We start from the raw sequence: 57,671 nt of genomic DNA on the forward strand, positions 1-57,671 counted from the left end.
GTTTCCTCTACAACAATGTGTAGTTATTGTCATATCGTCAGGTCTATTTTTAAGAGAGTTTACCGTGATTTCTGCGAAGTCTTTTACTAAATTTTTTGTATCTATTCCTTTTTCTTCCAAAGCTTTTCTTTGTCCTTCGCTAAATAATGCACCCCAAGCAGTATCATCAAATTGAAGATATCTGCATCCTGCGTCATAATATGCTTGTATTGCATCTTGATATACTTTTGCTATATCTTCTTTTAATTTTTCAATAGATGTATAATTTGTGTCTTTTTTAAATAAATCAGAATTTACAACTCCGGAATAATAAATCATGTTAGGTCCCGGAATTGTTGTTTTTGCAACAGCATCATCCCCGCATAATTCTTTTAAATATTTAAAGTCATAAAGGAATGGGTGGTCTTTTGGGAAAGAAATTGTATCTTTAACATAGTAAGATTTTAATTTGTTCATTGTTCCTTGAAATTTACCTTGCATATCTAAAACGTAAGTCTTTATGCCATTTAAGTGAGCGATAAAATCATAATGCCAGTATTCTCTGTTAAATTCTCCGTCTGTAATTGCTTTTAAGCCGATTTCTTTTTGTTTTTCAACAATTTTTTTTATTTCTTCTCTTTCGATTTTTTTATAATCTTCAAAAGAAATACTTTCATTTTCTAAATTTTTCTTTGCTTCTTTAAGTGTATTTGTTCTAAGTAGGCTTCCTACTTGGTCATATCTGAATGGTCCTTTTGTCATTTTTAATACCTCCGAGTTAATATGTTATTTATTATACTCCTATTTTTTTTGTTTGTATAATATATAAATTTATGGATTTGATATAGTTTAAAGTTATATCAAATATAATATTGTCTTGTATTATGTATATAAAAAATAGGATAAGAATATTTCTTATCCTATTTTAAAGTAAGTTTTTTAGGGTATGTATATGTGTAATCATAATGAATGAATTTAACGGTATATTTATCCTTAGCAAGGAGTTTATTTTTAAAGCTTCCGTAATTTCCATATCCTTTAAATGTTACGGCGCATCTTGTGTTTTCCTTTTTAGTTGTAAATTTATAGGATGCAACAAGTTGGTTTTTAGAATTATATATTTTTATATAACTGTTACCTGTAACGTTTGGATACATGGATAATACCGTTGAATTTTTTCTTACTATTGATGTTTTTGAAATATCCGTTTTAAGTTTTATTGTTTTCATATCAACGGATAGTTTTGTAGGGTATGTATATGTATAGTCGCCATGGGTAAATTTAACTGTATAAGTTCCTTTAGCAAGAGTTTTACCGTTATATTTACTGTAATTACCAACTCCTGTAAATGTTGTATATAAATATGTGTTGGCCTTTTTATTTGTAAAAGTATAAGAGTATACAAGTTCGTTTTTAGAATTATATATTCTTATAAGGCTTGTTCCCGGTCTGTTTGGAGTCATTGATAATGTGGCTTTGCTTTTATACTTTAATGTAGTTTTGCTTACATCAGTTAAAAGTTTTGTTGCTTTTGAATACAGTTTTGTTTGATACGAGTTTGAAGATACGCTTTTCCCGTTTGCTGTAAGGGTAAGTTTTATATTATAAGTTGTACCACTTGAGCTGGTACTTACATAACTTCCTGTTTTATATCCTACTGTATTTTTCTTTGTAGTTTTTCCGTCCCATGTGAAAGTTACGGAGGTTTGAGATGTAGAGTTTATGGTTTTTGTTTGTCTTGCAACAAGTTTATTGTTTTTGTCGTATACGTTAAATGTAAGAGTTGCTCCTTTTACGTTTGAGGTAGCTTTTGTTGTTACTTTAAACTCGTTTTTATATCCCGGAGTGAAACCGTAACTTAAAGAAGGGGAGAAACTTGGTGTTGTAAGAGAAAGTTTTACCGTTGATGTTGAACTTCCCGTATCTGATAAAGTTTTCCCTTGTCTTACTATTTTTACGTATTTTTTAGGAATATATCCCACTGATTTTGTATAGTCATATTCATATGAATATGTACAGATATTTCCTATAACTCCCATTTCAGTTTGAACTTTATAGAAATCTCCGCTTGAGCCTATTATTACAAGAGGAATTCCCGTAGGTTCTGAAAGTGATTTTGTGGCAAGTTTGTAAAATGCTTTTGAGCTTGTTGAAGGGTTTTGGTATACATAGCATGTACTTGTGGAAATACCTATTGTATATTTTTCATAGTCCTTTGAGCCCAGTAGTTTATTCTGCTGATAAGCTATTCCGCCGATTTTTTCACCATGATATGGGTCTGATGCGTATTTTACATTTACTCCTATTTTTTTATTTCCTGGAGAAGTTCCATAATATCTGAAGTCAGAATCCGCATCAAAATAGCCTCTGCTTAAATGTCTGTATGCGTGTTCTTCGATACATTTTGCAACACTTGAGAAAGAGTAAGCATTGTCTGGATTTGAGTCGTAAGCTGCTATACCGAAAAGATTGTTTCTGTTTATAGCATACCAGCTTGTTCCGTAAGCACTTTCAAGATTTGCAAATGAAAGTTCAAGCAAAGCATTTATTCCATATTTGTTTTGTGCATTTATTAAAGCACTTCCTTGGTTTCTAAGTTTTGAAGATGATGAATAGTTGCTTATTCTGTTGTTTAACTCACTAGCAGTATAGCTTGTTTTACTTCTGTAAGGAAGGTATGTATAGTATGGATAGTATGTTCCTGCTTTTGAACTTGAAGTAAGATAAGCATCTGTATAGAAGTTCACTCCGTCCATACTATAATAATTTGTTCCTTTTTTCATAAAAGAAGGAGCTTTATCCACAACGAAGCTAGAAAGGGAAGTTTGTTCTCCGCTTTCAAAATAATTTGTTCTGCTTGGATTTGTAAGAGTTGATATTGTATGAACCAAATCTCCGCTTGAGTTTACGCTGTAATATCCGTATGAATATTTTTTAGTTGAACTTGAAGCAGATTTATATACTCCTGATATTATGCTTCTTGGTACCAATGTAAGATTTGCGGAAGAAGTATAATTTGTTATACCGCTTATTCCTATTTTACATTTTGACTGTGTTGATGATAAATAAGAAGAAGAGTAGTAATATACTTCATGGTTATTTGAAACATAAGGTTTGCTTCCCGCATAATTTTAATCCATTGTTAAAGTCGCTGAAGAAGTGCTTATATAGGCTCTTCCTGTTTTCATTGCTATTATTTTGTTTGAATTATTCATTATGCACATACCATAAGCTTTTGTTGTGTCACTATTTATATATGAGTTATAATATTCATTCATTTTGTTTAAGGCATCGTTAAAGTCAGAATAACTTTTAAGCTCTTTAAAAGTTACTTTTGAAGCGTATTTATCAGAGCTGTTTGCTTTTGATGCATAAACATATCCCACTTTGAAATATGTTGTTGCTCTCGCTTTTACTCCTTCGTCTTCATTTGTACTTTGAGTAAATTCTTCAGGTGGTGTACTGCCTTTATAATCTTTTTCATTCAAAGCTTCGTTTTGTACAAATTCAGGGATTTCTTCTGTTTGAATATCTTCATTTGCAAAAACAAATGCATTTGAAATAATTAAAAATAATATTATTAAAAATGGAATTAATTTCTTTTTCAGTTTCATTATGTCCTCTAAAATTTTGCGTATTACACAAGATTATACAGTATCATACATTTTATTACAACAAAAAAATACATTTACTTTTAATAAAATAAAAAGTATAATTAAATAATCAAATAATAAAAGAGGATAAAAATGATAACATCTAAAACAAATAAATTAATTAAACTTATAAAAAGTTTAGAAAAGAAAAAATATAGAGATAAGAACAATATGTATATTCTTGAAGGAAGGAAGTTTGTTCTTGATGCAATAAACGGGGGAGGGAATATTAAATATATCATTGCAACCCCTGATTATGTGAAAGACTATAAAGATGCAATAGAAGTAAGCGAGGAAGTTTTTGATTATATTTCAACCACCAAAACACCTCAAGGGGTTCTTGCAGTTTTAGAAATAGAGTATAAAACGTTAGATGATATAAAGGAAAGTGCTAATATATTATACCTTGATAATCTGCAAGACAGCGAAAATGTCGGAGGGCTTATAAGAAGCAGTGTTTGTGCTGATTTTGACGGTGTTATAATAACAAAAACAACCGCTTCTCCTTTTTCTGCAAAGGCAGTAAGAGCCAGTGCAGGAAGTATTTTAAATACAAAAATAATTAAAGATGAAGATTATGTTGTTTTAAATGAATTAAAAGAAAAAGGGTTTGAGATTATCGCTTCTACTTTAAAGGGAAGTGAGAAGAATGATTTTAATAGTAAAAAGAATGTGCTTATTGTAGGGAACGAAGGAAACGGAATAAGTGATGAATGTCTTACATATGCAACTAAAGAAGTAAAGATTCCAATGAGCGGAAAGTGCGAATCTTTAAATGCAAACGTAAGCGGTGCAATACTTATGTATAAAATTTATGGATATTAAAAAAAGACCGAATAATCGGTCTTTTTTATTGTGCTTTTTTATCGAAAGCTTCTTTAACCATTTCTTTAGTAATGGTAATATCTTTCACATCTTCATTGTTTGGAGCTTCGTACATAACATCAAGCATAATATCTTCAAGTATGCTTCTAAGTCCTCTTGCTCCTGTTTCTCTTTTAACTGTTTCGCTGGCAATTAAATCTATTGCATCTTTATCAAAATGAAGATTTACATCATCAAGACTTAATAAGTATTTATATTGTTTGATTAAAGCATTTTTAGGTTTTGTTAGGATATTTATAAGTGCTTCTTCATCAAGTTTTTTAAGAGATGCACTTATAGGAAGTCTTCCTACAAGTTCAGGAATCAAACCGTATTTTACAAAGTCTTGAGGTTGTGCCATGCTTAAAAGTTCATCAGATGATTTATCTTTGCTTCCTTCTATATCATTTCCAAAGCCCATTGAGTGGGTACCGAGTCTTTTTTTGATTACTTCGTCAAGTCCGTCAAAAGCTCCGCCGCAGATAAACAAGATATCTTTTGTATCAATTTGAATGAAATCTTGATGAGGATGTTTTCTTCCTCCTTGAGGAGGTACGTTTGCAACAGTTCCTTCAAGTATTTTAAGAAGTGCTTGTTGAACACCTTCACCGCTTACATCTCTTGTTATTGATGTGTTTTCGCTTTTTCTTGCGATTTTGTCGATTTCATCTATATATATTATACCTTTTTGAGCAAGTTCAATATTATAATCTGCTGCTTGGATAAGTCTAAGTAAGATGTTTTCAACGTCTTCTCCAACGTATCCTGCTTCTGTAAGTGCTGTTGCATCAGCTATTGCAAAAGGAACTTTAAGTATTTTTGCAAGGGTAGATGCAAGAAGAGTTTTACCGCTTCCGGTAGGTCCTGTAAGCAAGATATTGCTTTTTTGAAGTTCAACCTCGTTATCTTCTTTTTGTTTATCAGTAACGTTTATTCTCTTATAGTGATTATAAACTGCAACCGCTAAAGTTTTCTTTGCTTCGTCTTGTCCGATAACATAATCATCAAGTAATTCTTTTATTCTTTTTGGTTTTTCAACTTCATTTAGATTTGGAGTTAGAGTATCTGTAAATTCTTCATCGTCATATAATGTTTCGTTGAACATTTCGCTGCATAAAGCGATACATTCATTACAGATGAAAACTCCAGGTCCGGCTACTAAACTTTTAACTTCAGATTGACTTTTACCGCAAAACGAACAATGGTTTTGGTTTTCGTAATTGTTATTTTCGTCACTCATTATAATAGCCCTCCTTTATTATCTTTTTTCAAAGACCTTATCTATTAAGCCGTATTCCATAGCTTCTTTTGCACTCATAAAGTTATCTCTGTCGGTATCTTTTTCGATTGTTTTTAATGTTTTTCCTGTTTGTTTGCTAAGTATTTTGTTTATGTCTTCTTTAATTTTCAAAAGTCTTCTTGCATGGATTTCAACATCGCTGCTTTGACCTTGGAAACCGCCAAGAGGCTGATGAATCATAACTTCGCTGTTTGGAAGGGCAATTCTTTTTCCCTTTGTTCCGCAAGCAAGCAAGAATGCACCCATTGATGCTGCCATACCGATACATATTGTAGATACATCGCATTTGATGTAATTCATTGTATCATATATAGCCATACCGGCAGTTACACTTCCTCCCGGAGAGTTGATGTAAAGTTGAATGTCTTTTGAGCTGTCTTGAGCTTCCAAAAATAACATTTCTGCAACAACAAGGTTTGCAACCTCGTCGTTTATTTCTCCGGTTAAAAATATAATTCTGTCTTTAAGTAATCTTGAGTAGATATCATAAGAGCGTTCTGCTCTACCTTCATTTTCCACTACCATTGGAATTAATGGCATAAAAAGTACCTCCGTATTGTAGAATTATTTTGCTTCTTCTTCTTTTACCTTGGCATTTTCAATTAGGAAATCAAATAATTTTCTTTGTTTGATGAAGTTGTTGATATAATCTTTTGTTGTATCATCCATTGTTTTTTTGAAGTCTTCAACTTTTTGATTATAAGCTTTTGCAAAGTTTGCGATTTCTTCTTCAACTTCTTCATCTGTTGCTTCAAAGTTTTCAACTTCCATAAGTTTTGTAAGTACCAATTCTTGTTTTACGTCATGTTCAGCTTGTTCTTCGAATAATTTCATGAAATCATCTTCGTTTTTGCCGCCGTTTTGACTTTTCATTACATCATAGTATGTTTTAGGGTCAATTCCGCTTTGCATGATTTGTTGTTCAAATTGAGCTTTTACGTCTTCTGCTTTTCTTTCGATCATGCATTTTGGAATATCAATTTCAGTGTTGTTGCAAACTTCTTCAACGATTGTGTTGATAGCTGCTCCTCTTAAATTGTTTTCTCTTTGTTGTTTGATTGTTGCTTTTAAGTCTTCTTTGTATTCATCAAGAGTATCGAATTCGCTTACGTCAGCTGCGAAATCATCATCAAGTTCAGGAAGTTCTTTTGCTTTTACTTCATGGATTTTTACTTTGAATACACTGTCTTTTCCTGCTAAATCAGGAGCATGGTATTCTTCAGGGAATTTTACGTTAACATCAACTTCTTCACCAGCTTTTTTACCGATAAGTTGATCTTCAAATCCAGGAATGAAAGAGTTGCTTCCAAGAACTAATGGATAGTTTTCGCCTTTTCCTCCTTCAAAAGCTTCATCTCCTACGAAACCTTCAAAGTCGATAACAACTGTATCTCCTTCTTTACTTTCTGTGTCTTCAACGCTTACTAATCTTGCGTTTTGTTCTCTTACTCTGTTAAGTTCGTCTTCAACGTCTTTTTCTGTTACTTCGTATTCGATAGGGTATATTTCGATACCTTTGTATTCGCCAAGTTCAAATTCAGGTTCTAATTCAACTTCAATAGTAAATGTAGCACCTTCTTCTTTGCTTATGCTGTCTAATTTTGTCATTGAAGGCATATTTACTGGTTTTAAATCATGTTCTTTGATAGCTTGTTCGTATTCAGCTGGGAAAGCTTCGTCTAAAGCATCTTCAAAGAATATTCCTTCACCGAATTTTCTTTCAATAATTTGTCTTGGGGCTTTTCCTTTTCTAAAACCGTCAATGCTGAATTTACCTTTGTTTTTTTTGTATGCAGCATCGATAGCTTTGTTAAAATCTTCTGCGGAAACAGTAATTGTAATTGTTGCCACATTGTTTTCTTTTTTATCTAATATTGAACTCATTTATAATTTTACCTCCTAAGTCCCATCTAATCAAAATAGTATTATATCATAAATGACGAGAAATTCAAGGTTTACGAGAGTTTTGTTTGTAATATATGTTTATTTTTTTTGTTTTTTTTATAAATTCATATTACCTTTTGATTTTAGCTATTTCTTTTTCAATTTCTTGTAAAAATTTTTCTTTTACTTTTGAAAAAATTTCCTGTTTTCTCCATGCAAAAACCACTCCTACTTCCATTTTGGGTTTTAGGGGAATAAAAACTAAATTGTTTTCTTTTGTGCCTTGAATTATCTTATCTAAGCAAAGAGCATATCCTATGTCTTCCATAACCATTAAAGATGCATTATATAAAAGATTATATGTTGCTTTTATGTTTAAAGATTCAAAATCACCGGAAATAAAACCGCTGAATTCATTTTTTACTATTTGCTGTGAAGATATTATAAGAGGAAGTTTTTTTAAATCTTCCTTTGTTATATAGTCTTTTTTTGCGATTTCGCTATCTTTTTTTGCTAAAATTCCCCATGTATCATGATAAGGAAGTTTTATGTAGTTATATTTTTTTATGTTTACAGGCTCAATGAAAAGGGCAAAGTCCAAAAGACCTTTATCCAGTTTTTCTCTTATGTCGTTGGAATTTCCGCTGGTTATGTGAAACTTTACGTCATGTTGTTTAGAGAAGTTTTTCATTGCTTTTGCTATCATTCTTACAGAGTATGATTCACCGCAGCCTATATATATCTCTCCCTTTAAATTTTGTCCTAAATATAACATTTCTTCTTTTGTTTTGTTTGTAAGCTCTATTATTTCTTTTGCTCGTTTTTGTAAAATTCTTCCTTCTTCTGTTAATGTTATTTTCCTTCCTCTGATAAAAAGAGTTTTCCCAAGCTCCTCTTCAAGTTCTTTGATTTGTCTTGAAAGAGGAGGTTGGGTCATATTTAAGACTTTTGCGGCAGAAGAGATACTTTCTTCTTTTGCAACGGTTAAAAAATAATTTAGTACTTTTATATCCATTTAAACGCTCCTTTATAAGTATACTTTTAAAGTATATTATCTTATATAATATATATATTTGATATTATAGCATTTAGGATTTATAATTGAAAGAGAAGTAGTTTATTAAAAAGGAGATAACATGGAATTAAAAGATTACTTAAATCATTTAAACGAAGGTAAGGTAGTTAAAGGCGGAAGCGACGTACATTTATATATGCATAAAGTAAGCGATGAGGCAAGAAGAATTACATCACAAATAAATGGAAAGTATCATACAAACGATGAAATAAGAGAATTATTCTCAAAACTTATTGGAAAAGAAGTTGATGAAACATTTGCTTTGTTTCCACCTTTTTATTCTGACTGTGGTAAAAATATAACCGTTGGTAAAAATGTATTTTTCAACTCCGGCTGCTGTCTGCAAGATCAAGGAGGAATTGAGATAGGGGACGGTTCACTTCTTGGGCATAACGTTGTAATAGCAACACTTAATCACGATTTTAATCCAAATAAAAGAAGCGATATGCATCCAAAACCTGTAAAAATTGGTAAAAACGTATGGGTTGGCGCAAATTCTACGATAGTACCGGGAGTAACCATAGGAGACGGAGCAATAGTTGCCGCAGGGGCTGTTGTAACAAAAGATGTTGAAGCAAATTCAATCGTAGGAGGAGTTCCTGCAAAGTTTATTAAATATATTAGTGAAGAATAAAGCACGGTTGTTACCGTGTTTTTTTATTTTTTTTGTTGACAATTTAAGTATTTAAGAATATACTTAAATAAAAAATTTAGGAGAAGTTAATGAAAAGTAAATTTTATGCGGTTGTTTCAAATAATTGCGTGGCCTGCGGTGCTTGTATGAAAGTATGTCCAAGAGAGGCAATAAAAGTAAAAAAAGGAGTAAGAGCTTTTGTTGATGAGTCTTTATGCGTTGGATGCGGGCTTTGTGTCAATACCTGCCCTGCGGGAGTAATCAGCAAAGTAGAAAGGGGAAAAGATGAATAAGAAAAAACATTGGTATGATTATTTATGGATATACACACCTTTATATTTGATTTTAGGTTTATTTAACATATTATTTGCATGGCTTGGAATGATTGAATTTTTAATTCCTCTTTTTATTGCATTATTTGGAGGAAAAGCTTTTTGCAATAAATATTGTGCAAGGGGACAGTTATTTGATATACTTGGTAATAAGTTAAATTTATCAAGAAAAAAAGTTCCTCCAAAACTTTTATCTTCTAATTGGTTTAGATATTCATTTTTATTATTTTTTATGAGTATGTTTGTTTTAATGATAATAAACACCATAAATGTATTTTGGGGAGTTAATGATTTAAAGGAAGTAATAAAAATTTTATGGACTTTTAAGGTTCCTTTTGGATTTTCTTATACTTCGTCTATTTTCCCAGACTTTGTAGCACAGTTTGCATTTGGAATGTATGGAATGATGCTTACATCTTTTATTTTAGGTTTTGTTACTATGTTATTTTTTAGACCTAGAAGCTGGTGTGTGTACTGTCCTATGGGAACAATGACACAGTGCGTTTGTAAAATAAAGGAAGGTGGTTTTAGTGGAATTAAAAGCGCAGAAAGTAAGTGATGTTTTAAAAATAATATCAAATAAAAATCGTCTTCTTATTCTATGCTATTTGGAAGAGGGAGAATTAAGCGTAGGTCAATTAAGCGAAAAAATAGATTCTATTTCCATGGCTGCAATTTCACAGCATTTAAACGCACTTAAACTTGCGGGGATTGTAGAAAGCGAGAAAAAGGGATTAAGTGTTTTTTATCATATAAGTGATATGAGAGTTGTTGAAGTTATGAAAACTTTAAAAGAACTTTATTGTAAATAAAAAAGAAAGTATTTATACTTTCTTTTTTTTTAAACTTCGTTGATGATTTGTACATCTTCCATTTGTTTTTTTATGTATTCGATGTTTACATCTTTTATCCATATATTTCCACTGTCAACTCCCAGTTTATTTTCATCAATATAACAGATAAGCTTTGTTGAGTCTTTGAAATATACATATAAGATTTCGCTGGTGGATTCTTTGTTTCCAAGAATTTGAATTTTATAACTGTCCAAAGATTTTATTATTTTTGTTACTTCGTTGTCGTTTCCGCTTATGGATTTTTTTTCTTCCACAACTGACATGAAAGGCTCGCCTTTATATTTAATGTATTCTATTTTTGTTATTTCTTTACCGGCTATTTGATTATCCATTACGTTAGAGAGCATACTGCTTTTTGCAATCTTTGGAGTTAAAAATAAAATTAAAATGAGTACTATTCCTATAATAATAAAAGGAATATATTTTTTTTTGAAATTTAAGTTGATTTTAGAATTCATTTTACTTTAATTATTTTAAATCCTTTCCTTTATAACCTATTACTTCCATTACAGGTATTACGAACATAAAGCCAAGTCCTTTGGTTTCAATATTGCCAAGGAGTTTCATAACTTCTATTTTTACTTCGTCCAGTTTTTCTTCGCTTTTGATGATTGAAATTATCGTAACGTTCTTAGGTTTGTTTCCGCTTAAAATTTTTCTGATAGAAGTAAATGTATAATCTTCATTATTATAATGCATGTTTACTTTTCCAAGTCCCGTTGAATTAAACAGAGTTCCTCCCACTTCGCATCTGGATAATATTTCATGCACGTCATCCACCAAATACATATCGTTTAAAATGATAAACAGAGCATACATTTTTCTACCTCCACACGTATCATATATAATTTAGTGTAACACAATTTTTTAAAAAAATCTAATAAAAAACAGAGGTTTGGTATTTTTTCTTGTATTTTAAATTTAGTTAGGGTATAATTAGTAAATGATTAGACAATTTCTAAAGATTATTTAAAGAGAGGTTGATATAATGGCAAAAAGCAAGCTTCAAGTATCTAATAAAAGGGTTAATTACGAACAAATTGATACTATTGTGGGAAGTGATATAACTTTTATCGGAGATCTTGCAGCCGGTGGAAACGTAAGATATGAAGGTAACTTAAAAGGTAATGTTAATTTATCCGGTAATATTATTGTCGGAAGAAATGCATTTATTGCAGGTAACATTAATGCCAAAAATGTTCATATAATAGGTACGGTGGAAGGAATTGTTACATGTGAACAATTAAAAATATTATCTACCGGTAAACTAACCGGAGACGTTTATGTTGATAACATCATCATTGATGAAGGTGCTATTTTTATAGGTGCATGCAAAACAAAAGTTGCAGATATGGAAGATGAAACTCAAATAAGCGAAGCAATGGCAAGCGATAAAGATGTAGACTTAGACACAAAAGAATCTGAAGAAGCTTAATTTGTGATAACCTTAATCTAAAGTTTAAATAAATTCTTTATTGAAAAATTTAAACAATTTAATTATTTGGAGGTAAGAAAATGAAAATAACAAAAGAAATGGGAATTATGGATATAGTAAACAAATATCCTCAAGCTGTTTCAGTATTTCAAGCATACGGAATGGGATGTGTAGGATGTATGGCAGCAAGATTTGAAACATTAGAAGAAGGAGCTATGGCTCACGGAATCAACGTTGACGAACTTGTTGATGATTTAAACGAAAATATTTAGTTTTAAAGCCTCTTTTATTAGAGGCTTTTTTTGAGGAGATTTATGGCGAAACATTTGTATGAAAATATATACGAAAAAGCAGATTATGTAAGAGAGAAATATTTTGTTGATACTTATCCCGTAAGTTTTGATAAATTTGATGAAATATTTGAAGATTTACACTATAAAGTGAAATTTTTTGATAATTGCGATAAGTCATGCGTTATCGGAAATATGCTTATTGTAGGCAATACTTCAATGGATGAAGAAGAATTTTTAAGGAAAAATTCTACACTAAGCGATGAGACGAAAAAGAGGAGAGAGGCTTTGGCTCATGAAGCAGGACATTTGTTCTGCCACAGCATAAATCAGCTTGAAAGTCTAGACTTATCCCTTAATAAAGAAGAAGCTCAGGCTGATGCTTTTTCTTTGTATTTTCTAATCCCCGATGATTTGTTTGAGAATTTTTATAAAGAGTCTTATAATTCTTATGGCTCTTTTAATTATTATGAAGCCAGTGATACTTTTGGGGTTACGGTTGAATTTATAAAAAAGAGAAAAAAGTATTTTGAAAAAAGTATGAGACACGAAAAAGAAAGGTTCTTTGATGATTTTTAAAACTTCCTTAATATTTGAGGAAGTTTTTTTGTGACTAAAATGTGACCAAATGTTCTAATATTATTGCAATTTATCTAAAAATATATTATCTTTAACATATACATATGAAGAGGAGAGAAAAATGAACATATCAAAATGGCTATGGCTTATTTCAACTCAAAATATCGGTGCAAAAAGGGCGATTGATTTATATGATTATTTCGGTTCAATTGATGCGGTATATGAAAATGATAATATAAGCGAATATATGAAAATAAAGGGCATAAATATGGATACTGCTACAAGAATGGTTACCGACAAGGATTTGAAGAAATACGATAGAATAATAGATAAAATGTATAATGAAAGCATAAACTATATTACCATGGACGATAAGTATTATCCTTGTGCTTTAATGGATACATATGATTATCCTCCTGTTCTTTTTTATAAAGGAAAGAATCTTTTTATGGAAGATAATCCAATGATTTCAATGGTTGGAACAAGAAGAGCAAGCAATTACGGTATGAATGTCGCAAAGCAGTTTGCAAGAGAATTTTCAAATAACGGTCTTGATGTTGTAAGCGGTATGGCAATAGGAATAGATACATATGCCCATAAAGGAGCCTTAGAGGGAATGGGTGATACCATAGCTGTTTTAGGATGCGGGGTAGATAAAGTTTATCCTAAATCAAACAGGAAGATATATGATGAAATAATAGAAGGAAGAGGTATGGTTGTTAGCGAATATTTGCCAGGAACGGAACCTTTAAGTCATCATTTCCCTGCAAGAAACAGAATAATAAGTGGGCTTTCGCAAGGAACTGTTGTTATAGAAGCATCCTTTAAAAGCGGGTCTTTGATAACTGCAAAATATGCTAACGAACAGGGAAGAGAAGTTTATGCAGTTCCGGGAAATATAACTTCCAGAGTATGCGAAGGCAGTAATGCATTATTAAAAGACGGTGCCAAACTTATTTTAAGCGCAAATGATGTTTTGGAGGATTTATATTATATTTTAAAAAGACCTGTTATGCATAAGGTTACGGAAATTATAAAAGAAGAAGATTATTATGAAGAGGATATTTTGAATAAATATAATTTAACTAAAGACGAAAAGCTTATATGTGAACTTATAAGAGACGGTGATAATACAGCTGACTTAATAAGCAGAAAGCTTTCAAAAGAAATAAACTTTATAAATTCAACCTTGACAATGTTAGAAATAAGAGGTATTGTTATTAGCACAGGCGCAAAGCTTGAGTTAAGATAGGCTTTGCAGTTTATTATTACTTGAAAGGAGCAGTAGATGTCTTATAGATTAGTAATAGTCGAATCACCTGCTAAAGCGAAGACAATACAAAAATATCTTCCAAAGGATTGTAAGGTTGTAGCATCAAAAGGACACGTTATAGACCTTCCAAAATCAAAACTTGGAATTGATATTGAAAATAATTTTGAACCTGAATACAAGACCATAAGAGGTCAGGGGGAAAGACTTAAAAAACTTAAATCTGACGCAAAAAAAGCGGATGAAGTCATTCTCGCAACTGATAACGATAGAGAAGGAGAAGCTATTTCTTGGCATATCGCCAACTATCTTGGTCTTGATTTGAATGATAAAAACAGAATGGAGTTTTTGGAAATTACTCCATCAGCAATAAACAACGCCATTAATCATAAAAGAAAAATAGATATGAACATCGTTGACGCACAACAAGCAAGAAGAGTTCTTGACAGACTTGTGGGATATAAAATAAGCCCTGTACTTTGGAGTAAAGTACTTCGTGGGCTTAGTGCGGGAAGAGTTCAGTCTGTTGCTCTTAGAATGATTGTAGACAGAGAAAATGAAATAAGAAACTTTGTAAGTGAAGAATACTGGATAATGGATAGTATTTTTAACAAAAAAGATACAAAAGAAGAATTTTTCAGTAAGCTTGCTTTAATAAACGGTAAAAAAGCCCAAATAAATAATAAAGAAGAAAGCGATAAAATAATAGAAGAATTAAATAAAAATGCTTTTATTGTAAAAGACGTTAAAAAAGGAGAGAAAAAGAAAAATTCTCCACCTCCTTTTGAAACAAGTTCTCTTCAACAAGACGCAAGCAATAAACTTGGTTTTTCAATTTCTAAAACAATGATGCTTGCTCAACAATTATATGAAGGTGTTGAAGTTGAGGGAATAGGACAAATAGGTCTTATCACTTATCTTAGAACTGATTCTACAAGACTTTCAAAAGAAGCAGTTGATGCGGGAAGTAAGTTTATAAAAGATAAATATGGAGATGAATATCTTGGATATACAGGTCCTAAAGGCAAAAGCAACAGTAAAATTCAAGATGCCCATGAAGCAATTAGACCTACTGATGTAAATTTAACTCCTGAAAAATTAAAAACATCTCTTACTGCTGATCAGTTAAAACTTTATACTTTAGTTTACAACAGATTTTTGGCATCTTTGATGAGCCCTGCTGTTTATGATACTTTAAGGGTTGATATAGAAAACGGAAATTACACATTCCGTTCAACAGGTTCAAGGGTAAAATTCAAAGGTTATCTTGAAGTTTACAGTTATGCTTCAAAGAAAGAAGATGAAAATGAAAGTATACCGCTTCTAGAAAAAGGCGAAGAGGTTTTATTAAAAGAATTAAAACCTGCTCAAAAATTCACACAGCCTCCTGCAAGATATAACGAGGCAAGTCTTGTTAAGGTTTTAAAAGAAGAGGGAATAGGAAGACCTTCTACATATTCTCAAATAATCAATACAATAAAAAACAGAGGATATGTTGAACTTGACCAAAGAAGATTTGTTCCAACAATGATAGGGGAAGCCGTTGATAAACTTTTAAGGGAGAATTTCGAGGATATAGTAGATATAGATTTTACGGCGAACATGGAAAGTAATCTTGATGATATTGAAGAAGGAAGCAAAAAATGGAAAGACGTAATATCTGATTTTTACAAAGGCCTTGAAAAAGAACTTGAACATGTTAAGGAAATTGAAAGAATAAAACTTCCGGAAGAACAAACCGATGAAGTATGCGAAAACTGTGGTAAACCTATGGTTATAAAATACGGTAGATTTGGAAAGTTTATGGCTTGCAGCGGTTATCCGGAATGTAAGACCACAAAGGCTATCGTTAAAGAAATTGATGCTTCTTGCCCAAAATGCGGCGGTCAAATTGTTGAAAGAAAAAGCAAAAAAGGAAGTGTATTTTACGGATGTAAGAACTATCCTAACTGTGATTTTGCTTCTTCACAAAAACCAACGAGAAAACTTTGTCCTAAATGCGGAGAAATTTTATACGAAAGCAAAGGTAAAAAGAAAAGTTTATTTTGCAAAAACAAAGAATGTAAATATAAAGAAGAATTATAAAAAGAGAGGAGACTCTCTTTTTTTTATGTAAAATTTCTATTATAATTAATTTATTTGTTTACACATGAGTAATAAAGGTATATAATATGTTACGTATACAGTAATCATAATAAAAAATACATAAAGGGGATACAATCAATGAAAAAAGCATTATTTAAAACAGGATTTATGTTTATTCTATTTTTTGGATTATTAATATTTCCATTAAGCTCAAATCAAGTAAATGCAAAAGAAGTTGCAAATGGAACAGGATGGAGTCTTGATGATAGCGGAGTTATTACCATAACAGAAGATATTGCTGATAATACTACTTATGAATGGCAAACTCATGCATCAGAAATAAAGGAAGTTGTAATCGCAGATGGAGTAACAAAAGTGCCTTCTAGTGCTTTTTATTCAAATAATGGCGTAAATTACAGTAATTTAACTAAAGTTACATTATCTTCAAGTGTTGAAGAAGTAGGCTTATATGCATTTGCCGATAATCCTTCACTTGTAGATGTTAATCTTAATGATGAGTTAAAATTAATAGGTAACCTTGCTTTTAAAGGAGCCGGATTTACGCAAATTACATTGCCAAGCAATGTAGAACTAAGCTCAGATGCTTTTCAAGGATGTAATGTAACTTCTCTTACAATTCCTGCAGGAACAATTTGGGGTGGCGGAAATGCGCAGTTCTCTCATTGTCATTCTTTAACGGAAGTTGTTTTTGAAGATGGAATTACTGATGTAGGTCAATCAGTTTTTATGGATTGTCCAAACTTAAAATATGTATGGATTCCAAAATCAGTTGAAAAAATAGATTCAGGTGTACTTGCAGTAAAAAATCTATGTATCATAGGTTACAAAGGAAGTGGTGCTGAAGAATACGCTAATTCAGGTACAGCTGAAGTAAATAATATGACATTCCATGCAATTGATGGAGATAGCCATGATTATGCAAATTGGAAAGTAGTAAAAGAAGCTACTTGTGAAGAAGAAGGTTTGAAAGAAGGAGCTTGTTCAATTTGCGGTGCAAAAGGAACAGAAGTAATTCCTGCAAAAGGACATTCTTTTGACAAAGGCGTTATTACAAAAGAACCAACAACAAAAGAAGATGGCATAAAAACTTATACATGCAGTGTATGTAAAAAAACAAAAACAGAAATTATTCCTAAGTTGACAGATGGAGCTGTAAGCGAAGGCTCATCAAATACAGACAAGACTGAAACAAACAATACACAAACTGTTCAAACACCAAAAACAGCAGATACTTCAAATGTAAACATGTGGATTTTAGCAATGAGCTTATCTATTGTTGCTCTTTTAAGTACTGTAATAAAGGTAAAACATAAAAATAGTTAATATGTAAGATGCTATGATTTCATAGCATCTTTTTTTATTAAAAATAAATATTTTAGTTTTATTAAAAATAAAATGGATTTTATAGTATAATATTAAATAATAAAAAACGAAAAGAATCAGAGGAGAAAAATATGAATAATTTTTATTTTCATTTACCTACAAAGGTTTATTTTGGTAAAGGACAGATAAAAAATTTACCTGAAATTTTATCCGGCTTAGGTAAAAAAGCACTTTTGGTTTACGGGGGAGGAAGTATTAAAAGAAGCGGGCTTTATGATGAAGTTTTATCTTTATGTAAACAAAGCGGTACTGAATTATTCGAACTTTCAGGAATTGATCCAAATCCAAGAGTTGAGTCTGTAAGAGAAGGTGCAAAAATTTGTAAAGAAAATGATATTGATGTTGTCTTGGCGGCAGGTGGCGGAAGTACCATAGACTGTGCAAAAATGATTGCTGCCGCAGCAAAAAGCGAAGAAGATGCTTGGGAACTTGTAATACATCAAGATAAAATAAAAGATGCTCTTCCTATCGTTGATATTTTAACTCTTTCTGCAACAGGTTCTGAGATGGACCCATTTGCAGTTATAAGCAATATGAAAGAGAATATGAAAATAGGGGTTACCAGTGAGCTTTTTAAACCTAAAGCATCAATTATGGATCCAAGTTATACATGTTCTGTTCCTAAAAATCAAACAGCTGCCGGAACTGCCGATATAATGTCTCATATTTTTGAAAATTATTTTTCAAACGTAAAAGAAGGCTTTATGCAATCAAGAATGGCAGAAGCATTATTAAAGACTTGTATAAAATACGGTCCTATTGCTTATAATGATCCTGAAAATTATGAAGCAAGAGCAAATCTTATGTGGGCTTCTTCATGGGCAATAAACGGACTTCTTAGCTCAGGAAACGATGTTGAATGGTGTGTTCATCCTATGGAACATGAACTTAGCGCATTTTATGACATAACACATGGTGTAGGACTTGCAATTCTTACTCCAAGATGGATGGAATATGTTTTAAATGAAAATACTCTTGATAAATTTGTTGAATACGGAATAAACGTTTGGGGAATTGCGCCTCATAAGGAAAAAGAAGAAATTGCTAAAGAAGCAATAAAAAATACATATGATTTCTTTAAAGGACTTGATATTCCAATGACTTTAAAAGAAGTTGGAATTGATGAAACTCACTTGGAAGAAATGGCAGAAAAAGTAGGGGAAATAAAAGGAGCTTATAAACCTTTAAATAAGGAAGATATGTTAAATATTTATAAGATGTGTCTATAAAAAAAGAGGAGAAATCCTCTTTTTTATTTTATATAATATTATGTTAAAAATGAATGTAAATTGTTATATCCTTATATAATATTTTTTACTTAAGTTTTTTATTTAATAAAAAAAGGAGCCTTAGCTCCTTTTTAATGTTTTACTATTTTTTCCATAATCCGTGAAGATTACAATGTTCGTAAGCTGCTACGAATTCATCACCGTCAGCAAGGATAAATTCAGCTTTTGGTGCATCACCTGGTTTTAAGTTTTTAACTTGGTGACCAAGTTTTGTTTCAATCCAAATGAATTCGATGAAGTGTTCTTCAAGCATTGGATGTTCAACTTCACCTACTTGTACGCTTACTTTGTTGCCGTCAACTGTTACAGCTGGTACGTGTTTTTCAAAAGCACCGTCTGTTTGACCCGGTTTTAATTCTTCCATTTTTTCTCCGCAGCACATTACAGGTACTCCTTTGTTTACTGCAAATACTACGATGTTTCCACAATGTTTACATTTAAAAAATTTAGCTTCCATTTTTATTCCCATCCTTTTCTTAATTTTTTATTTTTAATAAATGTAGCTATTTATTAATTTCATTTACTATGTTTTCAGCTAATACGTCAAGTTGTTGTACATTTTCATCACTTAATGCAGATTTTATTGTAATATCTCCATCAATGTAGTTGATATTTTTTAATTTTTCAACGATTGCTTTCATTTTCTTTGTTGCCATTGGACCCCATGTTCCGTTTTCAATGAATGCAACGTTTCTGTTTTGAAGATTATGAGCTGCTATTTCATGAAGAAGTGTTTCCATTTTAGGGAAGATTTCGTTGTTGTAAGTTACTGATGCAAATACAATTGTTTTATATTTGAAAGCATCAGATAAGATATATGAAGGATCAGTTTTTGATGCATCGTATACTTTTACATTTTTAACGCCTTTATCAGCGATTTTGTCTGCAAGAGCATTTGCAGCCTTAGCTGTATTTCCGTAAACTGATGCATAAACAACCATTACAGAATTTTCTTCTGCTTCATATGTGCTCCAGTGATTGTATTTGTCTAAAATCATTCCGATATCGTCTTTATCTCTCCAAAGATGTCCGTGAAGAGGGCAAATTAGTTCAATATCAAGTGTTGCAGCTTTTTTAAGTAGAGCTTGAACTTGTGGACCGTATTTACCAACGATGTTTGTGAAATATCTTCTGTTTTCATCAATCCAGCCGTTTTCATAATTTACTTCGTCTGTGTATAAGTTTCCGTCAATTGCTCCAAATGTACCGAAAGCATCTGCTGAGAATAAAATTTTATCTGTTACATCGTATGTTACCATAGCTTCTGGCCAGTGAACCATTGGTGCCATAACGAAAGCAAGAGTATGTTTACCTGTGTTTAAAGTGTCGTTTTCTTTTACGATTAAAGCTTTAGAATCAATATCAAAATCAAAAAATTGTTTAATCATGTTAACTGTTTTTTGGTTGCATACAACTTTTGCTTCAGGGTAGCGGTATACTACTTCGCTAAGCATAGCACAGTGGTCAGGTTCCATATGATTTACAACGATATAATCAAGATTTTTTCCGTCTAAAACTGCTGTTAAATTTTCAATGAAATCTTCTCCTGCTGTTTTGTCAACAGTATCGAATAATACGTTTTTTTCATCAAGTAAAACGTATGAGTTGTAAGAAACTCCGTTTTCAACAGGATAAATGTTTTCGAATAATTCAATTCTTCTGTCGTTTACTCCAATAAAATATAAATCTTCTTTTACTTTTCTGACATTTTTCATAATTTACAAATTTCCTTTCCCTTAACTGTTTAAACATAGTTGTTCTAGTTTTTCCAAATTCAAAATTTCTATATGCTTTTTGCTTACTTTTATTAAATTTTCTTTTTGCATTTTCATTAAGCTTCTGGATAAAGACGGCCTTTTTACTCCGAAGAAATCAGCCATATCCTCTCTTGTCATGTATATTCTTACTTTGTTGTTTCTATCTTTGTTTTCGAGTAAATACAAAGATATTTTTTCTTCCAAAGTCGTTGCTGAGAGAATATGTATTTTTTTCATAAGAGCAAGAGATTTATCTGCCTGAAGATGCATGATGTTTCTTATTAACATTTTATGAAACTTACAGGCTCTTTCGCATACGTTAAAGAAGAAATTCCAAGGAATTATGAGTACTGTTGATTTTTTTGTTGATATTGCATCATAATAATTGTAATCATTAGATTCACCTTGAAACAAATCTCCAAATATTTCTCCGTCATTTATTTCATAAAATATGTTTCTGTTTCCCGACGGATAATCTTTTACTATCATTACTTCGCCTTTTAAGAGAACATATAAGTAATTAGGTTTGTCTTCTTCTTTAAATATGAGTTCATCTTCTGCATACTCTTTAATTTTTGATTTTGAACATATCATCATATCTTCTATTGATTTTATGTCAATATCATAAAATAATTCGGATTTTGCTATTAAACCATAATCCATCTTTTTCTCCCAAATACCATAAAGCATGTTTAATGAATTTTCTATATAATAACAAATTATAGAAATAAATTCCGTAACATTTGTTACGCTTTTATAGATTTTACATTAAAAATTTATTAAAATCAATCAAAATTTTACAAAACTAAAAAAATTTAATAAAATTATAATATAAAGAGGTGTTTATTTTGAATATTAGAATAGAAGAAGGATATTTGTATAAAGAGGAAATAAAGGAACTTTTTAGGGAATATACAAATATGCTTGTGGAAAATGATGAAGAATTTAAAAATTATCTTGAAATTCAAAACTACGATGAAGAGTTACATGATTTAGAGTTAAAATATTCTAAACCATGGGGAAGGCTTTATATTGTTTTTTGTGATGATAAACCTGGCGGGTGCATTGCGCTAAAAAAAATAGATAAGTTAAACTGTGAGATGAAAAGACTTTATGTAAGAAAAGAATACAGAGGTAAGAAAATAAGCGAAAAACTTATAAATAAAATTATCGATGACGCAGTAAATATAGGGTATAAGCATATGTTTTTGGATACTCTGCCTTTTTTAAAAAGTGCTATTCATTTATATAAAAAATTTGGTTTTTATGAGATTGAAAGTTACAATAATTCTCCTATGGATACTTCAATATATATGAAGTTGGATTTAGATAAAAATCAGTTTGCCGAATAAAATTTTTTAATTGTAATTTATAAATTTTATTTATAATGGTAAGTTATCAGTAAATAGTAATTCATTGTTTAGTGATTTTGATATTAATTTAATTAAAAAAAATAAAATAATACTTTCATCGTAAACATCAATACACATTAAAACAAATCAATATTGCATATTCATAAAAATATTGTTATTATTATAGAAAACATTTTGAACAAATAAAAATTGAGGTATAGATATGTCTGAAGATAAAAAAACTATTTTAAGCGGTATACAATCAAGCGGAGAATTTACAATAGGAAATTATTTCGGAGCAATAAAAAACTGGGTTGAACGTCAGGATGATTATAACTGTATGTATTTTATAGCAGATATGCATGCAATAACAGTAAATCAAGTTCCTGCGACTTTAAGAAAGAGATCTTTTGAATGTGCGGCAATGCTTCTTGCAAGCGGTATTGACCCTGAAAAATCTCTTTTATTCATTCAGTCTCATGTTCATCAACATGCAGAACTTGGCTGGATACTTAACTGTTTTACTCATATGGGCGAACTTTCAAGAATGACACAATATAAAGATAAATCAAAAAATCAAGGTGAAAACATAAAAGTAGGACTTTTTGATTATCCTGTTTTAATGGCTGCTGATATACTTTTATATCAAGCGGATCTTGTTCCTGTGGGAGATGATCAAAAACAACATCTTGAACTTACCAGAACAATAGCAAACAGATTTAACAATACATTTTCACCTACTTTCAAAGTTCCCGAAGGTTATTATGGTGAAAGCGGGGCAAGAATAATGTCTCTTCAAGATCCAAGTAAGAAAATGTCTAAATCAGACGAAAACAAAAACGGATTTATTTCAATGATAGACAAAAAAGATGTAATTATGGCAAAATGCAAAAGAGCCGTTACAGATTCTGATATGAATATTATTTACGACAAAGAAAACAAACCTGGAGTTTCAAATCTTCTTGAAATATATTCTTGTGCTACAAACAAAACAATAGAAGAAGCCGTAAAAGATTTTGAAGGAAAGAATTACGCATACTTTAAAACAGCTGTAGGGGAAAGTATCGCAGACAGACTTACTCCTATTCAAGATGAATTTGAAAGACTTTGTAAAGATAAAGCATATGTTAACGAAGTTTTACAAAAAAGCAGTGAACAAGCAAGCTACATTGCAAACAAAACACTTAGAAAAGTTAAAAAGAAAGTTGGATTTTACAGTTTATAAAAAGAGGAGAGATCTCCTCTTTTTTTATTGTATATAAATTATGTATGAGGTTAATTTAGTCTTTTTATGATAAATAAATGATATAAAGGATAAGGTAAATAATAGATTACAGTTTATAATTACTTTGACTATATTTATAAGATATGTTTACAATGTATGTTTGTGAATTTAAAAGAAGATATTTATTTGATATCATGATTTTTTATAAATAAAAAGGTAAATAAAAAATATGTTTTATCATTAAAAACAATAAAGTACATATAGAAATGTATTTATAGAATAAACTTTTTATTAATAAATTTTATATTATAAAAAAAATTAAAAAAACAGTTGACAAAGGTTAAAAATAATGATATCTTATATACAAGTTAGCAATGACTAACAATAAAAATAAAGGTGAAAGAATTATACCCATATTTTTTTAACCGTATGTTAGCAAAGACTAACAATATTTATCTCTTTTATATATGAATCGGATATGTTTCGATTTATAAAAATTTCTTTTCATTACATTATAGAATTCAAGGTGTCGTGACATATATGTTTTAGCCTTCCAATTATTCCCTTCACGACACCATGACTTTCTATAAATGGAGGTTATTATGATTGAAAAATATTTAATTGAACATTGTTCTCCAACACTTGCAAATCTTAAAACGGCAAATTTGTTTTCATTTAAAGTTGGTGACATTAAAACTTTAAAAGAAAGTATAAGGGCATGGAATTATGAGCTTAACGAAAAAGGTATATATTTATCTTTGCTAAATGTGAAAAATAACTTAGCCCTTGTTTATGTATACAGAAGAAAAAAACTTGAAGAAGATTTAAAAAAGGACGGAGTAGGTGAGATATTAAATATTTACGGATATAAAAACACTAATATTGATTATGCAATAAACACATTAAAAGAAAGACTTAAGTTTAGCGATAATTTTCCTCATGAAATAGGTTTGTTTCTTGGTTATCCCCTTGAAGATGTTAAGGGATTTATAGAAAATCTCGGTAAGAATTCAAAATGCTCGGGGTGCTGGAAAGTTTATTCAAACGAGTGTGAAAAAATAAAAATGTTTAACAAGTTCAATAAATGCAAAAAAGTATACTCAATGCTTTTTAACGGCGGCAGGTCAATTTCTAAACTTGCTGTTGGCATTTAAAATAAATATAAGTGAGGTATAAAATATAATGAGTAAAGTAGCAGTTGTATACTGGAGCGGAACAGGTAATACAGAAATGATGGCTCAAATGGTTGAAGCAGGTATTGTTGAAGCAGGCGGTAGTGCAAGTGTGATGACAAGCGCAGAATTTACTTGTGATATGGTAGATGAATTTGATGCTATTGCATTTGGATGTCCTTCAATGGGAAGTGAACAACTTGAAGAAAGCGAATTTGAACCAATGTTTAGAGAAGTAGAAGATAAATTAAGCGGAAAGAAAATTGCTTTATTTGGTTCTTACGGTTGGGGAGATGGCGAATGGATGAGAAACTGGGAAGATGAGTGTTCATCTGACGGTGCCACTATGGCACATGAAAGTGTAATATGCTGTGGAGCTCCTGATGATTCAGCTAATGAAGATTTAAAAGCTCTTGGAAAAGCTCTTGTTTAATTTAACCCCCTAAAATATATAATTACTTAGATGCAGAAACCTTTCTGCATCTTATTTTTGATAACAATATAAAAGTCATTAAATTTAATGTTTTAATATCTTATAAATAAAATATTGTTTTTTTTTATGTGATAATATAAAATATATAGAAAACGTAAATAAAATATATAAATATATAGAAAATCATAAAAACAAAAATATTGGGAGATTTGTATGAGAACACATGAATCCAGAGAAGATTATTTGGAAACTATACTTATTTTAAAGAAAAGACTTGGAAACGTAAGAAGCATAGATATTGCAAACGAGCTTAACTATTCAAGACCAAGTGTTTCAAGAGCGATAAAATTGATGAAAGAAAATGAGTATATAACCGTTGAAGAAAACGGGCTAATAAAGCTTACTGATCTTGGAGAAAAAGTAGCAAAATCTATTTATGAAAGACATACAATAATCGGTAATATGCTTATGAAACTTGGAGTAAGTGAAGAAACAGCATTTGAAGATGCTTGTAGAATAGAGCATGTTATAAGCAAAGAAAGCTTTGAAAAAATAAAAGAACATGCCGGTGATTTCATAAAAGAATAAATGTATATATAAATAAGAAGCAAAGGGTTTTTCTTTGTTTTTTATTTTTTTTGGCAAAAGATTATTTGCAAGTAGTTAAATATTATGTTAAAATAAATTGACTTTAACAGACAAATAGATATTTGTGAAGTTTTTTTAGGAGGTTAATATGATTTATACACAAGAAGTAGAAAACATGTGCGTAGTTAAAAAAGGCGCAAATCATGGCCCTGCACCTATTCCTGAAGAAGGTAAATGGGTTAAATCAAAAGAAATCAAAGATATAAGCGGTCTTACACACGGTGTAGGTTGGTGTGCACCTCAACAAGGAGCTTGTAAACTAACATTAAACATCAAAGACGGTATCATAGAAGAAGCTTTGGTTGAAACACTTGGATGTTCAGGTATGACTCACTCAGCTGCTATGGCAAGTGAAATTTTAATTGGTAAAACTTTACTTGAAGCATTAAACACAGACTTAGTTTGTGATGCTATCAACACAGCTATGAGAGAATTATTCCTACAAATCGTTTACGGAAGAAGCCAATCTGCTTTCTCTGAAGGTGGTCTTGCTATCGGCGCTGGTCTTGAAGATTTAGGTAAAGGACATAGAAGTCAAACAGGTACTTGCTATGCTACAAGCAAAAAAGGACCTAGATACTTAGAATTATCTGAAGGTTACATAACAGAAATCGGTTTAGATAAAAATGATGAAATCATCGGTTACAAATATGTAAATCTTGGCGTTATGATGCAAAACATTAAAAAAGGTGTCGATCCTATGGAAGCTATCGAAAAAGCTAGCGGTAAATACGGTAGATTTGACGATGCAGTAAAAACAATCGACCCAAGAAACGAGTAGGAGGGAGGAAATAAAATGGCATTATTTGAAAGTTACGAAAGAAGAATTAAACAAATCGAAGAAGTTTTAAATAAAGACGGTATCAAATCATTAGAAGAAGCTAAACAAATCTGTGATGATAAAGGTATCGATGTTGCAGGTATCGTAAAAGGAATCCAACCTATTTGTTTTGAAAACGCATGTTGGGCTTACACAGTAGGTGCGGCACTTGCTATTAAAAGAGGAGCTACTACTGCTGTAGAAGCTGCAAAAATTATTGGTGAAGGTTTACAAGCATTCTGTATTCCTGGTTCTGTTGCTGATGACAGAAAAGTAGGTCTTGGTCATGGTAACCTTGCAAGTATGTTACTTTCTGAAGAAACAGAATGTTTCGCTTTCCTTGCAGGTCATGAATCTTTCGCTGCTGCTGAAGGTGCTATCGGTATCGCTAACTCAGCAAACAAAGTTAGAAGCAAAGACTTAAGAGTTATCTTAAACGGTCTTGGTAAAGACGCTGCTCAAATCATTTCAAGAATTAACGGATTTACATATGTTCAAACTCAATTTGATTACTTCACAGGAGAATTAACAATCGTTAACGAAACAGCTTACTCTGATGGCCCAAGAGCTAAAGTAAGATGTTACGGTGCTGACGATGTTAGAGAAGGTGTTGCAATCATGCACAAAGAAGGTGTTGATGTATCTATCACAGGTAACTCAACAAACCCAACAAGATTCCAACATCCAGTTGCAGGTACATACAAAAAAGAATGTATCCAAGAAGGTAAAAAATACTTCTCAGTAGCCAGCGGTGGTGGTACAGGTAGAACACTTCATCCTGATAACATGGCTGCAGGTCCTGCTTCTTATGGTATGACAGATACAATGGGAAGAATGCACTCTGACGCTCAATTCGCCGGTTCTTCATCAGTTCCTGCTCACGTAGAAATGATGGGACTTATCGGTATGGGTAACAACCCTATGGTTGGTGCAACTGTTTCTGTTTCTGTTGCAATCGAAGAAGCTAGTAAATAGTTTTGTTAAAGTAAATTAAAAGATACCTTGTATAAGGTATCTTTTTTTATTTATAAGAGTTTAGATAAAATAAAAATTTGAAAAATAGTGATTTATTTTATGAAAAAATTATATAAAATTTATAAAATCTATTTGTGAAACATAAATAAAATATTATAATTAAATAAATAAAAGTATCTAAATCAAAGGAAATATATGAATTTTTTTAATGAATGTATTTTATGTAAAAAAATCAAAAATTGTAAAAAAAACTTCAAAAAAATTAAAATATGCTTTGATTTAGGCGGTTTGTATGATATAATACTAAACTGCAAGATTTATATTTAGGAGGATAAAATGGAAACAGTATTATTGGTGTTGATAATAGTATCAAGCCTTGGCTTAATTGCAAGTGTAGTATTGCAAGAAGGTTCTACTGCAGGCATGGGTGGTGCTATTTCAGGCGGTGCCGAAGGTTTATTTGGTAAGAAAAAAGCTCATGGTATGCAAGGACTTTTAAATAAGATTACTTTAATATCAGCAGTAGTATTTTTTATATCAATTTTTGTTTTTGACCTTCTAACAAAATAAAACAATATAGTAAAATTAATTTCGGAGGAGAAAAATGAGTGTTGAAACTTTAAAGTTTTTTGCCCCTGTTGCGGGTATTATAGCGCTTCTTTTTGCGTTATATCTTGCTTCTTCGATCAATAAAGTTGATCAAGGAACAGATAGAATGAAAGAAATTTCATCTCACATTCACGAAGGTGCTATGGCTTTCTTAACAAGTGAATACAAATATATCGTTATTTTTGCTGTAGTATTATTCGCTATTTTATTTGGCTTAATAGGTTGGGAAACAGCAGTTTGTTTCTTAATTGGTGCTTTATTCTCAGTTTTAGCTGGTTTCTTTGGTATGCAAGTTGCTACTAAAGCTAATTCAAGAACAGCTGCTTCTGCTAAAGACAAAGGCATGGGTGCTGCGTTAAAAGTTGCTTTTAACGGTGGTAGCGTTATGGGTCTATGTGTTGTAGGTCTTGGTGCTATCGGTGTTAGTATCATATACATGATCTTTGCTGATGTAAACATCATCACAGGTTTTGGTCTTGGTGCTTCTTCTATCGCTTTATTCGGTAGAGTTGGTGGTGGTATCTATACAAAAGCTGCTGACGTTGGAGCTGACCTTGTAGGTAAAGTTGAAGCCGGTATTCCAGAAGATGACCCAAGAAACCCAGCTGTTATCGCTGATAACGTAGGTGATAACGTAGGGGATGTTGCAGGTATGGGTTCTGACTTATTTGAATCATATGTTGGTTCTATTATTTCTGCAATGACTCTTGGTGGACTTTTAATTGGAAGCATGGAAGCTGTTATGTTCCCATTAGCTCTTGCTGCAGTTGGTATCATTTCTTCAATTATCGGTTCTTTATTCGTTAAAGGCGGAGAAAATTCTGATCCACATAAGAGCTTAAATCTTGGTACATATGTAAGCGGTATTCTTGTAATTATCGCTGCTTACTTCTTAACAACTTCTTTACTTAAAGATATTACATACTTCTATGCTATTATTTCAGGTCTTGTTTGTGGTATCTTAATCGGTAAAGTTACAGAAGTTTACACATCTGAAGATTACAAATCAGTTAAGAAAATTGCTAGTCAAAGTGAAACAGGTGCTGCTACAACAATTATTTCTGGTCTTGCTGTTGGTATGATGTCAACTGCTATTCCAATTATCTTAATCGTAGCTGCTATCTTACTTTCTTATATGTTATCAACAGAAGGTTTATATGGTATTGCTCTTGCTGCTGTTGGTATGCTTTCAACTGCAGGTATGACAATTGCCGTTGATGCTTACGGTCCAATCTCTGATAACGCTGGTGGTATCGCTGAAATGGCTGAACTTGATGATTCTGTAAGAGAAATTACAGATAAACTTGATAGTGTAGGTAACACAACTGCTGCTATCGGTAAAGGTTTCGCTATCGGTTCTGCTGCTTTAACAGCTCTTGCTTTATTCGCATCTTACTCAACAGCTGTTGGTATCAAAGCTATTGACTTACTTGATGTAAAAGTTATTGCAGGTTTATTCATCGGTGGTATGCTTCCTTATGTATTCTCAGCAATCACAATGGAAGCTGTTGGTAAAGCTGCTAACCAAATGATTGAAGAAGTTAGAAGACAATTCAGAGAAATTCCTGGTATCATGGAAGGTAAAGCTAAACCAGAATATTCTACATGTGTAGAAATCTCTACAAAAGCTGCATTAAAAGAAATGATCGTTCCTGGTCTTCTTGCAGTAGTAGTTCCATTACTTGTAGGTTACTTCTTAGGTGCTACAGCTCTTGGTGGTCTTCTTGCAGGTGCACTTGTAACAGGTGTATTAATGGCTATCCAAATGGCTAACTCAGGTGGTGCTTGGGATAACGCTAAAAAATATATTGAAGGTGGAGCTCACGGTGGTAAAGGTAGTGAAGCTCACAAAGCTGCAGTAGTTGGGGATACAGTAGGTGACCCATTCAAAGATACTTCAGGTCCTTCATTAAATATCTTAATCAAATTAATGACAATCGTTGCATTAGTATTTGCTCCATTGTTCATGTAATAGAAAATTAAAGCCTCTTTATAGAGGCTTTTTTTTATTGTAATTTTAGATTGTATTTTAATAATATAAATTTAATATATTTTTATTGTAGAAGTAGTGATAAATTAAAGTAAAAATTATATTTAAAATTTATTATTCGATTTAACATATTATAAATGGGAAGTAACAATATTATATATTTATTATTGTGATTTTATTTTAGGGTTAAATCTAATTAATATAATAAAAAAGACTCGAGGGAGTCTTTTTTTATTTATGTATATTCTTTGTAAAAGCAAAGTAAATCCTTTGAAATAAAGGAAAATGCCTTTACTTTTTTTGTTATAATCCATATGTTATTCTAAATCAAATTATATTTAAATAATTATTTGATTTGTTAAATATATAGTTTTAATGAGAAATTTAGATAATAAGTTTTGAACAAAATTAATTTTATAAAAGGGAAAAGCATGGAAAATAACAATAGAAAAGAATTAAAAAATAAAGAAGTATGGTATAAAAGGTGGTATGTAATTTATACCTTTATTTTTTTAGCTTTGTGCTTTGTTATTTTTTTACCATTTTTTATAAGTGGTAAAAGTTTTGTATGGGATACAGGTGGACTAAATACAGGGGACGGATTTGTTCAGCACTTTACATCTGCAGTATACTTTGGGAATTACTTTAGGGATATAATTCTTAATTTATTAAATAATCACGAACTCGTTATTCCAATGTGGGATTTAAGTATCGGAACAGGGTATGATGTTTTAACATCTCTTAATTATTATGCTTTTGGAGATCCCCTTAGCATTTTCTACATATTTACACCGGAAAAATTTACGGGATATATGTATTCTTTTGTTATATTTTTAAGACTTTATTTATCGGGATTATTTTTTTCATTTTTCTGTTTTAATTTTAAAATGAAAAAAACATCTGTGATTATTGGTGCATTATGTTATGTATTCTGCGGGTTTAGTTTATATTGCTCTATTCGTCATCCATTTTTTATAAACCCTATGATATACCTTCCTTTGCTTCTTTTAGGCATTGAAAAAGTATTTAAAGGAGGTAAGCCTTATTTATTTATAATAATGGTTACCATAAGTGCTATAAGCAATTTTTACTTTTTATATATGTTAACCATTTCCGCTATGATTTACGCTTTTATAAGGGTAATGTATATTTACAAAGAAAAAGGTGTATTTTTAAGAAAGCTTATATATTACTTCTTTAAATTTCTTTTTTATTATATTATTGGTATTCTGCTTTCGGCGGTTGTTTTCCTTCCGGTTATAATATCCTTTTTTAACAGCTCAAGGCAGAGTGGTCAGGCTAACAATCTGACACTGGTTTATAATTTAAGCTATTATATTAACGTTATAAAAAATATGTTTTCAGCTAATGATATAGGGCTTTGGGCATTCCTTGGATTTAATATTATAAGTATTATTTGCGGGGGGATTATATATAAAGACAAAAGCAAAAAGGGAAAATATTTAAAAGGTATATTAAGCCTATGTATTATCGCTCTTTTAGTTCCCGTTTTTGGATATATAATGAATGGATTTAGTTTTGTGTCAAACAGATGGACCTTTGTTTTTTCATTTGTCATATCATTTATAAGTGTTTATGTAATGGGAGAATTGAAGAATTTTAAAAATAACATTAAGTTTATAAATGTATTTCTTGGTGTGATTTTGTTTTTAAATATTTCTTTGACAGCTTTATATATATACTTAGGTAAAGATATAAAATATTTTTTATTTAACTATATTTTTATATTTATGGGATTTGTTTTCTTGTTTTTGATTAAAAACAGAAAGTACGGTATAAAAAGAATATATATGGTTTTACTTATTATTGTTCTTATACAAATTCCATTCTCTGCTTATATAAAATATTCGCCTTTTACATTAAATTATCCTAAAGAGTTTAAGTCTTATGATAAGCTAAGCAGTGCCATAAACCAAAAGGAATTTAATTATATAAAAAGCATTGATGAAGAAGAATTATACAGAGTTGACATAAACAACAACAGGTTGAATTATGGACTTATAAATGATATAAACGGTCTTTCTTCTTATTTCAGCGTTCAAAATAATAACAGCGTAAACTATTTCTTTTTAACCGGTCAGGTTGGACAGGCTACATTATCGGGTAATCACGGTTATGACTGCCACCTTATAAGCAATGAACTTAAAGGAGTTAAGTATTTTGTAAGTAAAAATTATAATGCCGATTTGTATAAAGATTACAAGGTTATAAAGGAATATGAAGACAGCAAGGTATATAAAAACGAAAATGCTCTTGGGCTTTTTTCTACTTATGACAGCGTCATGGATGAAAACACCTTTAATTCTTTAAATGAATATGACAGAGAAATGGCAATGCTTCAAAGTGTTTATCTGGATAAAGACAGTATAGTTTCAAATGATAATGTTACTTCTTCTTCAAAGACTTTATTAGATTTAGAAGATCTAATGGAAAATGCACAGTATGACAAAGACAAAATAGAAATTAAAAAGGATAAAATAATAGTGAAGGAAGATGACAGTGACCTTAGTTTTAATATAAACGTAAATAACAGCGAATGTTACCTTGTAATAGATGATTTTAGCCTAAATTTAGACAGTGAAATTAGTAAAGATGCTTCCTTAAAGAAAAAGATAAAAAATATGCTTTCTACTCCTGCAAAATATTCTTACATGAATATAAAAATTGACGGAAGTGAAGAAAGTTCTTTTAGATATTCCATAAAAACATCAGATAATACTTATTACTTTGGTATAGAAGATTATGTATTGAATCTTGGGTATTATAAAAATGGGTTGCACAACATAAAGATTAACTTTGATGAAAAAGGAGAGTATAACTTTTCTGATTTGAAAGTAGTATGTCAGCCTATGGATAATTACGATAAATATGTAAATGAGTTAAAAGAAGATAAGGTAGAAAATTTTACCATAAAAGGAAATACAGTAAGCTTAAATGTAAACACAAAAGAAGATAAAATCGGGGTTTTATCCATACCTTATTCAAAAGGTTGGAAGGCTTATGTGAACGGTAGGGAAGTTGAAGTGTTACAGGCAAACATTGACTCTATGGGGGTTGAACTTCAAAAAGGTGCAAATGAGGTTGTGTTTAAATACTGTACTCCGGGGCTTAAAGTGGGAGCTGTTGTTTCGCTTTTTACTGTTTTGGGGTGTGTGATTTACATATTTATTGATAATACGAAAAGAAAAATATAGTTGATTATTAAAAGTAATTTTTTATAAAAAGTTAAATTTTACTTTATTTTATTGTAATAAAATTACTTTAGAATACTATATAGAAATATATTATAAATAAGTGTATTATAAAGTACTTTATTTTTCATAAATATCATATTTTTATATTTTGATAATCATATTTTATATTAATGTTTATTAAAAATATTACAAAATAAAAAAGTTATATTATAGAGTTTTATATTTGGGTTTAAAAAAATAATAGCAGGTAGCAATAATGAATATTTACAAAAATAAAACAAATAAAATAAATTGGATTAAAAATTGGTATGTTATTTATACTATGTTATTTTTGATTATTTCAATTTTACTTTCAATTCCTTTTGTAAAAAACGGTATAAGTTTAATATGGGATACGTATGGACAAAACGGGGGAGATGGTTTTACTCAGCATTATGCTTCAGTAGTGTACTTTGCAAAATATATAAAAAATATATTCTATACGTTTATTAATACTCATGAACTTATAATTCCAATGTGGGATTTAAAAATTGGAACAGGATACGATATTATTACAACTCTTAATTACTATTCATTTGGAGATCCTTTAAATATATTTTATATTTTTACTCCCGAAAAATATTATCCATATATGTATTCTTTTTTAATTTTATTTAGGCTTTACTTATCAGGATTATTCTTTTGTTTCTTTTGTTTTGAATTTAAACAAAAGAAAGTTCCTGTAATTTTAGGTGCTGTTTGTTATGCCTTTTGTGGTTACGCATTATATTTGCCTTTAAAACATCCTTTTTTTGCTAATCCAATGATATATCTGCCTTTACTTCTTTTAGGTGCTGAAAAAATATTTAGAGGTAAAAGACCTTATTTATTTATAGTAATGGTTATTATAAGTGCAATAAGTAATTTTTACTTTTTCTATATGTTAACAATTGCTGTAGTTATGTACGCATTTGTTAGAGTTCTTTATTTATATAAAGATAAAGGGATATTTCTAAAAAAATTTTGGCATTATTTTATTAAATTTGTTATTTATTATGTTATAGGAATACTTTTAAGTATGGTTATCATGCTTCCTGTTATTTTGGCTTTTATAAATAGTTCCAGAGCAAGTGGACAAGTTGGTAATTTAAGCATATTTTATAATTTAGGATATTATGTATTTTACTTAAGTAACATATTTACTTCCAAAGGAAATAGCAATGGAATGTATTTAGGACTTAATGTAATAACTATTATATCATCTTTATTGATTTTTAAAGATAAGAGCAAATCAGGGAAATATCTTAAAAGGATTCTTTTTATAATTTTTGTCTGCACTATGTTTCCAATATTTGCTTATATAATGAACGGATTTAGCTATATTTCAAACAGATGGTGTTTTATTTTCTTGTTTGTTGTATGCTTTATAAGCGTATATGTTATGCAAGATATAAAGCAAGTTTTTAATAAAAACACAAAATTTGTGTATTTATCTTTATTCGTTATGTTTATTCTAAATATTGGACTTCATAGATTTTTTGTGTATTTAGATAGAACTACAACTTATATAGAGTTTAACTATCTTTTTATTTTAACTGCAGCAATAACGATTTTTATAATTAAAAATAAGAAAGCAAGCATAAAAGCCGTATATATCTTACTTGCATTATTATTTATATTTCAAATATCTTTATCTGGGAATTTAAAAAATGCGGGAAGATATGGAAATTTTATTTCTCAACTAAAGCCGTACGATAAAATAAACAATGAAATCAATATAGATGAATTTGATTTTATAAAAGAATATGATAAATCAGATTATTACAGAGTTGATCAAGAGAAAAGCAGAATGAACTATGGTTTCTTGCAAGGGGTAAACGGTGTATCTTCATTTTTTAGTATAAGAAATAAAAATGTAATGGACTATATTTTAAAGACAGGTATTTTAGGTAATGTCACATACTCAGGTAACCACGGATATGATTATCACATTGCAAGTAATACTCTAAAAGGAGTAAAGTATTTTATTGGAGGAAAAAGTTTTGATTCATACATAAACTTTGAATCGATAAAAGAATGTGAAAAAAACAAAATTTATGAAAACAAAAATTCTTTAGGGTTATTTTATACCTATGATTCTGTTATAAGTGATAAAGAGTTTAATGCCTTAGATGAAAATGACAGAGAATTTGCAATGCTTCAAAGTGTATATTTAACTGATAGTAATTTTATAAAGCCTAAATTTATAAAACCATCTTCAAAAACAATAATGACTTTTGAAGATATATTAAAAAATGCGAAATATGATAAAGATAAAATTGAAATAGATAATAATAAAATTACAGTTAAGGAAAAATATGCCACGGTAAAATTGAATATAGGAAGTATTAATAATAGTGAGTGTTATTTAATCATGAATAATTTTAATGTTGATTTATCAAGAGAAATAGATGAAAAAGCAGATTTAAAGAAAAAGATTAATGCAAGCATGAGTAAAGATGCAACAAATACATATTTAAAAATTACTTCAAAAGAAACGGGCTTTCAAAATAAATATATAGTTATGTCACAAAATAGTGAATATTATTTAGGTAAATTTAATTACATATTTAATTTAGGTTATTTTAAAGATGCTAAAAAGGGTGAAATTAAAATTGTTTTTTCACAAAAAGGAAAGTATAATTTTTCAGATATGAAAATAGTATCTCAGTCTATGGATAATTACGATACATATGTAAATGAGTTAAAAGAAGATAAGGTAGAAAACTTTACCATAAAAGGAAATACAGTAAGTTTAAATGTAAACACAAATGAAGATAAAATCGGGGTTCTATCTATTCCTTATTCAAAAGGTTGGAAAGCTTATGTGAATGGTAAGGAAGTTGAAGTGTTACAGGCAAACATTGACTCTATGGGGGTAGAGTTAAACAAAGGGGAAAATGAGGTTGTGTTTAAATATTGTACTCCTGGGCTTAAAGAGGGGGCATTTATTAGTTTTATAACAGCTTTTAGTTGTTTAATATATATTTTAATAAAAAAGAAAAAAATATTTAAACATTTTTTGTTATATGTGGTTTGTTTTATATTATTTGACAAAATCTTTATAATTGTATAGAATAAATGATATATTTTGCAAATTTTAAATTATAGAAAAAGAGGAAAATATGGATAAGGGTATTATGTCATTGGTTATACCTGCGTATAACGAATCTGAAATATTAGAAAATACAGCGAAAGTTGTTGTAAATATATTAAAAAAAGCAGAGATTCCATTTAAAATTATATTTGTAAATGACGGTTCAAAAGATGATACATGGGAAAAAATAAGAACATTATCAAAAGAGTATGATTGTATAGACGGAGTATGCTTTTCAAGAAACTTTGGTAAAGAGGCAGCTATTTTTGCAGGACTTCAATATGCAAAAGGAGACTGTGTTGCAGTAATGGATGCAGACTTGCAGCATCCACCTGAAACTCTTATTGAGATGTATCAAAAATGGTGTGATGGATATGAAGTAATAGAAGGGATAAAAGCTTCAAGAGGAAAAGAAGGCATTGTTTATAAAATCGGTGCTAAAAGTTTTTATAAGATAATATCAGATGCTACAGGTATAGACATGTCAACATCATCTGACTTTAAGTTGATGGATAGAAAAGTTGTTGATTCAATAATAAGTTTACCTGAAAGACATTTATTTTTTAGAGCCTTATCATCATGGGTAGGATATAAGACAACATATGTAGAATTTGAAGTGCAAGAAAGAGCCGGAGGAGAATCTAAATGGTCTTTTTCTTCTTTAGTAAAATATGCAATTAGAAATATAACAACATTTTCAACAGCTCCTATGCAGATAGTTTCTTTTGCAGGAATAATATTTTGTATTTTAGCAATAGTAATTGCTATTAGAGCCGTATATCAATATTTTGCCGGTATTGCTCTTGGTGGGTTTACAACAGTAATACTTCTTATTTTAATTCTTGGTGCTATAGTTATGTTATCCCTTGGAATAATAGGATATTATATAGCTAAAATTTATGAAGAAGTTAAGGGTAGACCAAGATATATAGTATCAGAAACAGCAAAGGAAGAAGAAAAATAGGAGAAATAAATGATAGAAAAAATTAATAGTTTATATGAAAAATATAAAGAAATTATTTTATATATTATTTTTGGTGGGCTTACAACCCTTGTAAATTTTGTAATATATTTTCTATTTACGAATGTATTATCTATAAATTATCTTATAAGTAATTTAATAGCGTGGATAGGTGCTGTTATTTTTGCGTTTTTTACTAACAAGAAATATGTTTTCAATGCAAATAACACAGAACTTTTTAACTATATTAAAGAATTTGTAATGTTTACTTTATCAAGAGGATTTTCTTTTTTGGTGGAAACCTTTCTTTTATTTTTAGGAGTAGAATTAATTAAACTAAATGATGGATTAGTAAAAATAGCAGTCGCAGTGATTGTTGTTATATTAAATTACTTTTTTACTAAATTTGTGTTTAAAAATAAGGACGAAAAAAAAGAAATTGAAAAAAATACTAGTGTAAAAAAAAAGGAAACTAAAGGTTTAGAAAGTAACGAAGTTTGGTATAAAAAATGGTATGTGATTTATACCGGACTATTTTTTGTTATTTCTTTATTTTTATTTTATGAATTTATATTAGAGGGTAAAAGTTTAGTTTGGTTTGGAGGAATGGGAGATGGAATTTACCAGCATTTTTCAAGTGATGTTTATTTTGGAAACTATTTTAGAGATATAATAATAAATTTCTTTAATACTCATGAACTTGTTATTCCAATGTGGGATTTAACTGTAGGGAACGGATTTGATATTTTTACTACATTAAATTATTATTCGTTTGGCGATCCCCTTAGTTTATTTTATATATTTACACCTGAAAAATATACAGGATATATGTATTCTTTTCTTGTTATTTTTAGACTTTATTTATCGGGATTATTCTTTATTTTATTTTGTTTTAAATTTAATCAAAAGAAGATACCTGCAATACTTGCTGCTTTAGGATATGCTTTTTGTGGGTATGCTTTATATGCTTCAATAAGGCATCCGTTTTTTATTAATCCAATGATATATTTACCTATTATGTTAATTGGAATGGAAAATGTATTAAGAGGTAGGAAACCTTATTTATTTATTTTCATAGTAGCTGTAAATTTAATAAGTAATTTTTATTTCTTATATATGAATACTTTGGCAGCTGTTGTATATGCTTTTGTAAGAGTTCTTTATTTATATAAAGATAAAGGGTTATTCTTAAAGAAACTTTTATATTATGTTGTAAAATTTATTACTTATTATATTATTGCAATACTTTTGAGTGCTGTATTCTTCCTTCCTATTTTTATTGCATTTATAAGTAGTGCTAGAGCAAGTGGGCAGACTGCTAATGTGGATTTATTTTATAATCTATCATATTATGTAAATATATTTAGAAATCTTTATAACGCAAATCCTATTGAGAAATGGCTTAGTTTAGGGTTTAATATAATAATTGTTCTTTGTTCATTGTTTATTTTTATTGATAAAAGTAAACAGGGTAAATATTTAAGAAATATTTTAATTATTGGAATAATATGTGTATTGTTCCCTGTTATAGGATATATGATGAATGGATTTAGTTATGTATCTAACAGGTGGTGTTATATTTTTGCCTTTTTAGTTTGTTTTATTTGTTGTTATATATTAAATGATATTAAATTAAGAATTAATAAACATAAAATATATACATATGGCTGCTTATTATTTTTGTTAATTGTAAATTTTATTTTAGATCAATTATTTATTAAATTAGATAAGAGCAATAAGGTGTTTATATTTAACTATATATTTATATTAATGGGATTTTTATTTGTTTTATGTGCAAATAGAAGAATAGTAAAAGAAAAAGCTGTTTTGTATGCTCTTGTATTAATATTTATTATACAAATTCCTTTAAGTGGCTTTATGAAATATAACAGTTCAATGTCTGATTATATCTCAGAATTTAAAAAGTACAGTGCATTGGATAAAGAAATAAACGCAAAAGAATTTAATGATATTACTAAATTGGATAATGACAATATATACAGAATTGCAAAAAATAAAATACAATATAATTATGGGGCAAGTAATGATGTAAATGGGCTTTCCTCGTTCTATAGTATTCAAAATAAAAGCACCATTGATTATATATTTAATCTTGGAATATTAGGTACTGTTACCTATTCAAGTTATGTCGGATATGATAATCATATAATATCAAATACATTAAAGGGTGTTAAATATCAAATAAATAAAAATACATATAACGTAGATGTGTATAAAGATTATAAAGTAATAAATAAGTATGATGATTTAACTACTTATGAAAATGTAAATGCTTTAGATTTGTTTTATACTTATGACTCTGTTATTGATGAAAATACATTTAATTCATTAAGTGCATATAATAAGGAATATGCAATGTTACAAAGTGTTTACTTAAGTAACAATGATTTTATTAAATCTGATAATGTAAATATGAATTCAAAAACAATATTGGATTTTGAAGATATATTAGAAAATGCTGAGTATGATAAAAATGATATTGAAATCAAGAATGATAAAATTGTTGTAAAGAAGAAAAATGCAAAAATTAAATTGGATTTAGGTGAAGTTAATAACAGTGAATGTTATTTTGTTATTGATGATTTTGATATAGATTTACAAAAAAAGAAAAATAATAAAGGTATAAAACAAAAAATTAAAAATGGTATGTCATCTAGCCCTACAAATTCTTTAATAAAATTTACAATGGATGAATCTAAAAATAGTTCTAAATATACTTTAAGAGCACAAAAAAGCCAATATTATATTGGTAAAAACGATTATGTATTTAATCTTGGATATTATAAAGACGGTAGTCATAGTGTAGAAATATCATTATCGGAAAAGGGTGATTATTATCTTAGTGATATGAAAGTTGTATGTCAGCCTATGGATGATTATGATAAATATGTAAATGAGTTAAAAGAAGACAAGGTAGAAAACTTTACCATAAAAGGAAATACAGTAAGCTTAAATGTAAATACTAAAGAAAATAAAATAGGGGTATTATCAATTCCTTATTCAAAAGGCTGGAAAGCTTATGTAAATGGTAAAGAAGTAGAAGTTCTGCAAGCTAACATTGATTCTATGGGAGTTGAACTTCAAAAAGGGGAAAATGAAGTTGTGTTTAAATATTGTACTCCGGGATTAAAAGAGGGAGCAATAATTACGTTAATTACAGCTTTAGGATGCATAATTTATATTTATATTGATAAAAAGAAAAGAAAAAAGGCTTTATAAAAGCCTTTTTTTAGTTATTTACAATTTTTATCGTTTTTGTTTTGTTGTTTTTGTTCATTTTTGTTGTTACATGATTGTTCGTTTTTATTCATGTTTTGTTTATTGTTTTTGTTTTCTTTTTTCTTAGCCATTTTATTTCTCCTTTGCTTTTTCTATATTAATTTTTCCCCAAAAACAAATATATATATTGGAAATTTTTTCAAATTTTTAGCTGTATATATTTTTTTATAAATTAAATAAAATGTTTTATAAAGAAATAATCATAATTTAAAATAATATTTAGTAATTTTTTGTATGTTTGATATTTTTAAGTAATTATTATATTAAAATCTTATTTAAACATAGAAAAATATTAGTAAAAGGGCAAATGTAGAAGTTTAAAATATTGATAAAATTTTTTTACTATGGTAAAATAAATTAGTTATTATAAAGGTAAATGAGGCAGGTTATGAATAATCTAAATTTAAAAAAACGAAGAGAAAAAGTACTTGAATACATGGACGATAATTCGGCTGCGGTTTTCTTTTCCGGAGAACTTGTAAGAAGTGAAAACGGAAATGATTATGAATTTGAAGTAAACAGAGATTTTTATTACCTTACAAACATTGACGAAGAAGACTGTGTGCTTATTTTAACAAAGAATGATAAGGAAATAAAAGAACAATTATTTATTCCTGAAAACAACGAGTATTCTTCAAAATGGACGGGGATAAAATTATCTATTCCTGAAGTTATGGCACTTAGTGACATGGAAGATATTTTTTATCTTGACGAATTTGAAAAGTATATAAACGAACTTGGCAATGATGAAACTTTAGAGAAGATTTATTTTGCTTTGGATGATACAAATACCAGCGAGAATTATAACTTAAACCTTAGAATGTTTAAACAAATGTATAAAGTATTTGATAACTTGGAATTTTATAATATCAAAAGATGCCTTAATGAACTTAGAGAAGTAAAAAGTGAATACGAGGTAGATTGCATTCATAAAGGGGCAAAGAATTTAAAAAATGCCATAAACATGGCAATGAAGATTACCAAACCCGGTGTGAAAGAAGCTGAAATTGCTGCTACAATTGATTATATCACAAGGAAAAACGGCGATACACTGCCTTTCCCAACAATTGTTGCCAGCGGTAAAAATGCTACTACTCTTCATTACATCAAAGGAAAGGATAAAGTAAAAGACGGAGATCTTGTTCTTCTTGACTGCGGAAGTGCGGTAAATAAATACAGTGCAGACGTAAGCAGAACTTATCCAGTAAACGGGAAATTTACTGATTTCCAAAAGGTTATATACAATATCGTTTTAAATGCGAACAAAACCGTTATTGAAAATGCAAAAGAGGGTGTAACCTTAAAAGAACTTAATGATATTGTAATTGATATTTATGAAGAGGAACTTAAAAAAATAGGTTTGATAGAAGAAAGAGAAGAAGTAAATAATTATTATTATCACTTCGTTTCCCATTTTGTAGGACTTAACTGTCATGATCCATTCGATAAAGATAAACCTCTTAAAGCGGGTAATGTCATTACCGTTGAACCGGGACTTTATTTACAAAAAGAGGGAATTGGAATCCGCATTGAAGATAATATTTTAATAACAAAAGAAGGAAACATTAATTTAACAAAGAATATTATGAAAGAAACGGATGAAATAGAATCATATATGATGTGACAATAGAGTTTTTCATCTAAAGTTGAGGAAGAAAAATGGATGAATTATTGGCTCTTGGGTTATTCCTTTTTGTAGGATTTGCTATAAGTAAAATATGTTCAAAATTAAAACTTCCCGCTGTAACGGGATATTTGCTTGCAGGTTTAATCCTTGGAGTATCATTTATAGATATTCTGCCAAAAGATATCCTTTTGGAACTTGAATTTCTGCAAGATGTAGCCCTTGGCTTTATTGCCTTTAACATAGGGGAAAGTTTTAACTTGGATAAAATAAAAAGCCTTGGCGGAAGCGTTATTTTAATAACGATAGTTCAAGCTACCGTTACTATAATCGCCGTAACCATCGGAGTTTATATTGTAACGGGTGATTTACCGTTATCGATAGTCTTTGGTGCTTTATCTGCTGCCACAGCTCCTGCCGCAACGGTTAATGTTATTAACGAATATAAGGCAAAAGGAAAACTTACAAATACAATTCTTACGGTTGTTGCCCTTGATGATGCCGTATGTTTATTCCTTTTCAGTATTGCATGTGCAGTTTCACAGTCTATGATAAGCGGACATTTTAATATAAATTCTGCTTTACTTGCTCCTTTAAAAGAGATTGTATTATCTTTAATAGTAGGTGGAGTTATAGGGCTTGTGTTCTGCTTTATTGAAAAGAAAGTCAGAAGGGATAAATCTCAAGTGCTTATTGTTGCTTGTGCAAGCGTTCTTTTAGGTTCAGGAATAGGTACATATTTTGAACTTTCTTCAATTCTTGTTTGTATGGCAACAGGAAGTGTGATAGCTAATCTATGCTTTAGATATGACAAAGTCTTTTCTATGACGGAAGAAGCTGTAAACCCGATTTACGTTATATTTTTCGTGCTTGCCGGATACAGTTTGGATTTAAATGTAATAGTAAGTATAGGTGCAATCGGAATAGCCTTTGTAATTTCAAGATTTATTGGTAAAATCCTTGGTGCTTTTCTTGGGTGCGGTATGGCCAGAACCGATAAAGTTACAAGGAATTATCTTGGAATGGGACTTATGCCTATGGCCGGAGTTGGAGTAGGGCTTGCGGTTGCGGCATCAAAAATGATGCCTGAATACAGTACACTGTTTTTAAATATAATTATGGGTGCAACATTTGTTTTTGAAATAGTCGGTCCTATCCTAACGGCACAGGGTCTTAAAAAATCAGGAGATATAAAATAACATACTAACACAGGGAGATAGATATGGAAAAATACTCATTAAACGAACTAAGAAAAATGTTTTTGGAATTTTATGAAAGCAAAGGACATTTAAGACTTGAAAGCTTTTCTCTTGTTCCTCACAACGACAAGAGTCTGCTTTTAATTAACTCTGGAATGGCTCCTTTGAAACCTTATTTTATAGGGGAAGAAGTTCCACCAAGAAAGAGAGTTACAACTTGTCAAAAATGTATCAGAACACCTGATATTGATAACGTAGGTAAAACAGCAAGACACGGTACTTTCTTTGAAATGCTTGGTAATTTCTCTTTTGGAGATTATTTCAAGAAAGAAGCAATTAACTTTGCATGGGAATTTTTAACTGAAAAAATAGGTCTTGATAAAGATAAACTTTATGTTTCTGTTTATGAAGATGATGATGAAGCAGCTCAAATTTGGAAAGAAGATATCGGTTTAACTGATGATAGAATTACAAGACTTGGTAAAGATGATAACTTCTGGGAAATCGGTCTTGGACCATGTGGACCATGTAGTGAAATTTATGTAGACAGGGGGGAAGAATACGGATGTGATTCTCCTGACTGCGGTGTAGGTTGTGACTGCGACAGATACATGGAAGTATGGAACCTTGTATTTACACAATTCGACAAAGACAAAGACGGAAACTACAACAGACTTGAACATCCAAACATCGATACAGGTATGGGGCTTGAAAGACTCGCTGCATACGTTCAAGGCGTTGATAATATTTTTGAAGTTGATACAATCAGATACATCCTTGATTACATTTGTGAAATATCAGGTAAAAAATATGGTGAAAATGAAAAAGACGATATTTCAATAAGAGTAATAACAGATCATATCAGAAGCAGTGTGTTTATGGCAAGTGACGGTATCCTAACTTCAAACGAAGGAAGAGGATATGTTCTTAAAAGAATTTTAAGAAGAGCAATGAGACACGGTAAACTTCTTGGTATCGAAGGACACTTTATGGAAGGCGTTGCAAAGAAAGTAATAGAAATTTCAGGAGATGCTTATCCGGCTTTAAAAGAAAAAGAAACTACAATTTTAAAACTTATAAATATTGAAGAAGAAAAATTCAATGAAACAGTAAAAGAAGGTCTTTCTTTAATTGAAGAATTAATGGAAAACTTAGAAGGCGACACATTAAAAGGTGACGATGCTTTCAAACTTTACGATACTTATGGATTCCCTCTTGAACTTACAATGGAAATCCTTGAAGAAAAGGGAATTAAAGTTGACAAAGAAGGCTTTGAAAAAGCCATGAAAGAACAAAAAGACAAAGCAAGAAGCGCAAGATCAAGTAAAGATATAGTAAGTTATAAAGGGGATTTAACAAACTTTATCGCAAATCTTGAAAGCACAAAATTCATCGGATACGAAGATTTAAACGGAAGCGGAAAAGTTATCGAAATAATCAAAGACGGTGAAATGGTTAAAGAATTAAGCGAAGGTAAAGCTCTTGTTATTTTTGATAAGACTTCATTCTACGCAACAAGCGGTGGTCAAGTAAATGATACAGGTATCATTGAATCAGAAGACTTTAAAGGCGAAGTATTAAACGTAACAAAAAGCGGGGATAAATTCGTTCATGAAGTATTAGTAAAAGAGGGCGTATTAAAAGCAGGAAATGAATATAACTTCAAAGTAAACAGAGCCGACAGACTAAACATACAAAGAAACCACTCTGCAACACATCTTCTTCACAAAGCTTTAAAAGAAGTTTTAGGGGAACATGTAAACCAAGCAGGTTCTTATGTAGACAGTGAAAGACTTAGATTTGACTTCTCTCATTTTGAAAAAATGACAGATGCAGAGTTAAAAGAAGTTGAAAGAAAAGTAAATGAAGAAATATTAAACCAAGACAAAGTTGAATATTTTGAAACAAGCATTGATGAAGCAAGAAAACTTGGTGCTACTGCATTATTCGGTGAAAAATACGGAAGCATTGTAAGAGTTGTAAAAATGGGTGATTACTCAACTGAACTTTGCGGTGGATGTCATGTTAAAAACACAAATGACATAAGTTTATTTAAAATTGTTTCAGAAACTTCAGTTGCAAGCGGGGTAAGAAGAATTGAAGCTATTACCGGTAAAGCTGCAATAGAAGAAAATATGAAAAATTATGATGAACTTCTTACAATAAAAGACAAATTAAGACTTAATAACAATAATATAATTGAAAAAGTAGAAGAACTTATAAATAAAAACAAATCTTTGGAAAAAGAACTTGATAAGTTCAAGAAAGAAGCTAACAAAGATAAGCTAGGAAACATCATTGACAAAGCAGTTGACGTAAATGGCATTAAATGTGTTATGGCAAGAGTTGACGGTCTTGACATGAACGAACTTAGAGATTTTAGCGATAAGATAAAAGACAAAGAAGGTAAGGTTATCGTGTTCCTTGTAAGCGTTAAAGGTGAAAAAGGATTTATGATTTGCTCTGCTGATAAAGAAACTGTAAAAGGCGGATTTAACTGTGGACAATTCATCAAGAAAGTAGCTCAAAGCATCGGAAGCGGTGGCGGCGGAAGACCTGACATGGCTCAAGCCGGACTTAAAGATATCGCTAAAGCTGATATGGCTCTTGATAATGCCAAAGATTTCATTAAAGAAACATTATAATTGTTAATTAATAAATAAAAAACTTGAATAATCGTAATTTATAGGTTAAAATTTATATATAGGTGGTGATATTATGGGAACAAATAACAGTAACAGTAATTTTACTATGCAATTTAGTTTGGAAAACGATCGTTCTAAACTTATCGAAGAGACATTAAAAAAAGTAGAAACAGCATTAGAGGAAAAGGGATATAATCCTGTTAATCAGTTGGTAGGTTATATTATGAGTGGTGACCCAACATATATTACCTCTTATAAAGATGCAAGAAAACTTATCAGACAAGTTGAGAGAGATGAAATTTTGGAATTAATAGTATTAAAATATTTTAATGATTTAAAATAAATACAGTACGTTTGAAAACTAAAGATTTATATAATTAAAACCTACTTATTTAATATAAGTAGGTTTTAGTTGCAAATGGGGAAAAGGAGTATATATTGAATAAAAGAATATTGGCGCTTGATTACGGTGAAGCTCGTATTGGTGTAGCCGTAAGTGATGCACTACATATTACCGCACAAGGTATATGTGTTATAAAAAGAACAAAAAACATAAAAGAGGATATAGAAAAAATAAAAAAACACATCAAGGATTATGACGCAGGGCTTGTTATTTTAGGTAATCCTCTTAATTTGAATGGAGAAAAAGGTACCAGAGCCCAAATCACCGAAGAATTTTATGAAATTTTAAAAAAAGAATTAGATGTGCCCGTTAAACTTTGGGATGAAAGACTTTCAACTAAAGAAGCTGAAAGAGCCCTTGAAGCCGGGGGAGTAAACTGGAGAAAAAAAAGAGAAGTTATTGATATGATGGCAGCACAAATAATTTTATCGTCATATCTTGATTATAATAATAATTTAGGAGGTTTTTAAATGAGCGAAGAAAAAAACACAGAAGTTATCGTTTTAAAAGATGAGGAGGGCAAAGAAATATCTTTCCTTGTTGAAGATGAGTTTGAATTCGAAGACAAATCATATTTAGTTTTATATGAAGAAGATAACGATGAAGATGCATATTTGTTTACAGTTGATGAAGATGAAGACGGAAATTTGGTAGTTATGGAAGTTGTTGACGAAGACGAATTTAACAGAGTAAGTGAATATTATGACAATGAGCTTGAATAGGGGAAGAAATGGCTTTTAGAAAAAATAATTTTGAAGCTACTCCTTTATCAGGAGCTAAAAGAATAGAAAGCAAAGAAAAAAAGCTGCTTTCTTCTTCAAGTAAATATTTAGAGCATAAAGATAACAAAAATAAAATACAGAGGAATAATATTCAACGTAAAGCTACCAAAAATCAAAAGAAAGCTGAGAGTAACGTGTCAAATATAAATGGAAAACTAAAAGTAATACCTCTTGGAGGTCTTGGGGAAATCGGGAAAAACCTTACTGTTTTTGAAACTGAAGAAGATATAATTTTGGTTGACTGCGGGCTTAAATTCCCTGATGAAAATATGTATGGAATAGATATTGTTATTCCTGAATTTACTTATTTAATTGAAAAAAGAAACAAAATAAGAGGTTTGTTTTTAACTCATGGTCACGAAGACCATATAGGTGCAATACCTTATTTATTAAAACAAATCAATATTCCTATATACGGAACAAAGCTTACAATGGGTTTATTAAAAAATAAACTTGTTGAACACAAACTTGACGAAAGCACAAAGCTTCATATAGTAAAAAGAGGTCATACGGTTCATGTAAAAGGCTTCAGCGTGGAATTCGTAACATCAAACCACTCTATTCCAGACAGCTGCGCACTTTATATAACCAGTCCTTACGGAAAAGTATTCCATACGGGAGACTTTAAAGTTGATTATACTCCTGTTGACAATCAACAAATAAACCTTCAAAGAATGGCTGCAATAGGTGCACAAGGTGTTGATTTATTAATCGCAGACAGCACTAATGCCGAAAGAGAAGGTGCTACAAAGTCTGAAGCAAGTGTAGGAAGAACTTTTATGTCTTTATTTAAAGAAGGTATAGATAAGAGAATTATCGTTGCCACTTTTGCCACAAACGTACACAGAGTTCAACAAATATTTGATGCTGCCAAAAAATTCAAAAGAAAAGTTGCCATAAGCGGAAGAAGTATGGTCAATGTTATATCGGTAGCAAAAGAACTTAAATATTTAAAATTTAACGATAACATAATGATTGAGTTAAATGAAGTTGATAATTACCCACCTGAAAGAGTAGTAATATTAACAACAGGTTCTCAAGGTGAGCCTATGGCTGCACTTAGCAGAATGGCAAACGGAGAACATAGACAATTTAAAATTTCAAACGAAGATTTTGTTATTATTTCAGCAACTCCTATTCCAGGAAATGAAAAGACAGTTGCCGAAGTTATTAACAGCTTGTTTGAACTTGGCGCTGAAGTTGTTTATCAAGGAGCGGAAGGAATACACGTTTCCGGACATGCTCAAAAAGAAGAACTTAAACTTATGCATTCCATTATCAAAGCCAAATATTTTATGCCTGCACACGGCGAATACAAAATGCTTTCAAAGCATAAGGAACTTGCTATGGAACTTGGCATGAAAGAAGAAAATATCTTTGTAATGAAAAACGGGGATATTTTGGAAATCGGACCTGAAAAGGCTAAAATCAAGGGAGAAGTTCCAAACGGAATGACTCTTATTGACGGACTTGGCATAGGGGATGTAGGTAACATAGTATTAAAAGACAGAAAGAAATTAAGCGAAGACGGACTATTTATTGTTGTTGTTTCCTTAACAAAAGAAAGAGTAGTAAGCGGACCGGGGATAGTTTCCCGTGGGTTTGTATATATGAGAGAAAGCGAAGAGCTTTTAAACGGAGCAAAGGAAATTGCAAACAAGGTGCTTGATAAATACAAAGACAGATTGTTTGATTATAACAGTATTAAAGCTGATATGAAATATGATCTTGAAAAGTATTTATATGACAGCACAAAGAGAAGACCTATGATTTTACCTATACTTATGTATGTAAGAGTAGATTAGCATTTAAAGGAGGATTTTAGTATGAATGTATATGATAAAGCAAACGAACTTGCAAGAGCTATAAAAGAAAGCGATGAATTCAAAAGATACAAAAGTGCAAGTGAAAAGATTGATAAAAGCGAAGAGCATAAAAAGATGATTAAAGATTTTATGGATATGCAGTATAAATCTTATGTTGCTCAAATGAAAGGTGAACAACCTGACGAAAAAATGATAAGTGAATTTAACTTATTATATTCTACAATGTCAAATATTTCAGACATTAAAGATTTCTTGGAATCTCAAATGTATTTTGCAAGACTTATGGAAGACATTCAAAAGACAATAGCAGATGCAGCTGATACGGGTGTTGAATTTTTAAAAGAAGGTTTGTTGAGCAAATAATCAAATAAAAAAACAGCAAGTTTGGCTTGCTGTTTTTTAGTGGAATAACAAATTTATTAAGGGGCTTAGCCCCTTATAAACCTCATATTTAATTTCCTTAAGGGTTTTCAACCCTTAATAACCCACGATTTTTTTACTCGCATAAAAAAGTTGAATAAAAAGGACGCTTCTAGGCGAAGAGGATTAAACGCTTTTCAATATCTCGCAAAATGCTCCCCGCATTTTACGGATGGAAAAGTTACCCCACCCCCTAAAAATAATCTTGCATTAACTTATCAAACAACACCTGCGTTTCTTCAAGTGATTTCTTTATATTTTCTTTGCTTTCTTCCGTTTGTTTTACAAAATCGGCAAATTGATTTTGTAGTTCTATTAGGATAAATATATTAAAAGATTTTTTAATCTTTCCTTAGATATATTATACATTGACTTTGCTGAACCGCTTGAAATATTTTGTACTTGTTTTCTAAATAAATCATGATTAATTAATTTCTACAAAATATCATTTTATATTTCATCTGATAATAACAATGTGTTCCACGCCCAGATAATCTATATAGTTTACATAAACGCAAGAATTATTGCATTCACTAATCGTAATGGCATTTATATCAACATTATACAAGTTAACTTTACCCGAATTTTTCCATTTAAATAATTATATTTGGCATTATAAGCTATATCTTCTTTATTCACTTGTTGCCCTTTTGAATATGGAGAAATATTTTTTAATTTTACTTTAACCTTCACCTTACTACTCCTAGTCAATTGAGCTTTTACTTCCTTTATGTCTTTTCCCTTTATTTTATTCTAGTAATGGTTTAAAGTTTTATTATTTCTGTATTTATTTTGTTTATAAATGTTTTGTCGTGTTCGATTATCAGCATCGTGGGAAGATATGCGAGTATTAAATTTTCTATTTGCATTCTGGAAAAAACATCAATGTAGTTTAAAGGTTCGTCCCATATATATAAATGTGCCTGTTCGGATAAACTTTTCGCAATTAAAATTTTTTTCTTTTCTCCTTGACTCATTATTTCCAAATTTTTCCCGAAATCCTTTCTTTCAAAATTTAATTTTATTAAATTTGTTTTAAATATGGTTTCGTTTATTTGGTTTTCTTTTATAAAATTATCCAAAGAACCTTTTAAAAAAGACGTATCCTGAGGAATATAAGATATTTTTAAATTTTTTGCTTTATAGAAATCTCCTTCATAACTTATATTTTCGTCGGTTATTAATTTTATTATGCTGCTTTTCCCGCTTCCGTTTTTCCCTTGAAGAATAATTCTGTCTTTGTTGCTTATCTGAAATGTGATGTCTCTTAAAATATCTTTTTTATCATAAAACAGGCTTATGTGGTTTAATCTTATGAAATTGTCGGAATGAAAATAGATAGGGGATATTTTTAAGTCTTCGCTATGTTCAATGTTTTTTAAAAGCGATTTTTTTTCTTCAGCTTTTTTGTTTATTCTTTTATTTATCGATTTTGAGGTTTTCATCATTTTAGCGGATTTATGCCCTATGTATCCTCTGTCTACTTTAAGTCCGGATATGTTTTTTGTGTTGTATTTTGTTTTTTCAACTTTGTTTGCCCAAGAAGAAGTCTGTTTTGCTGCCATTTCCATATGTGATATTTCCTTTTTTAATTTTTCGTTTTTGGATATTTCAAAACTGTCTTCTCTTTCTTTATTTTTCATATACGAATCGAAATTACCTTTTTGTAAATCTATTTTGTTTTTATTTATCGAAAGTATATGGTCGGTTACATTGTTTAATAAATTTCTGTCATGACTTACTATTATATATCCTTTCTTCTTATTTAAATATTTAATAAGTGTTTCCCGCCCGTAAACGTCCAAATGATTTGTAGGTTCGTCTATAAGCAAAAAATTGTTTGGCTTTGTAAAAAGAACGGCAAGCATTAATTTTACCTGTTCTCCTTTACTTAATTCGTTAAAGTTTTTATAAATTATTTCATCTTTTGCAGAAAGCATATTCAGCTCTTTTGATAATTCCCAATATTCAAAGTTTGGGTTAATGTCTTCTATTATTTCGATGGACATTCTGTTTTTATTTTTAATTTCGAACGGGAAATATTCAAATTCGATATTTTTGCTTATCGAGCCTTTATAATCGTATTCGTTCATCAGAAGTTTTAAAAATGTTGTTTTGCCTCTTCCGTTTCTTGCAATAAGTCCGAGTTTCCAAGACGTATCAAGATTTATCGAAAGGTTTTCGAATATGTTTTCATAACTTCCTTCGTGGGAGAAGGTTAAATTTTGTATTTTAATTGTTGACATTTTCATACCTCCTTAAAAAAAACAGACCGCAAGAAAATATTCTTCGGTCTGTTTTGTAATACGACAAGGACTGAATGAAAGAATTATTTTCTTGCTTTTGCATAAAAACAACGCTTAAAATTTGTTTTATGCATATTGATAAATATTAGCAAGAAAAAATAATCATTCTTTCATTATCCTCCTTTTTTCACATAATATAACATTTTAATATTGTATTGTCAATCGGAAATAAAAAAGACACCGTAAGGTGCCTGCTTGTATATCACGGGTAGACGGTTAAATGGATATACAAGTTTTAGGATTAAAAAAAGAAGTATTACTTCTTTTAGAATATTATATATATTTTTTCAATAAAATCAATACAAATATTTATTAAATAAAAAAATTAAAAAAAAGAAAAAAAATGTTGACAAAAAAGTCAATTTACATTATACTATATTTTGCTTGGTCGCATAGCTCAGCTGGGAGAGCACCTGCCTTACAAGCAGGGGGTCATAGGTTCGAGCCCTATTGCGACCACCATTTTATGCGAAAGTGGCTCAGTGGTAGAGCATCGCCTTGCCAAGGCGAGGGTCGCGAGTTCGAATCTCGTCTTTCGCTCCATTATGCCGAAGTGGCGAAATTGGCAGACGCACAGGACTTAAAATCCTGCGATCCTTACCGATCGTACCGGTTCGACTCCGGTCTTCGGCACCACTAAGATTAAAACAGCATTGGGCTGTTTTTTTATTTTATGCGTGTTCCTTTGTATATATATTCCTTTTGGGAATAAATTTTTAAGGAATTGTTTTCGTTGTCTTTTAGAACATATACGTTTTCACCTATTTCCAGCTTATCATATAAATCTTTTGTGACGGATATGTTGATGTTTTCGTTTGTTGTTACGTAGTATATTGTCTTTCTCGTTCCCGATCCGGACGAGTTTATTGTTTCATATTTGTTTGTTATAGGTAAATTTATAATATACCAGTTTTTTTCTTTTTCAAACAAACTTACGTTTGATATCATGAAAAATGCGAATACGAATAATATTATTGTCATGGGGAAAAGATATTTTAGAAAATTTGCGGAATTGTTTGTAAATGATTTTTCCTTTGTTAAATAAATTTTAAAGAAAATCATTATCCCAAAATAATCAATATTATAAATGGAACAAATACCATTATGTTCAGTTCGCCCATATCTTTTTCTATCATTATATTGATTAATTCTTTCATGATTTTATCCTTAATCGGTTTTTATTGTTTGAGCCATTTTTTTAATTCGTTTATTTCATCTTCGTTTTTGTTTGTTTTTAAATATGTTTTTTTCGATTTCTCGATTGCTTTTGAAATTTCATTCGTTAAGTTCGGATATTGATTTAATATTTCCTTTGGAATAAACAATGTTTCGCCTGTGTTTTCTTCTCTTAAAAGATAATTTATTCCGAGTAAGTTATATGCCAAAGAACTGTTTTTACCGTCATCATAAGGAAATATAATTCCTTCATCAATTGTAACGTATTTGTTTTTAAACATAAACCATGGTAATTTTATTAAATTTTCGTTTGAAAACATTTCCTTTACGCCATATTGTGATAGAGTTATTTCATATACTGTGATGTAATTTTTATAATTTTCATTCAAATTTTTTGAACCATGGAGGTAAAACCATTGTTTTACGATATTGCGTCTTGTTACAAAAATTATACAAGGGTTAAATATAAGAGTTGCTCCGTAAGCTGCGAGAACAAGGAAAAGAATAAAATACAGAAAAAACTGCATTGTTGTTTCTGTTATGAATATATAAGCGGAAATTATTGACAAAGGAATAAAAAAAATGCTGCAGAATATTCCAAGTTTTTTAAAATATGATTTGTTTTGTGCCTTGAAAATTTTTTTGAATTTTGTAAAATTGATATCTGCTTTAAATTTAATTTCTTTCATGTTTGTATGCCCTTTCTTCAATTTATATTTTAAATTATAATTAATAAAAGTACCAATTCAATTAAAAACTTATTAATTTATAAAGATTTTACATCAATTTATATATATTTTTATTTTAATGAAAAATAAAACGGTCATTAATTTTTATATTTAATATCGGTTACGATTATTGAACGTGTTCTGTTTTTATTATATAATTTTATACAAAGGAGAAAAGAAAATATGAATTATAACGAAATCAGCATATATACGAAGACAGAGGGAATAGACCTTCTTATATCGTCTTTGTCCGATATGGGAATGGACAGCTTTTTAATAGAAGACAAAAAGGAATTTGAAGAATTTTTGGAAGACAACAGGGAAACATGGGATCTTGTTGATGAAGATTTAAAGAAGAAAAATATCGAAACAAACGTTAAGGTATATATTCTTGAAGATGAAAGTCAAGCAGAAAAAATAGAAGAAATAAAAAATATGTTAAACAGGTTAAAGGCGTCAGATAGTGAAGATATATTTGGCAGTCTTAACATGACTTTTAACGACATTAAAGAAGAGGACTGGGCTAATAACTGGAAGAAATACTTTAAGCCTTTTAATGTAGGTAAAAAGTTACTTATAAAACCTACATGGGAAGAATGCGACAACGAAGAAAACAGAATAATTCTTGAAATCGACCCTGGGGCAAGTTTTGGAACGGGAAGTCATGAAACCACAAAGATGTGTTTAATAGGGCTTGAAGATTACATGAAAGAGGGAGATGAAGTAATAGACGTAGGATGTGGAAGTGGTATACTTTCCATTGCTGCCGCAAAACTTGGCTGTAAGCACGTGACAGGGGTTGACATCGACCCAATGTGTATAGAGACATCATCATACCTTTCAAAGATAAACTCTGTTTCTGATAAGTTTGATGTGTTTATAGGAGATTTGGCAGAAAAGGTAGACGTTCAGGCTGATGTTGTTGTGGCAAATATATTTGCCCACATAATAAAAAGACTTACTCCTGATACTAAGAGAATACTTAAAAAAGGCGGTATATTTATTTCAAGCGGTATAATAAAAGAAACCGTTGATACTGTTATAGACAGTTACAAAGAAAGTGGTTTTGAAATACTTGAAGTAAACAATATGGGGGATTGGTACTGCGTAGTAGGTAAAAGGCTTTAAGCTTGGAGGAAGATTTGAAAGTAGCTTTAATTAACGGTCAAAATCACAAAGGTTCCAGTTACAACACCGGAAAGATTTTGGCTTTAAAACTTACAAGTGAAGAGGATATTTTTGAGATATTCTTACCTAAAGATTTTGATAAATACTGTATGGGATGTAATTCATGTTTTATGAAAAGCGAGAGGTTATGCCCACACTATGAACTTATTCATCCTATTGATGAGATAATGAAAAAGTGCGATGTGCTTATATTTACTACCCCGACTTATGTATTCCATATGAGCGGTCAGCTTAAAGGGTTTTTGGATCATTTTGGTTACAGGTGGATTGTTCATAGACCCGAAGCTATTATGTTTAAAAAGCAGGCTGTTTGTATTTCAACCGCTGCGGGAATGGGAACAAAGAAAGCCGTAAAGGGAATAAAAGACAGTTTATTCTTTTGGGGAATATCTAAGATATATACTCTTGGAATAAATGTATACAGCGTAACTTGGAATGACGTAAGCGAAAAGGTAAAAGAAAAAATAGACAAAAAGACCGATAAAACGGCAAGGAAGATATTAAAAAATGTTGGTAAAACAAAGCCTACAATAAAAACGAAACTTTGGTTTTACGGTGTAAGGATGTTACAGAAAAAGGGCGGTTTAAATAAAGTCGACAATGAATACTGGAACATGAAAGGTTACACCAAAGACAAAAGACCTTGGCTTTAATAAAATATAATAAATATAATAAACGGAGGAGCAAAATGCAAAAATTCGATTACTACACACCGACTAAAGTAATCTTCGGTAAAGGAAGAGAAGCAGAAGTTGGAATGGAAATGAAAAAAGACGGAGCAAAGAAAGCTTATATTGTATATGGTGGGGGAAGCGTAAAAAGAAGCGGACTTCTTGACAGAGTAGAAGAAGCTTTGAAAGCCGAAAGCATCGAATATAAAATGATTGGCGGAGTTAAACCAAACCCAAGATTATCTCTTGCAAGAGAAGGTGTTGAAGACGCAAAGGCTTTCGGCGCTGATTTTATCTTAGCAGTAGGAGGCGGAAGCGTTATTGATACAGCAAAGGGTATTGCACACGGCGTTGCAAATCCAGATGTTGATATTTGGGATTTCTGGGAAGGAAAGAAAAAAGTTGAAAAATCACTTCCTGTAGGTGTTATTTTAACTATTTCTGCAGCAGGTAGCGAAATGAGTAATTCAGCTGTTTTAACAAACGAAGAAACAGGAGTAAAAAGAGGTCTTTCAACAGACTTTAACAGACCAAAATTTGCAATCATGAACCCTGAACTTACATTTACACTTCCTGATTATCAAGTTGGATGCGGTATAGTTGATATTATGATGCATACAATGGACAGATATTTTACAGATTTAAGCGAATGTCAAAACGATTTAACAGACGAAATCGCAGAAGCACTTCTTAGAACAGTTATTAAAAACGGTAAAGTTGCTGCAAAAAATAAAGAAGACTATCATGCAATGAGCGAAATTATGTGGGCAGGTTCATTATCACACAACGGACTTACTGGTCTTGGTGCTCCTATGGACTTTGCTACTCACAGACTTGGTCATTCTCTAAGTGCTAAATTTGATGTTGCTCATGGTGCTTCACTTTCTACAATGTGGCCTCACTGGGCAAATTATGTAAAACACAAAGACCTTGACAGATTTGCAAGATATGCAAAGAATGTTTGGGGTATTACTGAAGGAACAAAAGAAGAGCTTGCCGATAAAGGTATTGAAGCGACAGCAGAATTCTTCCGTTCTATAAATATGCCTACAAACTTTACAGAACTTGGAATCGGTATTCAAGACGAAGAAAGTTTAAGAGAACTTACTGACAGATGTTTCTATGTTAAAGGCACAAAAGTTGGAAAACTTATTCCTTTAACAGAAGAGGATATTTATCCTATTTATGTTAGTGCTAATAAATAATCATTTATATAAGGGGCGTTGCCCCTTAAACCCCATTAAGGGATACTCCCTTAACAACCCTATCTTAAGGGGTGTTACCCCTTAACAACCCCACTCTTTTTTTGCTTGTCCAAAAAAAGAGGTAAAAAGGACACTTCTCGGCGAAGAGCCTTTGACGCACTCCAAAGCTTACTAAAAATACTACCCGTATTTTTAGAGCTGGAGTGCTACCCCGCCCCTGCATTTGATTGTGGGGTGGGGTGTTTTTTGTTTGTTTTTAGAATTTGGGGAAAGCTATTTGCGTAGGCACATTGGAGATTTTTAATGTGCTTGGATTTTATGCGGAAAATACCTAGTTTACCAGTGAAATAGTGCTACCCCGACCTTGCATTTTGATTGTGGGAGAGGATGTCCTTAAACCTATATTTAAGGGTTTTCAACCCTTAACAACCCTATCTTAAGGGGTGTTACCCCTTAACAACCCCACTCTTTTTTTGCTTGTCCAAAAAAAGAGGTAAAAAGGACACTTCTCGGCGAAGAGCCTTTGACGCACTCCAAAGCTTACTAAAAATACTACCCGTATTTTTAGAGCTGGAGTGCTACCCCGCCCCTGCATTTGATTGTGGGGTGGGGTGTTTTTTGTTTGTTTTTAGAATTTGGGGAAAGCTATTTGCGTAGGCACATTGGAGATTTTTAATGTGCTTGGACTTTATGCGGAAAATACCTAATTTAACAGTGAACGAATGCTACCCCGACCTTGCATTTTGATGTGGGGTGGGGTGTTTTTTTATTTCTTTAAATTCTTTTATGAAAGTTTGTGGGACAGTGTGGAGTTATTGAAGTAATATTTATATTTAGATTTGAAATGCCTTGTTTTATGGGGTGTTTTTTGTTTTGTAAAGGAACCTTGACAAAATTGTTGTTTGGAGTATAATATATGTAAAGGAACCTTTACATAGGAGGGTGAAGTTGAAGAATAACGTTGAAAAGTTTAGAAAGGAAATGCGACTTAATCAGGAG

General features: G+C 30.5%; 52 protein-coding genes and 3 tRNA genes (2 of these 55 running past the window's edge). 40 read left to right on the forward strand and 15 right to left on the reverse strand.

Features of this window, described 5'->3' with window-relative positions:
• The 3 genes from V2W16_RS00595 to V2W16_RS00605 all read right to left on the reverse strand — a co-directional run.
• Positions 1–741, reverse strand: the 5' portion of a protein-coding gene (locus V2W16_RS00595) for a 5-methyltetrahydropteroyltriglutamate--homocysteine S-methyltransferase (RefSeq protein ID WP_138269043.1). Its footprint begins 372 nt before the window's first position; only the first 741 of its 1,113 coding nucleotides appear in the window; it begins with the start codon at positions 739–741; the stop codon falls past the left edge of the window.
• 158 nt (positions 742–899) lie between these two features.
• Positions 900–2,969, reverse strand: coding sequence for a glucosaminidase domain-containing protein (locus V2W16_RS00600; RefSeq protein ID WP_329379840.1), 2,070 nt, complete (start codon positions 2,967–2,969; stop codon positions 900–902).
• Between the two features lie 141 nt (positions 2,970–3,110).
• On the reverse strand, positions 3,111–3,593 hold the full coding sequence (locus V2W16_RS00605; RefSeq protein ID WP_329379842.1) for a hypothetical protein: 483 nt from the start codon (positions 3,591–3,593) through the stop codon (positions 3,111–3,113).
• Positions 3,594–3,725: 132 nt separating this feature from the next.
• Here V2W16_RS00605 and V2W16_RS00610 point away from each other — a divergent pair, with 132 nt between their 5' ends.
• Positions 3,726–4,457 carry a TrmH family RNA methyltransferase gene (locus tag V2W16_RS00610; RefSeq protein ID WP_329379845.1) on the forward strand — a complete coding sequence of 244 codons (732 nt, stop codon included), beginning with the start codon at positions 3,726–3,728 and terminating at the stop codon, positions 4,455–4,457.
• Positions 4,458–4,482: 25 nt separating this feature from the next.
• Here the strand turns inward: V2W16_RS00610 and clpX are convergent, their stop codons facing one another.
• From clpX to V2W16_RS00630, 4 genes are all read right to left on the reverse strand, one after another.
• Positions 4,483–5,736: an ATP-dependent protease ATP-binding subunit ClpX gene (clpX, locus tag V2W16_RS00615; RefSeq protein WP_329379848.1), complete on the reverse strand. Its 1,254-nt coding sequence runs from the start codon at positions 5,734–5,736 to the stop codon at positions 4,483–4,485.
• Positions 5,737–5,754: 18 nt separating this feature from the next.
• Positions 5,755–6,336 carry an ATP-dependent Clp endopeptidase proteolytic subunit ClpP gene (gene clpP, locus V2W16_RS00620; RefSeq protein ID WP_138269046.1) on the reverse strand — a complete coding sequence of 194 codons (582 nt, stop codon included), beginning with the start codon at positions 6,334–6,336 and terminating at the stop codon, positions 5,755–5,757.
• 24 nt (positions 6,337–6,360) lie between these two features.
• Positions 6,361–7,680: a trigger factor gene (gene tig, locus V2W16_RS00625; RefSeq protein WP_329379854.1), complete on the reverse strand. Its 1,320-nt coding sequence runs from the start codon at positions 7,678–7,680 to the stop codon at positions 6,361–6,363.
• 130 nt (positions 7,681–7,810) lie between these two features.
• Positions 7,811–8,695 carry a LysR family transcriptional regulator gene (locus tag V2W16_RS00630; RefSeq protein ID WP_329379857.1) on the reverse strand — a complete coding sequence of 295 codons (885 nt, stop codon included), beginning with the start codon at positions 8,693–8,695 and terminating at the stop codon, positions 7,811–7,813.
• Positions 8,696–8,816: 121 nt separating this feature from the next.
• Between V2W16_RS00630 and V2W16_RS00635 the strand changes: the two genes are divergently transcribed.
• From V2W16_RS00635 to V2W16_RS00650, 4 genes are all read left to right on the forward strand, one after another.
• The gene (locus V2W16_RS00635; RefSeq protein WP_329379861.1) at positions 8,817–9,389 is read left to right on the forward strand and encodes a DapH/DapD/GlmU-related protein; all 573 of its coding nucleotides are present in this window, start codon (positions 8,817–8,819) and stop codon (positions 9,387–9,389) included.
• Positions 9,390–9,478: 89 nt separating this feature from the next.
• On the forward strand, positions 9,479–9,682 hold the full coding sequence (locus V2W16_RS00640) for a 4Fe-4S binding protein (protein WP_138269050.1): 204 nt from the start codon (positions 9,479–9,481) through the stop codon (positions 9,680–9,682).
• The gene (locus V2W16_RS00645; RefSeq protein ID WP_329379864.1) at positions 9,675–10,280 is read left to right on the forward strand and encodes a 4Fe-4S binding protein; all 606 of its coding nucleotides are present in this window, start codon (positions 9,675–9,677) and stop codon (positions 10,278–10,280) included. The genes V2W16_RS00640 and V2W16_RS00645 overlap by 8 nt, the downstream gene beginning before the upstream one ends.
• Entirely contained in the window at positions 10,252–10,533 is a 282-nt protein-coding gene (locus V2W16_RS00650; protein ID WP_329379867.1) for an ArsR/SmtB family transcription factor, read from the forward strand. Before V2W16_RS00645 ends, V2W16_RS00650 begins: the two co-directional genes overlap by 29 nt.
• A gap of 29 nt (positions 10,534–10,562) precedes the next feature.
• On the opposite strand, the gene V2W16_RS00655 is transcribed toward V2W16_RS00650, so the two are convergent.
• Positions 10,563–11,033 (reverse strand): hypothetical protein, encoded by a 471-nt coding sequence (locus V2W16_RS00655; RefSeq protein ID WP_329379870.1) that lies wholly within the window; start codon positions 11,031–11,033, stop codon positions 10,563–10,565.
• 10 nt (positions 11,034–11,043) lie between these two features.
• Positions 11,044–11,394, reverse strand: a complete 351-nt coding sequence (locus V2W16_RS00660) for a hypothetical protein (protein WP_329379873.1) — start codon at positions 11,392–11,394, stop codon at positions 11,044–11,046.
• A 169-nt stretch (positions 11,395–11,563) separates the two neighbouring features.
• On the opposite strand from V2W16_RS00660, the gene V2W16_RS00665 reads away from it, so the two are divergent.
• The 7 genes from V2W16_RS00665 (at position 11,564) to V2W16_RS00695 (ending at position 18,867) form a co-directional block, all read left to right on the forward strand.
• Complete coding sequence (locus tag V2W16_RS00665; protein WP_329379876.1) at positions 11,564–12,010, forward strand: bactofilin family protein; 447 nt, start codon at positions 11,564–11,566, stop codon at positions 12,008–12,010.
• Positions 12,011–12,090: 80 nt separating this feature from the next.
• Positions 12,091–12,282 carry a DUF1858 domain-containing protein gene (locus V2W16_RS00670; RefSeq protein ID WP_138269056.1) on the forward strand — a complete coding sequence of 64 codons (192 nt, stop codon included), beginning with the start codon at positions 12,091–12,093 and terminating at the stop codon, positions 12,280–12,282.
• A gap of 42 nt (positions 12,283–12,324) precedes the next feature.
• On the forward strand, positions 12,325–12,879 hold the full coding sequence (locus V2W16_RS00675) for an ImmA/IrrE family metallo-endopeptidase (protein WP_329379881.1): 555 nt from the start codon (positions 12,325–12,327) through the stop codon (positions 12,877–12,879).
• Positions 12,880–13,000: 121 nt separating this feature from the next.
• The gene (dprA, locus tag V2W16_RS00680) at positions 13,001–14,131 is read left to right on the forward strand and encodes a DNA-processing protein DprA (protein ID WP_329379884.1); all 1,131 of its coding nucleotides are present in this window, start codon (positions 13,001–13,003) and stop codon (positions 14,129–14,131) included.
• 36 nt (positions 14,132–14,167) lie between these two features.
• Positions 14,168–16,234, forward strand: a complete 2,067-nt coding sequence (gene topA, locus V2W16_RS00685) for a type I DNA topoisomerase (RefSeq protein WP_329379887.1) — start codon at positions 14,168–14,170, stop codon at positions 16,232–16,234.
• 138 nt (positions 16,235–16,372) lie between these two features.
• Positions 16,373–17,578 carry a leucine-rich repeat domain-containing protein gene (locus V2W16_RS00690; RefSeq protein WP_329379890.1) on the forward strand — a complete coding sequence of 402 codons (1,206 nt, stop codon included), beginning with the start codon at positions 16,373–16,375 and terminating at the stop codon, positions 17,576–17,578.
• A 131-nt stretch (positions 17,579–17,709) separates the two neighbouring features.
• Positions 17,710–18,867, forward strand: a complete 1,158-nt coding sequence (locus V2W16_RS00695) for an iron-containing alcohol dehydrogenase (protein ID WP_329379895.1) — start codon at positions 17,710–17,712, stop codon at positions 18,865–18,867.
• Positions 18,868–19,009: 142 nt separating this feature from the next.
• On the opposite strand, the gene V2W16_RS00700 is transcribed toward V2W16_RS00695, so the two are convergent.
• From V2W16_RS00700 to V2W16_RS00710, 3 genes are read right to left on the reverse strand one after another with little or no spacing between them, the layout of a single operon-like run.
• Positions 19,010–19,384, reverse strand: a complete 375-nt coding sequence (locus V2W16_RS00700) for a desulfoferrodoxin family protein (RefSeq protein WP_253229418.1) — start codon at positions 19,382–19,384, stop codon at positions 19,010–19,012.
• 46 nt (positions 19,385–19,430) lie between these two features.
• The gene (locus V2W16_RS00705; protein WP_329379901.1) at positions 19,431–20,642 is read right to left on the reverse strand and encodes an FprA family A-type flavoprotein; all 1,212 of its coding nucleotides are present in this window, start codon (positions 20,640–20,642) and stop codon (positions 19,431–19,433) included.
• 21 nt (positions 20,643–20,663) lie between these two features.
• The gene (locus tag V2W16_RS00710; protein WP_329379904.1) at positions 20,664–21,347 is read right to left on the reverse strand and encodes a Crp/Fnr family transcriptional regulator; all 684 of its coding nucleotides are present in this window, start codon (positions 21,345–21,347) and stop codon (positions 20,664–20,666) included.
• Between the two features lie 185 nt (positions 21,348–21,532).
• Here V2W16_RS00710 and V2W16_RS00715 point away from each other — a divergent pair, with 185 nt between their 5' ends.
• The 21 genes from V2W16_RS00715 to V2W16_RS00815 all read left to right on the forward strand — a co-directional run bounded on the left by V2W16_RS00715 (position 21,533) and on the right by V2W16_RS00815 (position 49,341).
• The gene (locus tag V2W16_RS00715) at positions 21,533–22,036 is read left to right on the forward strand and encodes a GNAT family N-acetyltransferase (protein ID WP_329379907.1); all 504 of its coding nucleotides are present in this window, start codon (positions 21,533–21,535) and stop codon (positions 22,034–22,036) included.
• Positions 22,037–22,259: 223 nt separating this feature from the next.
• The gene (gene trpS / locus V2W16_RS00720; RefSeq protein WP_253229415.1) at positions 22,260–23,261 is read left to right on the forward strand and encodes a tryptophan--tRNA ligase; all 1,002 of its coding nucleotides are present in this window, start codon (positions 22,260–22,262) and stop codon (positions 23,259–23,261) included.
• Positions 23,262–23,863: 602 nt separating this feature from the next.
• Positions 23,864–24,415, forward strand: coding sequence for a DUF3793 family protein (locus tag V2W16_RS00725; RefSeq protein WP_329379913.1), 552 nt, complete (start codon positions 23,864–23,866; stop codon positions 24,413–24,415).
• Between the two features lie 28 nt (positions 24,416–24,443).
• On the forward strand, positions 24,444–24,866 hold the full coding sequence (locus tag V2W16_RS00730) for a flavodoxin (protein ID WP_329379916.1): 423 nt from the start codon (positions 24,444–24,446) through the stop codon (positions 24,864–24,866).
• 213 nt (positions 24,867–25,079) lie between these two features.
• The gene (locus tag V2W16_RS00735) at positions 25,080–25,454 is read left to right on the forward strand and encodes a metal-dependent transcriptional regulator (protein WP_329379919.1); all 375 of its coding nucleotides are present in this window, start codon (positions 25,080–25,082) and stop codon (positions 25,452–25,454) included.
• A 148-nt stretch (positions 25,455–25,602) separates the two neighbouring features.
• Positions 25,603–26,295 (forward strand): iron-sulfur cluster assembly scaffold protein, encoded by a 693-nt coding sequence (locus V2W16_RS00740; RefSeq protein WP_138269068.1) that lies wholly within the window; start codon positions 25,603–25,605, stop codon positions 26,293–26,295.
• Positions 26,296–26,310: 15 nt separating this feature from the next.
• Entirely contained in the window at positions 26,311–27,309 is a 999-nt protein-coding gene (locus V2W16_RS00745; RefSeq protein WP_138269069.1) for a GGGtGRT protein, read from the forward strand.
• 336 nt (positions 27,310–27,645) lie between these two features.
• On the forward strand, positions 27,646–27,879 hold the full coding sequence (gene secG, locus V2W16_RS00750) for a preprotein translocase subunit SecG (protein WP_138269070.1): 234 nt from the start codon (positions 27,646–27,648) through the stop codon (positions 27,877–27,879).
• A gap of 34 nt (positions 27,880–27,913) precedes the next feature.
• Positions 27,914–29,890, forward strand: coding sequence for a sodium-translocating pyrophosphatase (locus tag V2W16_RS00755; protein WP_329379926.1), 1,977 nt, complete (start codon positions 27,914–27,916; stop codon positions 29,888–29,890).
• 449 nt (positions 29,891–30,339) lie between these two features.
• Entirely contained in the window at positions 30,340–33,123 is a 2,784-nt protein-coding gene (locus V2W16_RS00760; protein ID WP_329379929.1) for a YfhO family protein, read from the forward strand.
• Positions 33,124–33,379: 256 nt separating this feature from the next.
• Positions 33,380–36,217 (forward strand): YfhO family protein, encoded by a 2,838-nt coding sequence (locus tag V2W16_RS00765; protein ID WP_329379932.1) that lies wholly within the window; start codon positions 33,380–33,382, stop codon positions 36,215–36,217.
• Between the two features lie 49 nt (positions 36,218–36,266).
• Entirely contained in the window at positions 36,267–37,202 is a 936-nt protein-coding gene (locus V2W16_RS00770; protein ID WP_329379935.1) for a glycosyltransferase family 2 protein, read from the forward strand.
• A 9-nt stretch (positions 37,203–37,211) separates the two neighbouring features.
• A complete protein-coding gene (locus V2W16_RS00775; protein WP_329379938.1) occupies positions 37,212–40,439 on the forward strand; it encodes a GtrA family protein in 3,228 nt (1,075 codons plus the stop codon).
• 448 nt (positions 40,440–40,887) lie between these two features.
• Positions 40,888–42,123: an aminopeptidase P family protein gene (locus V2W16_RS00780; RefSeq protein WP_329379940.1), complete on the forward strand. Its 1,236-nt coding sequence runs from the start codon at positions 40,888–40,890 to the stop codon at positions 42,121–42,123.
• A gap of 35 nt (positions 42,124–42,158) precedes the next feature.
• Positions 42,159–43,322, forward strand: a complete 1,164-nt coding sequence (locus tag V2W16_RS00785; protein ID WP_329379944.1) for a cation:proton antiporter — start codon at positions 42,159–42,161, stop codon at positions 43,320–43,322.
• 23 nt (positions 43,323–43,345) lie between these two features.
• A complete protein-coding gene (alaS, locus tag V2W16_RS00790) occupies positions 43,346–45,967 on the forward strand; it encodes an alanine--tRNA ligase (protein WP_329379947.1) in 2,622 nt (873 codons plus the stop codon).
• 73 nt (positions 45,968–46,040) lie between these two features.
• Positions 46,041–46,310, forward strand: a complete 270-nt coding sequence (locus V2W16_RS00795; RefSeq protein WP_138268954.1) for an IreB family regulatory phosphoprotein — start codon at positions 46,041–46,043, stop codon at positions 46,308–46,310.
• 95 nt (positions 46,311–46,405) lie between these two features.
• A complete protein-coding gene (gene ruvX / locus V2W16_RS00800) occupies positions 46,406–46,840 on the forward strand; it encodes a Holliday junction resolvase RuvX (protein WP_138268953.1) in 435 nt (144 codons plus the stop codon).
• Complete coding sequence (locus V2W16_RS00805) at positions 46,841–47,092, forward strand: DUF1292 domain-containing protein (RefSeq protein WP_138268952.1); 252 nt, start codon at positions 46,841–46,843, stop codon at positions 47,090–47,092.
• 8 nt (positions 47,093–47,100) lie between these two features.
• A complete protein-coding gene (locus V2W16_RS00810; protein WP_329379955.1) occupies positions 47,101–48,957 on the forward strand; it encodes a ribonuclease J in 1,857 nt (618 codons plus the stop codon).
• Between the two features lie 21 nt (positions 48,958–48,978).
• The gene (locus V2W16_RS00815) at positions 48,979–49,341 is read left to right on the forward strand and encodes a YlbF/YmcA family competence regulator (RefSeq protein WP_329379958.1); all 363 of its coding nucleotides are present in this window, start codon (positions 48,979–48,981) and stop codon (positions 49,339–49,341) included.
• 821 nt (positions 49,342–50,162) lie between these two features.
• On the opposite strand, the gene abc-f is transcribed toward V2W16_RS00815, so the two are convergent.
• A complete protein-coding gene (abc-f, locus tag V2W16_RS00820) occupies positions 50,163–51,644 on the reverse strand; it encodes a ribosomal protection-like ABC-F family protein (RefSeq protein ID WP_329379961.1) in 1,482 nt (493 codons plus the stop codon).
• Positions 51,645–52,090: 446 nt separating this feature from the next.
• Here abc-f and V2W16_RS00825 point away from each other — a divergent pair.
• The 3 genes from V2W16_RS00825 to V2W16_RS00835 all read left to right on the forward strand — a co-directional run bounded on the left by V2W16_RS00825 (position 52,091) and on the right by V2W16_RS00835 (position 52,340).
• Positions 52,091–52,166, forward strand: a tRNA-Val gene (locus V2W16_RS00825).
• A gap of 6 nt (positions 52,167–52,172) precedes the next feature.
• Positions 52,173–52,247 (forward strand) — tRNA-Gly (locus tag V2W16_RS00830).
• 4 nt (positions 52,248–52,251) lie between these two features.
• A tRNA-Leu gene (locus V2W16_RS00835) sits at positions 52,252–52,340 on the forward strand.
• A gap of 30 nt (positions 52,341–52,370) precedes the next feature.
• Here V2W16_RS00835 and V2W16_RS00840 read toward each other — a convergent pair.
• Positions 52,371–52,685, reverse strand: a complete 315-nt coding sequence (locus V2W16_RS00840; protein WP_329379964.1) for a hypothetical protein — start codon at positions 52,683–52,685, stop codon at positions 52,371–52,373.
• A 197-nt stretch (positions 52,686–52,882) separates the two neighbouring features.
• The gene (locus tag V2W16_RS00845) at positions 52,883–53,569 is read right to left on the reverse strand and encodes a hypothetical protein (protein WP_329379967.1); all 687 of its coding nucleotides are present in this window, start codon (positions 53,567–53,569) and stop codon (positions 52,883–52,885) included.
• Between the two features lie 222 nt (positions 53,570–53,791).
• Between V2W16_RS00845 and prmA the strand changes: the two genes are divergently transcribed.
• From prmA to V2W16_RS00865, 4 genes are all read left to right on the forward strand, one after another.
• Positions 53,792–54,736 (forward strand): 50S ribosomal protein L11 methyltransferase, encoded by a 945-nt coding sequence (prmA, locus tag V2W16_RS00850; protein WP_329379971.1) that lies wholly within the window; start codon positions 53,792–53,794, stop codon positions 54,734–54,736.
• A gap of 14 nt (positions 54,737–54,750) precedes the next feature.
• Positions 54,751–55,449, forward strand: coding sequence for a flavodoxin family protein (locus V2W16_RS00855; RefSeq protein WP_329379974.1), 699 nt, complete (start codon positions 54,751–54,753; stop codon positions 55,447–55,449).
• A gap of 35 nt (positions 55,450–55,484) precedes the next feature.
• Positions 55,485–56,672: an iron-containing alcohol dehydrogenase gene (locus tag V2W16_RS00860; protein ID WP_329379977.1), complete on the forward strand. Its 1,188-nt coding sequence runs from the start codon at positions 55,485–55,487 to the stop codon at positions 56,670–56,672.
• Positions 56,673–57,620: 948 nt separating this feature from the next.
• On the forward strand, positions 57,621–57,671 hold the 5' portion of the coding sequence (locus V2W16_RS00865) for a helix-turn-helix transcriptional regulator (protein ID WP_329379980.1). It continues 162 nt past the right edge of the window; the window shows 51 of its 213 coding nt (coding positions 1–51); it begins with the start codon at positions 57,621–57,623; its stop codon lies off the right edge, out of view.

It is taken from the genome of Anaerofustis butyriciformans, from assembly GCF_036289385.1.
In the GTDB taxonomy this organism is placed as follows: Bacteria; Bacillota; Clostridia; order Eubacteriales; family Anaerofustaceae; genus Anaerofustis; species Anaerofustis butyriciformans.

What these genes read in the sequence shown, in the direction of transcription:
- V2W16_RS00660 (WP_329379873.1), bottom strand. Translation starts at nt 11,394, where the DNA reads ATGTATGCTCTGTTTATCATTTTAAACGATATGTATTTGGTGGATGAC.
- abc-f (WP_329379961.1), bottom strand. Translation starts at nt 51,644, where the DNA reads ATGTCAACAATTAAAATACAAAATTTAACCTTCTCCCACGAAGGAAGT.
- V2W16_RS00815 (WP_329379958.1), top strand. Translation starts at nt 48,979, where the DNA reads ATGAATGTATATGATAAAGCAAACGAACTTGCAAGAGCTATAAAAGAA.
- V2W16_RS00755 (WP_329379926.1), top strand. Translation starts at nt 27,914, where the DNA reads ATGAGTGTTGAAACTTTAAAGTTTTTTGCCCCTGTTGCGGGTATTATA.
- V2W16_RS00845 (WP_329379967.1), bottom strand. Translation starts at nt 53,569, where the DNA reads ATGAAAGAAATTAAATTTAAAGCAGATATCAATTTTACAAAATTCAAA.
- trpS (WP_253229415.1), top strand. Translation starts at nt 22,260, where the DNA reads ATGTCTGAAGATAAAAAAACTATTTTAAGCGGTATACAATCAAGCGGA.
- V2W16_RS00700 (WP_253229418.1), bottom strand. Translation starts at nt 19,384, where the DNA reads ATGGAAGCTAAATTTTTTAAATGTAAACATTGTGGAAACATCGTAGTA.
- V2W16_RS00795 (WP_138268954.1), top strand. Translation starts at nt 46,041, where the DNA reads ATGGGAACAAATAACAGTAACAGTAATTTTACTATGCAATTTAGTTTG.
- V2W16_RS00690 (WP_329379890.1), top strand. Translation starts at nt 16,373, where the DNA reads ATGAAAAAAGCATTATTTAAAACAGGATTTATGTTTATTCTATTTTTT.
- clpX (WP_329379848.1), bottom strand. Translation starts at nt 5,736, where the DNA reads ATGAGTGACGAAAATAACAATTACGAAAACCAAAACCATTGTTCGTTT.
- V2W16_RS00645 (WP_329379864.1), top strand. Translation starts at nt 9,675, where the DNA reads ATGAATAAGAAAAAACATTGGTATGATTATTTATGGATATACACACCT.
- V2W16_RS00630 (WP_329379857.1), bottom strand. Translation starts at nt 8,695, where the DNA reads ATGGATATAAAAGTACTAAATTATTTTTTAACCGTTGCAAAAGAAGAA.
- V2W16_RS00810 (WP_329379955.1), top strand. Translation starts at nt 47,101, where the DNA reads ATGGCTTTTAGAAAAAATAATTTTGAAGCTACTCCTTTATCAGGAGCT.
- tig (WP_329379854.1), bottom strand. Translation starts at nt 7,680, where the DNA reads ATGAGTTCAATATTAGATAAAAAAGAAAACAATGTGGCAACAATTACA.
- V2W16_RS00605 (WP_329379842.1), bottom strand. Translation starts at nt 3,593, where the DNA reads ATGAAACTGAAAAAGAAATTAATTCCATTTTTAATAATATTATTTTTA.
- secG (WP_138269070.1), top strand. Translation starts at nt 27,646, where the DNA reads ATGGAAACAGTATTATTGGTGTTGATAATAGTATCAAGCCTTGGCTTA.
- V2W16_RS00740 (WP_138269068.1), top strand. Translation starts at nt 25,603, where the DNA reads ATGATTTATACACAAGAAGTAGAAAACATGTGCGTAGTTAAAAAAGGC.
- V2W16_RS00780 (WP_329379940.1), top strand. Translation starts at nt 40,888, where the DNA reads ATGAATAATCTAAATTTAAAAAAACGAAGAGAAAAAGTACTTGAATAC.
- V2W16_RS00695 (WP_329379895.1), top strand. Translation starts at nt 17,710, where the DNA reads ATGAATAATTTTTATTTTCATTTACCTACAAAGGTTTATTTTGGTAAA.
- topA (WP_329379887.1), top strand. Translation starts at nt 14,168, where the DNA reads ATGTCTTATAGATTAGTAATAGTCGAATCACCTGCTAAAGCGAAGACA.
- V2W16_RS00760 (WP_329379929.1), top strand. Translation starts at nt 30,340, where the DNA reads ATGGAAAATAACAATAGAAAAGAATTAAAAAATAAAGAAGTATGGTAT.
- V2W16_RS00775 (WP_329379938.1), top strand. Translation starts at nt 37,212, where the DNA reads ATGATAGAAAAAATTAATAGTTTATATGAAAAATATAAAGAAATTATT.
- V2W16_RS00765 (WP_329379932.1), top strand. Translation starts at nt 33,380, where the DNA reads ATGAATATTTACAAAAATAAAACAAATAAAATAAATTGGATTAAAAAT.
- V2W16_RS00745 (WP_138269069.1), top strand. Translation starts at nt 26,311, where the DNA reads ATGGCATTATTTGAAAGTTACGAAAGAAGAATTAAACAAATCGAAGAA.
- clpP (WP_138269046.1), bottom strand. Translation starts at nt 6,336, where the DNA reads ATGCCATTAATTCCAATGGTAGTGGAAAATGAAGGTAGAGCAGAACGC.
- prmA (WP_329379971.1), top strand. Translation starts at nt 53,792, where the DNA reads ATGAATTATAACGAAATCAGCATATATACGAAGACAGAGGGAATAGAC.
- V2W16_RS00725 (WP_329379913.1), top strand. Translation starts at nt 23,864, where the DNA reads ATGATTGAAAAATATTTAATTGAACATTGTTCTCCAACACTTGCAAAT.
- V2W16_RS00640 (WP_138269050.1), top strand. Translation starts at nt 9,479, where the DNA reads ATGAAAAGTAAATTTTATGCGGTTGTTTCAAATAATTGCGTGGCCTGC.
- V2W16_RS00785 (WP_329379944.1), top strand. Translation starts at nt 42,159, where the DNA reads ATGGATGAATTATTGGCTCTTGGGTTATTCCTTTTTGTAGGATTTGCT.
- V2W16_RS00670 (WP_138269056.1), top strand. Translation starts at nt 12,091, where the DNA reads ATGAAAATAACAAAAGAAATGGGAATTATGGATATAGTAAACAAATAT.
- V2W16_RS00655 (WP_329379870.1), bottom strand. Translation starts at nt 11,033, where the DNA reads ATGAATTCTAAAATCAACTTAAATTTCAAAAAAAAATATATTCCTTTT.
- V2W16_RS00665 (WP_329379876.1), top strand. Translation starts at nt 11,564, where the DNA reads ATGGCAAAAAGCAAGCTTCAAGTATCTAATAAAAGGGTTAATTACGAA.
- V2W16_RS00675 (WP_329379881.1), top strand. Translation starts at nt 12,325, where the DNA reads ATGGCGAAACATTTGTATGAAAATATATACGAAAAAGCAGATTATGTA.
- V2W16_RS00735 (WP_329379919.1), top strand. Translation starts at nt 25,080, where the DNA reads ATGAGAACACATGAATCCAGAGAAGATTATTTGGAAACTATACTTATT.
- V2W16_RS00635 (WP_329379861.1), top strand. Translation starts at nt 8,817, where the DNA reads ATGGAATTAAAAGATTACTTAAATCATTTAAACGAAGGTAAGGTAGTT.
- V2W16_RS00840 (WP_329379964.1), bottom strand. Translation starts at nt 52,685, where the DNA reads ATGACAATAATATTATTCGTATTCGCATTTTTCATGATATCAAACGTA.
- V2W16_RS00860 (WP_329379977.1), top strand. Translation starts at nt 55,485, where the DNA reads ATGCAAAAATTCGATTACTACACACCGACTAAAGTAATCTTCGGTAAA.
- V2W16_RS00610 (WP_329379845.1), top strand. Translation starts at nt 3,726, where the DNA reads ATGATAACATCTAAAACAAATAAATTAATTAAACTTATAAAAAGTTTA.
- dprA (WP_329379884.1), top strand. Translation starts at nt 13,001, where the DNA reads ATGAACATATCAAAATGGCTATGGCTTATTTCAACTCAAAATATCGGT.
- alaS (WP_329379947.1), top strand. Translation starts at nt 43,346, where the DNA reads ATGGAAAAATACTCATTAAACGAACTAAGAAAAATGTTTTTGGAATTT.
- V2W16_RS00710 (WP_329379904.1), bottom strand. Translation starts at nt 21,347, where the DNA reads ATGGATTATGGTTTAATAGCAAAATCCGAATTATTTTATGATATTGAC.
- V2W16_RS00770 (WP_329379935.1), top strand. Translation starts at nt 36,267, where the DNA reads ATGGATAAGGGTATTATGTCATTGGTTATACCTGCGTATAACGAATCT.
- V2W16_RS00705 (WP_329379901.1), bottom strand. Translation starts at nt 20,642, where the DNA reads ATGAAAAATGTCAGAAAAGTAAAAGAAGATTTATATTTTATTGGAGTA.
- V2W16_RS00805 (WP_138268952.1), top strand. Translation starts at nt 46,841, where the DNA reads ATGAGCGAAGAAAAAAACACAGAAGTTATCGTTTTAAAAGATGAGGAG.
- V2W16_RS00730 (WP_329379916.1), top strand. Translation starts at nt 24,444, where the DNA reads ATGAGTAAAGTAGCAGTTGTATACTGGAGCGGAACAGGTAATACAGAA.